Below are 56,295 nucleotides of genomic sequence, written 5' to 3' on the forward strand. Positions count from 1 at the left end.
AGGACCAGAAACACAAGGCCACCTCTCACCGATCGAATCGAGATTCCCGCGCTCGCAAAATACAGGATGGCCAGCCACAACGGGAACATCGGGCTGCGCGATAGACGAAAGCCGGTCTTCGGTTCGCCGCCGTCCATAGGTCTAGCGCCACACCGGATTGGCGGTGAGGTCCGCCGGATACATCGTCAGATATTGCGCCATGCGTGGCCGGTCGGTGCGGTTCGGGCTGGCGCCGTGCGGCAGGTCCTGGCGCCAGATGATCAGGTCGCCCGCGCTCGCGCCAATCGTCACCGCCCCGCTGCTCAGATCGACTTCGCGCGGATCGCTATCGCCCACATTCTCAAGCCAGCCCTCGATCCCCTTGTGGAAACCCGGCACGAGCTGAAGCGCGCCCTGATCGGCGGCCGTATCGGTGAGATACAGGATACCCTGAGTCGCGAACGGGATAGGCAGGGCCAGGCTCATGTCGAAATGCAGGCGCGGCCCTGGAAAGGCATAGCCCGGCCGCTCGGGCGGGTTGAAGCTCAGCCGGTCGGTGATCATCCAAAGATCGCTCGTGCCCCAGAGCTGGGCATGGGCCTTGTGCACCCGCAGCGATTGCCGCGCCGCCTCCATCGCCGGGTCCTGGAAATGCTGAACCATGATGCCGTTGGGGCGGCGCACGTACCAGCTGTCCGGATCCTCCGGCGTGGCGTTCACCTGGCGCCAGAGCAGGTCTTCGGCTGCCCTGGCCTGTTCCGCGGTGATCGCCTGGCGCAGGATGATGAAGCCATGCTCGTCCCAATGCGCCAGATCGGCCTTGTCGAGCACTGCCGGTGCCTCGTCGATCGCCCGTAGTTGTCGCGCGACGTCGCTCGGTGGCGGCGCATTGTCGAGCCACGCATGGAATCGCGCGACCTTCACTGGATCGGGCTCGCCGGCGGTATCGAGGATCCAGGCCTGGAACGCCGGGAAGTCGGGCAGGTCGTTGGCGAGATAGGTCAGCGTCTGCTCTAGCCCCAGGCCCAGCACGTCGAGCATCGGACGCAGCTCGGTCGCCCGCGTCGGTTGCGCGTTCGACCGGAAGCTGTGCCGCGCCCAGAAATCCTCGAGTCCTCGGACTTGTAGCAGATGATCCGAAGCAGGGGTGAAGGCAGCTAGGGAGGCGGTCATGTCGCCGACAGCATCGAACAGCGCCACCGCCCCGTCAATGACCTGCCGTGGCCGCTACTGGCAGGTCGATCCCGGTCCCGCATCGAGATCGAGGCAACGCCCGTCCGGCTTCGGTGCGGAGACCGGCAGGTCGATCAGCCCGGCGAGCGTCGGCATGATGTCGACCGTCTCGATCGACAACGGCTGTTCGAACCCGGTCATGCCCTTGCGCCAGAACAGGATCGGCACGCGCCGGTCATAGTCCCAGAAGCTGCCATGGGTCGCGACGCTGCTCTTGGTCGGGTCGACGATCGTGGTGATGCGCGGTTTCATCGCCACGACGATGTCGCCTGATCGCGGCGCATAATAGGAGGCACGGGCGCGCTGGAGCAGGGTCCAGGTCTCAGGCGGTCCGCTCGGGCTCGGGGTCGCGGCGATCTCGGCCCGTGTGAAGGCGATCTGGACCTGCGGATGTGCGCGGATGCGGGCAAGCGCTTCCCTCATCACCGCGGCACGCTGCGCTTTGGTCAGCTTGGGATCGATCCAGACATCGCCCGATCCGGGGTCGCCATAGAGTAGCGACCCTGCAACCTTGAGCTTCAACTTGGCGATGATCTCCTTGCCCATGTCGGACAGCGAATAGCTCTTGTCCATCCGGGCGGCTTCCGGGATGCCATGCTCGCGGTTGCGCTCGGGCAGGTCGTGGCCGCCATGATCGGCGGTCAGGACCACGGCATAGTCGACGCCGGTCTTGTCCAGCACGTCGAAGAAGGATCCGAGCGACCGGTCGAGATTGGCGAGCTGCAGGCACATCTCGTTGCCCTCGGTGCCATAGCCGTGCCCGACAAAGTCGGTGGCCGACGCGCCGACCGCGATCAGGTCGGTCGTGCTGCCCTGGCCAAGCTTCATGTCCTGCACCATCCCGGCAGCGAGCGCGAGAACCGCGGCGTCGAAGGCGGGCGAGGCGCGGAACCTCGCCGCATCACCGGCGGCGCGTTCGAAGCGACCGCTGCCAACGGTCTTGCCACCGCCGACCGGGATGGCGCGGTCGTGCGCTATGCAGAAATCGGGCTCGTCGAGCGGCCCCTGCGACTGCGCGATCAGCGCAGAGATGGTCGTATTGGTGCGATCCACCACCGCCGGCGTGGCGCGGCCGGCATAGGAGACGAACGCCTTACGGTCGCCGTCCCACCACCAGAGTTCGTCGACTTTATGGCCGCCCATCATCACCGCGGCGCGGTCCTTGCCGGCGATCGAGACGACACGCGTCGCCGGGTTCGCCGCCTTCATCCGCTCGCCGAGCGTGGGCACGAGCAGATGCTTGTCCGACACGGTATATTTGGACGAGGTGCTGCCGGGCACGCTCTCGTCCTCGGCGCAATAGATCTGCTTGTCGGCGCGGGGCGTCTTCAAATCGGCCCAGGCATTGGCGATGATGCCTGTATGCTCCGGGCGGAAGCCGGTGAGGATGGTCGAATGGCCCGGGCAGGTCTCGGTCGCGGCATGGCTCTGATAGCCCGACGGAAAGACCGCGCCGTCCAGCAGTCGCTTGAAGCCTCCGGTGAAGCGATTGCGATATTCGGCGAACAGGTCGGCGGAGAACTGATCGACCGAAATGGCGACGATCAGCTTTGGGGGCGTCCGGGCGGTGACGACAGGTGCGGGGGGCGGAGCTTCCTGGGCTGGGAGTGGGGCCGAGATCGCAATAGCGGCCAGGGTGGCGAACGATGCCAATCTTTTCACGTAATGATTCTCCGCGCTCAGGTGCAAAGCACCGCGCGCGCCGCTATGGGCGAGCGGGTGACTGCCGACAAGGATGGCCGATGCGCGCGTTGGGTTACCTGATTGTGACGTTTATGGCCGGGCTGGCCGCAATTGCGGGATTCCCGGCGACGGCGTCGGCGCAGGCGCCCTCCGCAATCGGCAAGGGGCCGCACCTTGCGATCCGGCTGGTCGCGGAAACCATGACGCCGGCCGCCGGGCAGGACGTGACCCTCGCCCTCGACTCGCGGCCCGAGCCGGGCTGGCACGGCTATTGGCAGAATCCGGGCGACGCCGGCTTCCCGGCGACGCTCAAATGGACTCTTCCCAGGGACGTCGCCGTCGGTGAGCCAGCTTATCCCGTGCCCGGTGTGCTGCTGATGGCAGGGCTGATGAACTATGTGTTCGAGGCGCCCTATGCACCGCTGGTGACGCTCAAGGTCCCGGCCGGGCTCGCGACGGGAACGAGTCTGCCGGTAAAGCTCCACGCGCAATATCTCGTCTGCACCAAGACGCTGTGCGTACCCGAAGAGGCCGATCTGTCGGTCGACCTGACCATTGGCGACGGCGCCGTCCCCGCCGAAAGCCGGACGCGTTTCGATGCCTGGCGTCGCGCCATCCCGAAGCCGCTCGACGCGACGGGCAGCTTCCAGAGGCAGGGCGAGCGGATCAGGATCGCCGTGCCCTATCCGGCAAGTGCGCCGCTGGCGGATGCCTATTTCTTCCCGATCACCACCGGCCTGGTCGATTACGCCGCCGAACAGGAGGTTTCGCGCGACGGCGATCGTGTCGTGGTCGAAACCAGGGCCGGAACCGGCGGCACCGGCCCGCTTGTCGGCGTGCTGCGGATTGCACCGGGCCAGGGCCTGATGGTGACGGCAGCCGCGGGCGCCGTGGCTGCATCATCGTCGCCGGCCGGCGCACCCGATGGCGTGTTGATGGCGACCTTGATCGCCTTTGCCGGCGCGATGCTCGGCGGGCTGATCCTCAACATCATGCCCTGCGTCTTTCCGATCCTGAGTCTCAAGGCGCTCAGCCTGGCGCGCGGCCATCTCGACGAGCGCTCGGCGCGGCATGAGGCACTGGCCTATACCGCGGGCGTCGTCGCGGTCTGCGTCGCACTGGGTGGCGCGATCCTCGCGCTGCGGGCGGGCGGCAGCGCGGTCGGCTGGGCGTTCCAGCTGCAGGACCCGCGCGCGATCATGGTGCTGTTGCTGCTCACCGTCGCGCTCGCGCTCAATCTGGGCGGCCTGTTCGAGATACCCACGCCGCGTTTCGTCAACCAGGCGGGTGGCGCGAGCGGCGCCTTCGCGACCGGCGCGCTGGCGGCCTTCATCGCCACGCCCTGCACCGGCCCGTTCATGGGCGCGGCGTTGGGTGCGGCCCTGGTGCTGCCATGGCCCGCCGCGCTCGCGGTGTTCGCCGGGCTAGGCCTTGGCCTTGCGTTGCCCTTCCTCGCGCTCGGCTTCGTGCCTGCGCTCCGCAAGCGCCTGCCCAAACCCGGCGCCTGGATGGAGACTTTCCGCCGCGTCCTTGCGATCCCGATGTGGCTGACCGCCATCGCGCTCGTCTGGGTGCTTGGCCGCCAGACCGGCGTCGACGGCATGACCCAGGGCCTGCTCGTCGCGCTCGGTGCCGCGATCATATTGTGGGCCGCCGGCCGGCGTCAGGCGCGCGGCCTCGGCTTCGGCATCCCCGCCATCGTGATGCTGCTCGCGATCGTTGCCGGCGGCATCTGGCTCGCCGCGACCTCGCACCGCCCCCAGGCCGCCCAGGCGCAAACCACAGGCTCGGCCGAACCCTTCAGCGAAGCACGGCTCGCGACACTCCGTGCCGAGGGCCGGCCGGTCTTCGCGTATTTCACCGCTGACTGGTGCCTGACCTGCAAGGTCAACGAAAAGGTCGCGATCGAGACCGACACGGCGCAGTCCGCCTTTGCCGCACACAAGGTCGCGGTGATGGTCGGCGACTGGACCGATGGCGATCCCGTGCTCGGCCGCTTCATCCAGGCGCATAATCGCGCCGGCGTGCCGCTCTATCTCTATTATGCGCCCGGCGCCGCAGAGCCCAAGGTGCTGCCGCAGGTCCTCACCCCGGCCATGCTCGCCGAATTGGGCAGCTGAAAACGCCCCTTGTGCGGCGCAGCAAAACGTCGCAGCATGGAACTTGGCGGTTACATGGGGGCTTTACCGTTCGATGGGGACACGACGCGCGTTTGACGAGATCATGGGGCAGAGCGGCTCGACCACGCCGCGACCGGAACTCGCCGCGCTCGGAACCTGGCTGGACGAGACGCCCGACGCCGAACTCCGCCGCCGCCAGCAATCGGCCGAACAGACCTTCCGCCAGCTCGGCATCACCTTCGCGGTCTATGGCGACAGCGACGCGTCGGAGCGCATCATCCCTTTCGACATCGTCCCGCGTATCTTCCTCGCCGACGAATGGTCGCGGCTGTCCGAAGGGCTGGTGCAACGCGTCGAGGCGATCAACGCCTTTCTCGACGACATCTATGGCGATCGGAAGATCCTCCAGGCGGGCGTCCTTCCCGAGGATTTGATCTTCGGCAATCCGCAGTTCCGGCCGGAGATCGCCGGCATGCGGCCGCCGCACGGCATCTGGGCGCATATCTGCGGCATCGACCTCGTCCGCACCGGCCCCGACGAATTCTTCGTGCTCGAGGACAATGCCCGCACTCCCTCGGGTGTCAGCTATATGCTGGAGAACCGGGAGGCGATGCTGCGCCTCTGCCCCGAATTGTTCCGCGAGTTCCGCGTGGCGGCGGTGGACTCCTATCCCGACCGTTTGCTCGAGACGATGAAGTCGGTCGCGCCGCACGGCTCGGGCCAGAGCCCGGTCTGTGTCGTGCTGACGCCGGGCCATTTCAATTCGGCCTATTACGAGCACAGCTTCCTCGCGGATTCGATGGGCATCGAGCTGGTCGAGGCAGCGGATCTCGTGGTCGATGACGACATCGTCTGGATGCGCACCATCGCCGGCAGGGTGAAGGTCGACGTGATCTATCGCCGCATCGACGACGATTATCTCGATCCCCTCGTGTTCCGCCCGGATTCGATGCTCGGCGTGCCCGGCCTGATCGCGGCATATGCTGCCGGCAATGTCGCCCTGCTCAACGCGCCGGGCAACGGTATCGCCGACGACAAGGCGATCTACAGCTATATGCCGGAGATCGTCCGCTTCTATTCCGGCGGCGAGCCCAAGCTGCCCAATGTCGAGACCTGGCGCTGCCGCGAGCCCCAGGCGCTGAAATACGTCCTCGACAACCTCAAGGACGTGGTGGTGAAGCTGGTCGACGGCTCGGGCGGCTATGGCATGCTGGTCGGGCCGACCGCGACCAAGGTCGAGATCGAAACCTTCCGCGCCGCGCTGATCGCCGAGCCGCATCGCTATATCGCACAGCCGACCCTGGCGCTGTCGACCGTGCCGACCTTGAGCGATAACGGTCTTGCGCCGCGCCATGTCGACTTCCGTCCGTTCGTGCTGACCGGGTCGAAGGGCATCCAGGTAGTGCCCGGCGGTCTGACCCGTGTGGCGCTCAAGGAAGGCTCGCTGGTGGTGAACTCGTCGCAGGGCGGCGGCACCAAGGACAGCTTCGTGCTGATGGACGGCGGGAATACGCAGGCCCAGACGCAAACCGGGGGCGGTATGAGCCAGGGACAGGGGAGCGCCTGATGCTCTCCCGCACCGCTTCATCGCTCTACTGGCTCGGCCGCTATATCGAGCGGGCCGACTTCATCGCCCGTCTGGTCGAGGCGACCGTCCGCCTCGACGTGCTCTCGCCGCGCCCGGCGGGAGAAGCTGCCTGGGCCAGCGCGCTCGCCGTGACCGAAACCGACACCGCCTTTGCCGCGACGGGCGAGACCATGACCCAGCAGCATGTCGCGCGCTTCCTCACGCTCGACGGCAGCCATCCCGGGTCGATCGTCCGCTGCCTTGACATGGCGCGCAACAACGCTCGCGCCGTCCGCACCGCGCTGACCCGCGAGGCATGGACCGCGATCAATCGTGCCTGGCTGATCTTCCACAGCCGCTCCAGCCCCGGCGGCGCCACTGCCACGCTCGGCCTGGTCGATGCGGTCAAGACCGAGGCGCGGGGCTTCGAAGGCGCGATCCACCGCATGCTGCGCAACCAGACCACCTGGTTTATCCGCCTCGGCCAGGCAGTCGAACGCGCCGACAACACCGCGCGCCTGCTCGACGTGAAATATCACTTGCTGCTGCCCGAGGGCGAGCAGGTCGGCGGCGTGGTCGATCGCGACCAATGGACCACGATCCTGCAGACCGTCTCCGCCGTGACCGCCTATCGCTGGCTCTATTCGGAAGGGTTGCGTCCGGCCAACGTGATCGACCTGCTCATCTCCCGCGCCGAACTGCCGCGCAGCCTCGCCGCGTCGGCCGAGGAGACGCTCGAGATTCTCAATCTGCTTGCCAAGCGTACCGGCCTGCACGGCGAGGCCGACCGCATGGCCCGCATGCGCCAGCAGCGCCTGGCCAAGACCCGTTCCGGTGAAGTCATCGCCAGCGGCTTGCACCAGTATCTCCAGGCCTTCAACGCTGAGAATGATCTCCTCCACGAGGCGATCGGCCGGCAGTTCAAGTTCGGCTGATGCGGCTGACCATCGATCACCGGACGACCTATCGCTTTTCGGTTCCCCAGGGCCGCGTCACCCAGCTCCTTCGCCTCACGCCGAGCGGCACCGACGGCCAGGCGGTCGCGAGCTGGGGCATCCATGTCGATTGCGACGCCCGGATGCGCCACGGCCGCGACGGTTTCGGCAACCGCACGACGATGCTCTATGTCGACGGGCCGATCCACGGTATCGAGATCGAGGTGTCGGGCGAGGTCCTGACCAACGGCAGCGACGGGGTGCTGCACGGATCGGTCGAGCCGCTGCCGCCGGCCGTCTTCCTGCGACCGACGCCGCTGACCGAAGCGAGCGGCACGCTCGCCGATTTCGCGGCCGATGCGGTCGCGTCGGTGACCGATGCGGTCGAGCGGATGCATGTGCTGAATGTCGCCTTCCACAAGCATTTCGCGCTCGATCGCGGCCGGCCGGTATCGGGGCGGAGCGCCGCCGAGGCTTTCGAGCTGAAGTCGGCGACACTTCGCGACTTCGCCCAGATGTTCACCGCAGGCGCACGTGGGCTGGGCGTTCCGGCGCGCTATGTCTCCGGCTACAGTTCGGCCTGCTTCATCGGCGATACGCCGCCCGCGCCGCATGGCTGGGCGGAGGTCTTTATCGAGGGGCTGGGTTGGGTCGCCTTCGATCCCTGCACCGGCCTTTCGGCTGACGATGCCTATGTGCGGGTCGCGGTGGCGCTGGATTCCGCTGGGGCAGCATCGGTCGCCGGGTCGCGGCTGGGCGAAGGGAATGAGGAATTGGACGTGGATCTCCACGTCGGACAGGATAGCGCGCAGGATTGATCTCAAATAACCCCCCTTCAGGGAGGGGCTAAATTTGGCCTATGCCAGCTCGTCCGCCATCAGCACATTCTTCTGCGCCGGGGGGGCATAGGTCGCGTCCTCGTCGGTCAGCAGGCTCCAGCCGGTCGGGCCGAGCACTTCGATCGGGCGATAGCGCGTCTTGTACGCCATCCGCTCCGATCCCTTCACCCAATAGCCGAGATAGACATAGGGCAGGCCGATGCTGCGCGCGCGCAGGATATGGTCCATGATGATCATGTTGCCGAGGCCCGCGCGCAGCGGATGGTCGGCGTCGAAGAAGCTGTAGATCATCGACAGTCCGTCGGCCTGCTGGTCGGTCAGGCACGCCCCGATCAGCCGCCCGCGCACGCCGTTCTGTGCCGGTTCGCGATATTCGATGATGTAGCTGTTGACCGGCGAATGCTCGACCATGTCGGCATAGTCGCCCTCGTCCATATCGGCCATGCCGCCGCCCGGATGGCGCGAGGAAAGATAGCGGCGCAGCAGCTGATATTGCTCGTCGGTCGCCCAGGCGCGGCAGGCGGTGACCTCCATGTCGCTGTTGCGGCGGATCTGCTTGCGCTGGGTGCCGTTGGGCACGAACTCCGACGCGACCACGCGGACCGAGACGCAGGCGGTGCAGCCGGCGCAGCTCGGCCGGTACGCGACCGACTGGCTGCGGCGGAAACCGATCCGGCCCAGGGCGTCGTTGAGATCGCCCGCATGCGGGCCGTTCAGTTCGGTGAAGACCTTCCGCTCCTGGCGTCCCGGAAGATAGGGGCAGGGCGACGGGCTCGTCACGAAGAAGCGCGGAAAACGAAATGGCGCGGTCACCGCCTACAACCCCTTTTTCCACCTTGGCCCGATGCCCGGTTCGACCCGTTATGAATCGGTTGAGTCGTGATGAAAAGCGGCTTTACCATGAAAGAGAGTTAACGCCGCGGTTGCTTCGAGTCTTGAAGATTCACGCCCCGGGCGGACTTGACGCGCACCATATCGCATCCCGCGACTCGCGAATAGAGTCGCCGGAATCGTTTCGTCGCAGTTCTGATTCAGTTCGTCAGGCGAGTTCGACCGGGCTGACCTCATACCCATCGTGACGCAGCGCCGCCATCAACCGGTCGAGATGCGCCTTGTCGCGGGTTTCGCATTCGATGTCGGTGATCAGGCCCTTGGCGGGCAGGGTCGTGAAGACGCGCTGGTGATAGATTTCGATGATGTTGACGCGCTCGGCATCGAAGATCCGCGCGACGTTGAACAGCGCGCCGGGCTGGTCCTGCAGCCGGATGCGCAGCCGGGCCAGCCGGCCCGACCGGGCGAGATCGCGCAGCAGCACATTGGCGAGCAGCCGTGTGTCGATATTGCCGCCGCACAGGATGACGCCGACGGTCTTGCCGCGGAAGCGCTCGGGATGCTGCAGCAAGGCAGCCAGGCCAGCGGCGCCGGCGCCCTCGACCACGGTCTTCTCGATCTGGAGGAGCAGGCTGACCGACTCCTCGAGGCTGCGCTCGCTCACCAGCACGATATCGTCGACCAGCGCCTGTACGATATGCGCGGTGATGCCGCCCGGCTCCTTCACCGCGATACCCTCGGCCAGCGTATCGCCGGCGCAGGGCAGGTCGGTGCCGTTGACCCGGTTGTACATCGACGGGAACAGCTCGGCCTGAACGCCGATCACCTCGATCGGGTGGTCGGCCGCGCGCGCGACCGTCGCCGTGCCGGAGATCAGCCCGCCGCCGCCGATCGGGACGATGAAGGTGTCGATCGCCGGCGCATCCTCCAGCATCTCGAGCGCGACCGTGCCCTGGCCCGCGATCACCCGCACATCGTCGAACGGGTGGACGAAAGTCAGGCCGCGCTGCGCTTCCAGCTCGCGCGCATGGGCATAGGCGGCGTCGAAGGTGGTGCCGAACAGCACGACGATCGCGCCATGCCCTTCGGTCTGGGTCACCTTCACCGTCGGCGTCGTCGTCGGCATCACGATCGTCGCGGGAATGCCGAGGCGGTTGGCGTGATAGGCGAGGCCCTGCGCATGGTTGCCGGCCGAGGCAGCAATCACGCCCTTCGTTTCTGCGGGAAGCTGGAGCAGCGTGTTGAGCGCGCCGCGCTCCTTGTACGCTGCGGTGAACTGGAGATTCTCGAACTTCAGATAGACCGTCGCGCCAGTCAGCTTCGACAAGGTCTGGCTGATGAAGGTCGGCGTGCGGACGATCGACGCGGCAATCCGCGCATGCGCCGCCTGGACATCGGCGAGGGTGACAGGGAGCGTTTCGGCGGCGGGCAGGGGATCGGTAGCCATAAGCGGGCGAGGTAGGCCCTGAAATCGTCAGCCGCAATGGTCGTTACGGCTCACGCGTGCGTACTCTCAACTAGCGTGACGCGAAAACACCGCTTATCGCGAACCTCCATGAGCAACATCGCATTCATCGGAACCGGAGTGATGGGCGCGCCGATGGCGGGGCATCTCGTCGCCGCCGGCCACACCGTCACCGTCTACAACCGCTCGCGCGCCAAGGCTGAGGCCTGGGCCGAGAAACATGGCGGCACGGTCGCCGCGACCCCGGCCGAGGCCGCGGCTGGCAAGGAGGCGGTGTTCAGCTGCGTCGGCAATGACGACGATCTGGCCGAGATCACCCTGGGCGCGGACGGCGTGTTCGGCACGATGGCGGCGGGCGCGTTGTTCGTCGATCACACCACCGTCTCGGCGAAGATCGCACGGCGGCTGGCGGAAGAGGGCGGGGCCAAGGGCTTGCTCGTCGTCGACGCCCCCGTCTCGGGCGGCCAGGCGGGTGCGGAGAACGGCAAGCTCTCGATCATGTGCGGCGGCACCGCCGAGGCGATGGCCGCGGCTGAGCCGCTGATGCAGGCCTATGCGCTGCGCATCGTCCATATCGGTGAAGCCGGTGCGGGCCAGACGACCAAGATGGTCAATCAGATCGCGATCGCCGGCGTCGTCCAGGGCGTCGCCGAGGCGCTGCGCTTCGCCCAGGTCAGCGGGCTCGACACCGACAAGGTTTTCGAGGCGGTGTCGGGCGGCGCGGCGTCGAGCTGGCAGATGGTCAATCGCTGGTCGACGATGAGCGAGGACAAGTTCGATTTCGGCTTCGCGGTTGACTGGATGCGCAAGGATCTGGGCCTCACGCTGGACGAGGCACGGCGCAATGGCGCAAGCCTGCCGCTCACCGCGCTGGTCGATCAATTTTATGCCGACGTCCAGAAAATGGGCGGCGGCCGCAACGACACGAGCTCGCTGGTGCGCAGGTTGGCGCGGTGATTTATTTCTTCCGTCATGCCGGACTTGTTCCGGCATCCACGGTTCCACAAAACAAACGGCCGCTGGTCGTGCGGACCAGTGGATCCCGGGACAAGTCCGGGATGACGACCTGGCTTTTGGCGAGCGTCGCCCTGTCCCTTACCACCCCGGCCTTCGCCGACTCGCTCGTCGATAACGTCAACGGCATGACGCTCGACAAGGATGGCAAGGTCATCCACTTCAACGGTGTGCTGATGACGCCCGACGGCAAGGTCATCCGGCTGATGCAGCCGAACGACAAGCGCCCGGAAAAGCTCGACTGGCGCGCCGACATGAAGGGGAAGGTGCTGCTCCCCGGCTTCATCGATGCGCACGGCCATGTGATGGATCTCGGTTTCCGCGACGTCGAACTCGACCTGTCCGGCACGACATCGCTCGACGAGGCCAAGGCGAAGATCGCTGCCTATGTCGCGGCCAATCCCGACAAGAAATGGGTGCTGGGCGGCGGCTGGAACCAGGAACTCTGGGCACTCGGCCGCTTCCCGACCGCGGCCGATCTCGATTCAGTGGTCAGCGACCGCCCTGTCTGGCTTTCCCGTGTCGACGGCCATGCGAGCTGGGCCAACACCGCCGCGATGAAGGCGGCCGGCGTGACTGCGAAGAGCGTCTCGCCCCCTGGCGGCCGGATCGAGAAGACCGGCATCGCCCCCAACGGTGTGTTCGTCGATGCGGCGCAGGATCTCGTCAACAAGGCCGTGCCGCAGCCCTTGCCCAAGGACCGCGATGCGGCCTTGCTCAAGGCGCAGGCGAAACTGCTCAGCCTCGGCGTCACCGCGACCGCCGACATGGGTAGCACGCTGGACGACTGGCTCAGCTATCGCCGCGCCGGCGATGCGGGCGCGTTGCGTATCCGCATCATGAGTTATGGCAGCGGCGTCGAGACGGCGATCCGGGTCGGCGGTGCCGGGCCCACGCCATGGCTCTATGCCGACCGGCTGCGCATGGGCGGGGTGAAGCTCTATGCCGACGGCGCGCTCGGCTCGCGCGGGGCGTGGCTCAAGGCGCCGTACAGCGATGCACCCAAGGAATCCGGCCTCGGCTTTCTCGCCGACGACGTCATCCGCAACCTGATGAGCCGCGCGGCGATGGACAATTACCAGGTCGCGGTCCACGCGATCGGCGACAAGGCCAACGCGCAGGTGCTCGACGCGATCGAGGAACTGTCCGAGACCTACAAGGGCGATCGCCGCTGGCGGATCGAGCATGCCCAGATCGTCGACCCGGCCGATCTGCCGCGCTTCGGCCAGCATGGCACGATCGCCTCGATGCAGCCGACGCACCAGACCTCCGACCGCGCGATGGCCGAGGCGCGGCTCGGGCCGGACCGGCTCGCGGGCGCCTATGCCTGGGCGTCGATGCTGAAGAACGGGTCGGTGCTCGCCTTCGGCTCCGACTATCCGATCGAAAGTCCCGATCCCTTTGCCGGCTGGGCCGCGGCGTTCACGCGCCAGGATGCCGAAGGCCAGCCCTATGGCGGCTGGCGCCCGGAAGAGAAGCTGACGCGCGAACAGGCCTGGTGGGCGTTCACGGGGGCCGCCGCCTATGCCGGTTTCGCCGAGGACAAATTCGGCCGCCTCGCCCCCGGCCAGCGCGCCGACTTCATCATCGTCGACCGCGACCCCCTGCTGGCCAGCCCAAGCGAGCTGCGCGCGACGAAGATCGAGGAGACCTGGGTGGGTGGCCACAAGGAGTATGTGCGGAAATAGGGGAGGGCGATGCCCTTTCCACCTCTTGCCGTCATCCTGAAACAAATTCAGCATGACGGAGTGGTTTGGGCTGAGGCCTCCCGCACAAAAAACGAAAGGCCGCGGCACCCCCCGATGCCGCGGCCTTTACTCCCGCAAATAAACTCGGGAGCGTGACGATTCAGGCGACCTCGGCCACCGGCGTGCCGACCTCGTCCGGCTCGCGCAGCACATAGCCGCGGCCCCAGACGGTCTCGATGTAATTCTCGCCTTCGCAGGCCAGGCTCAGCTTCTTGCGGAGCTTGCAGATGAAGACGTCGATGATCTTGAGTTCGGGCTCGTCCATGCCGCCATAAAGGTGGTTCAGGAACATTTCCTTGGTGAGCGTCGTGCCCTTGCGGAGCGAGAGCAGCTCGAGCATCGCATATTCCTTGCCGGTCAGGTGGACCCGGCTGCCATCGACTTCGACCGTCTTGGCGTCGAGGTTCACGGCGAGCTTGCCGGTGCGGATGACCGACTGGCTATGGCCCTTGGAACGGCGGACGACGGCGTGGATGCGCGCGGTCAGCTCTTCGCGGTGGAACGGCTTGGTGACGTAATCGTCGGCACCGAAGCCGAAGCTGCGCACCTTGGAATCCATCTCGTTGATGCCCGACAGGATCAGCACCGGGGTCTGCACCCGGGCGACCCGGAGCTTCTTCAGCACATCATAGCCGTGCATGTCGGGCAGGTTCAGGTCGAGCAGGATGATGTCGTAATCATACAGCTTGCCCAGATCGAGGCCTTCCTCGCCCAGATCGGTCGTATAGACATTGAAGCCTTCGGTCGTGAGCATGAGTTCGATCGCCTTGGCGGTCGTCGGCTCGTCCTCGATCAGCAGCACGCGCATCTGGCAGTTCCCCTGTCACTTCGCGGCGCTCGACGCCCCCTGCGGCTCGACGCACCCTGCACAAACTATTAACCTGATCAGGAATGAACGCAAAAGGTTAATTCTTCGCTAACCGGCCTGAATCCACGAGTCGTGGGGATTCCACGGATCAGGAATTACCCTTAGTGAAGCGGTTTCAGCTGCCCTCGGGACCCTGGTTCGCACAGATGCTGCGAAATCTCTCGGTAAGGAAGCTTATCAAGGCTTCGACCCGCGCCGGGCGCAGATTGCCCGGCGGGGTGAGCAGATGCAGCGCGATCGGCGGCATGTGCCAGTCGGTCAGGATCGCCTCCAGCGTCCCCGCGGCAAGGTCGTCGCCGACGATGAAGTCGGGCAGCACGCTGATACCCAGTCCGGCCCTGAGTGTCGGCAGCAGCGCGTCGCCGCTGTTCGAGCGGAGTGGCCCGGCCGGCCGGACCGCGACCTCGGCGCCGCCCGGCCCGACGAAGCGCCACGGTCCGGTGACATTGGTGTAACCGAGGCAGGCATGTTCCCCCAGTTGTGCGGCATGGGTCGGGCGCCCGTGCTTTTCGAGATAGGAGGGCGAGGCGACGATATGCGTCGCGATCGGGCCGAGCCGCCGGGCGCGCAGCGAACTGTCGGGCAGATCGGCGATACGCAGTGCGACATCGATCCCCTCCGCCACGATATCGACCTTCGCGTCGGACAGGTTGAGATCGATTTCGATCCCCGGATGATCAGTCAGGAATTCGGCAAGGGCGGGTGTCAGGCTGACCAGTCCCAGCGTCATCGGCGCCGTCACCCGGATCAGGCCGTGCGGCGCGGTCGCCGCATCGTGCGCCGCTTCCTCGGCCGCCACCGCTTCGGCCAGGATGCGCGCGGCATGTTCGGCCAACGCTCTGCCGCTCTCGGTCAGGGTCAGCCGCCGCGAGGTGCGGTGGAACAGCGACTGGCCGAGATGCACCTCGAGCCGGGTGACCGCCTTGGACACTGTCGCCTTCGACACCCCGATCGCATCAGCCGCGCCGCTGAACGAGCGATGTTCGACGACCGAAGCGAAAATTGCCCATGCTTCGAGATCCGGCAGACGCATTTCTTCGTTCCTCCCCGAGCTTGCTCGGGGAGGAGTTAGCACTGGAAACGATCAGTTTCCAGTGTTTCCATTTACGTCGTGATTCAAACCCTTATCTTGGCGGCAACAAGGAGACACCCAATGATCGAGAAAAGATCGTTCGAGAGCCTCGGCCATGCCGATCATGGCTGGCTCAACGCCCGCCACCATTTCAGCTTCGCCAATTATTATGACCCGTCCCGCATGGGCTGGGGCGCGATCCGCGTCTGGAACGATGACGAGATCGGGCCGAACTCAGGCTTCCCGGCGCATCCGCACCGCGACATGGAGATCATCACCTATGTCCGCAAGGGCGCCATCACCCACAAGGATTCGATGGGGAACGAAGGCCGCACCGAAGCGGGCGATGTTCAGGTGATGAGCGCCGGCACCGGCGTGCGCCATGCCGAATATAATCTCGAGCCCGAGACGACGACGCTCTTCCAGATCTGGATCGAGCCGAAGCGGACCGGCGGCTCGCCGAGCTGGGGCGCCAAGCCTTTCCCGAAGAGCGATCGCAGCGGCAAGTTCGCGGTGCTCGCCAGCGGCTTCGCCGAGGACAAGGACGCCCTGCCGATCCGTGCCGATGCGCGGGTGCTCGGCGCGACGATCAAGGCCGGCGAGACGATCACCCACAGCGTGGGCGAGGGGCGTCATGCCTATCTCGTCCCCGCCACCGGCGCGATCGAGATCGACGGCCAGCCCTTCAAGGCGCGTGACGGCGCTGCGATCGGCGGCGGCCAGACGGTCGAGATCAAGGCGATCGAGGATGCCGAGCTGGTGCTCGTCGACTCAGAATGATCGAGTTTCCGTTTCGCTCCATCCCCCCGGGGCGGAACGGACGGGGGTGGGCCTTCGTCCTCCCCGAAAGCCCCGGCCTCAGCAACCGGGCGCTCACCCCCAGTCCCTCCCGCCCAAATTTCCCTTGGTGCGGGAGGGACATTTTCTCAATTCTCAGGAGATTTTCATGACCAAGGTTCTGGTGCTCTATTATTCGTCCTACGGCCATATCGAGCAGATGGCCGATGCCGTTGCCGAGGGTGCCCGCTCCGCTGGTGCCGAGGTCGATATCCGCCGCGTGCCCGAAACCGCGCCGGCCGAGGTCATCGCGGCGGCCGGTTTCAAGGCCGACACCGCGCATCCGGTGATCGAAAGCGTCGAGGCGCTTGCAAACTATGACGCGATCATCATCGGCGCGCCGACCCGCTTCGGCCGTTTGCCGAGCCAGATGGCGTCCTTCCTCGACCAGGCCGGCGGCCTGTGGTTCCGCGGCGCGCTGAACGGCAAGATCGGCGGCGCGTTCAGCTCGACCGCCACCCAGCATGGCGGGCAGGAGACGACGCTCTTCTCGATCATCACCAATTTGCTGCATTTCGGCCTGACCATCGTCGGTCTGGATTACGGCTTTGCCGGCCAGATGGGCGTCAAGGAAGTCCACGGCAATTCGCCTTATGGCGCGACGACGATCGCCGATGGCGACGGCAGCCGCCAGCCAAGCAGCGTCGAACTCGATGGCGCGCGCTATCAGGGTCGCCGTATCGCGGAAGTCGCGGGCAAGGTCTTCGGCTGATCCAGCACTGCCGAGCTATGAAGGAGGGGCGTTCGCGGCTTGCCGCGGGCGCCCCTTTTCGCGTGAGCCCCTAGAAATAGACACCCGGCCAGACGATCGGGATCGGCAGCACCAGGGGTGCCGGTTTCGCATGGATCGCCTGGATCACCGGTCCGGCAATCCCCGGCCGGGCGGGATATTGCGCGCGGGCGCGGGCGAATATCGAACGTGCCCGTGCCGCGCCGGGCGACTGCGCGGTCCGGCCGACCCAGCGCCAGTGCCACGGTTCCCATCCGACATCCTGCTTGTTGCTCGCGGGGAAGGACAGCTCGAAGCCGAAGTCCCGCGCATGGGCGATCAGCCACAAGCCCGCTAGGGTGCTCGCCATGCACCATTGCAGATCCGGGCAGCCGGGCGAGGGATGAACCCCGAAGTCGATCGCATAGCCGGTGGAATGCTCGCTATAGCCCGGCGGCCCGACGTCGCGCGACCGAGCTGCGACGTCCCCGCAGCTATCGCGCGCCCGGCAGAAGACCGATCGCTGATAGGCGATGGTGCGATAGCAGGAGACGCCCCTGAGCTTATGCGCGACGCCCGGCGTCGCGTTCGCGGCGTCGATCAGGGCGGTGAGGTCCGCTGCCGCATATCGCTGCAGGCGACATGCCCCGCCCAGTGCGAAGCCGGGGGAGGTGACGGGCACCATGTCGCTCGCCGGGGCCTCGGCATAAGGCAGATGGCCGAACATCCGCCCGTCGGACCCTGTGACGCCGATGCCGGGCACCATGATCGGGGCCGCGCCGGCGGGCTGGACCTGCGCATGAACCGGCACCGTGCCGAGGAACGCGGCCGACAACAGGGCCCGGATCGCGTGCTTGATACTCGGCTTCACCGGGGTTCCTCTGGCATGTGGCTGCGCGGAGTGGCAAGGGCATCAAATGCTCCTCGATAAAGTCCTGTTCCTCGATGGTGAGGCAATCGTGATCGACAAGCCCGCCGGCCTGCCGGTCGACCGGCCCCGCGACGGCTCGCTCAGCCTTGAAAACCATCTCGAGGCGCTGGCCTTTGGTTTCCGGCGCTGGCCGCAGGCGGTGCACCGGCTCGATCGCGATACCTCGGGCTGCCTGCTGCTCTCGCGCAATCCCAAGGCACATGCGCGGCTTCACCATGCGTTCGAGGCAGGCATCGTCGAGAAGCGCTATCTCGCGGTGCTGGAGGGCGTCGTCGAGGGAGAGAGCGGCCTGATCGACCTTGCCTTGTCCAAGGTGAGCACCGCCGAAACCGGCTGGCGGATGCGGGGCGATCCGAAGGGCAAGCCCTCACGCACTGCCTGGCGCGTGCTGGAAGTGAAGGACGGACGCAGCTTCGTCGAGTTTCGCCCCGAAACCGGCCGCACTCACCAGATCCGCGTCCACGCCGCCGAGGCGCTGGGTGCGGCGGTGGTCGGCGATCCGGTCTATGGCGACGGCAAGGGCGAGAGCTTGCTCCACGCCGCGTCGCTGGTGGTGCCGCGTGTCGGCAAGGATCCGATCAAGGCCGAGGCGCCGCTGCCCGAACGCTTCCTGAAGGCCGGCTTCAGCGTCTGAGTTCCACATAACCCCGTTCGCCCTGAGCTTGTCGAAGGGCTGTTCTTCTTTTCGACAGGAAGAAGGAAGAACAGTGCTTCGACAAGCTCAGCACGAACGGGAGTGGGTATTCGGTCCTAATCGATCGGTTTGCCCCGCAACGATTTGACCGTCGACCTCTTGGCCTTGCCCTCCATGCGGCGGGCCTTTGCTGCCTTGGACGGCTTGGTCGGGCGCCGCTTCTTCGGGACGATCGTCGCCTCGCGGATCATCTCGATCAGCCGCTCGCGCACTTCCTGCCGGTTGAGGAGCTGGGACCGCGCGCCCTCACTCCGCAGCACAAGCACGCCCTCGCGCGTCATCCGCGACCCGGCCAGCATCGCCAGCCGGTTCTTCACCGCCTCGGGCAGATTGAGCGAGGCGCCGACATCGAAGCGCAGCAGCACGGCCGAGTCCGTCGTGTTGACATGCTGCCCGCCCGGTCCGCCCGCACGCGTGAAGGATTCTTCCAGCTCATCGCTGTCGATCGAGATCGATCGGGTGACGGGAATGGCAACCATAGCTCCCGGTTAAGCGATTCGACGGTTCGGGCCAATCCGATGCTTGCATGCGGCATCAACCGGCCTCATCTCGCGCGCACAGACGAAGGAAGACGCGTGTACCAGTTCGACATCTCCGCCGGCTCCAAGGCCGATCTCTATCATGATCTCGAAGCGGCCCTCGGCGCGCTCACCGCCGACGAGCCGGATGCGATCGCCAATATGGCAAACGCCGCGGCGCTGATCTGGCAATATCTGCCTGGCCTCAACTGGGCCGGCTTCTACCGGCTGGTCGGGGGTGAGCTGGTGCTCGGGCCGTTTCAGGGCAAGGCCGCTTGCATCCGCATCGCGATCGGCGCGGGCGTGTGCGGTGCCGCCGCCGCCAGCCTCGAAACCCAGCTGGTCGAGGACGTCCACGCCTTTCCCGGCCATATCGCCTGCGACGCGGCGAGCCGGTCCGAGCTGGTCGTGCCGATCGTCAATGACGGGAAACTGATCGGCGTGCTCGATCTCGACAGCCCGGAAGCAGCGCGGTTCGATGCCGAGGACGCGGCCGGTTGCGAGGCGCTGGTACGGCTGCTGGCGCCCCGCATCGCGCAATGATCCGTTTCGGGACAGGAGTCTGACTCGTCGAAAACGCCGCAATTTGGTAAGCAATCTCTTAATCATCGGGCGATGTCCTGCCCAAAAAAGAGGTGTTTACCATGCGGACCCTAGTGATCGCCGGCCTTGCAATGGTTACCGCGATCTCCGCGACTCCGGCCGCAGCGCAGCGCACCCTGTCCAACGGTCAGGTCTGGCAGAACGGCCGCATCGTGCCGCCCGCGACGGTTTCACCCAATCCGCCGAGCATCAATCGCGGCCCCGGCGTCACCTGGGGCCCGGGCCCGGTGTCGAATAACCAGCCGCCGAGGGTCTCGCCCAACCCGCCACAGATGCCCAACCCGCCTCGCAACGGGCAATGGTCCGGGAACGGCCAGTGGTCTGGCAATGGTCAATGGCGCGGCGGCAATGCCGTACGGCCCGGCTCCTATCCTCGCGGTGTCGAAACCCGGCAACAGCGCACGGGCGGCGGCTATAATTCAGGGCTGATGCCTGGTCACGACCAGGTTCAATCCGGCCAGCGCCAGCATCGTTGGGGCAATTCGGTCGGCGGCCGCTGGTATGGCGGCAGCAACGCGCCCGGCGGCTGGAAGGCCTATCGTCGCCCGAATCGCGGCTGGACCCTCCCGCGCTACTGGATCGCGCCAAGCTTCTTCATCGGCAACTATGGGATGTATGGCCTGTCGACCCCGCCCTATGGCTATAACTGGACGCGCTATTACGACGACGCCGTGCTGACGGACTCGCGCGGCCGCGTGTATGATTCAGTCAACGGGATCGACTGGGATTCCTATGACGACGACTACGGCTATGGCGAAGACTATGCCTATGGCGGCGGTGGCGGTGAGGCCGAAGCCGGCTATGGCTATGCCGCGGCAGCAGGTGGCGGTGGTGGCGGTTACGGTGCCGGCTACGCACCGCCGCCGGTCCAGTACACCCAGGGCCCGTCGCCCCAGATGGTGCAGAACGGCTATACCCAGACCTATTCGAGCGGCGGCGCGGGCGGCTATGTGAGCGGCGGCTATTGGTATCCGCCGGTGACCACCACGACCGTCACCGTTCAGTCGGCCCCGGTCGTCACCACCACGACCACCGAATATGTCGAAACCAGCTACCAGTCGGCCCGGCGCGCCTACAAGGCGCCGAAGCGGACCTGGCGGCCCAAGTCGAAGGTGCGCTGCCTCTGCAATTGAGGCCGATCCGATCACCCCTCCCCGAAACGGGAGGATGGGGCCCGCGCCGCGCGCGGGGAGTGAGGGCGAGCCGGGGGGACTCGCCCTCCTCTGATTCCGGAGCATCGAGTTCATGCGCGAGGCCTTTGCGTAGCCCTTCGCAATTCTGTTCCGACAACAAGAAAGAGCGAGCCGGTAACCTCCGGCGATGGATGACATGCCAGATCCTGTGACATGGTTGAATCGCCGCCAGCGACAGCGCTGTGGGGACGAGCGGTTGCAGTGTGGGGACGAGCGGCGGGAGATATGGGACACCACCTTGTCCCATATCTTCCGCCGCAGCCTCGGCGAAGGATTCATTTAATATTATTATATATCAGATACTTAATTTGAAACAGACGATACCGAGTAAGGATGGGCGGGACACGCGGGGTTTAGGGCCCAGCGAAGGTGACCAGACTCTCCGCGCCATCCGGCGCCAGAGCTGAGACACCAACGAAATTGTCATCGACCGGCACGCCCTTCAGCACGTCCGTCACCGCCGTCGCCGGAAGATCGACCGCCTTTTGCCAGTCCTGCGCGTCGCTGCGGCGCCAGTGAATGCGATAGCCCGCTGCGCCCTCGACCGGCTGCCATTTGACCGTCGTGTCATAGCCCAGCGCACCCGATATCGTCACATCCGTCGGCGCGGCCGGCGCCGCGGCAAGCCGGCGGATCGTCGCCACGTTGATCGCCGTCACCTTGGCCAGATAGGCGAAGTCCATCTTGTCGGCCGTATCGCCATAGGCGATTCCATTCTCCACCCGGACGTCCTGATGCTGCCCCTTCCAGTTCTCCGCCGCAACGGTGAAGCGGATCGCCGGATAGCCTAGCGCCAGGAACGGGCTATGGTCGCCGCCGCGCCCGAAGCGATCGGGCCGCCGGTCGACGAACACGTCGATTCCACCCTTGATCCTGCCGGCAATCCCATCGACTGCCTTGGCCAGCGCGCGCGAGGGGCCGTCATCCTCGCCGCCATTCTGCCGGCGCTTCTGCAAGGTCGGCAGGTCCTCCGCCGCGCCGATCCCTTCGGAAAACACGCGGACCCGGTCGGCCACCCGCACGCCGCCTTCGCCAATCGTATTGCCGACGATGTCGTTGTTGAGCATCGCGGAGACGACCCAGTTCTTCTGCTTGGCCGTCTCGGCCAGCAGGGTGCCGCCCCACAGCCCCTGCTCCTCGCCCGAGAAGAGCACATAGACGATCGTGGCACGGAATTTCTGCTTCGACAGGATGCGCGCGGCCTCAAGTACCAGCGCGACGCCGGAGCCATTGTCGTTCGCGCCCGGCGCATCGGCGGTCGCGTTCATCGGGTCGGTCACGCGGCTGTCGATATGCGCGCCGATGATGATCACCCGGCGCGGCTCGGTCCCCTCCTGGAAGCCGAGCACATCGACGATCTCCACCCCGTTCGGCGCGCGGGGGCCGGTAAAGGTCCGCGCGATGTTGGCGCTGGTGATGCATCCGCCGCACGCATCCGAGATTCGTGTCAGTTCACCCGCCGCCCAGCGCCGCGCCGCACCGATGCCGCGGGCAGGATCGTCGGTGGAGGAGAGGCTGTGGCGGGTGCCGAAGCTGACGAGCTTCTCGACCGTTGCCTTGAGGCGGGCGGGGTCGGGCACGTCCTGCGCGGCGGCGGGGGTAGCGAGGACCAGGGTGGCGAGGGGGATGAGGCAGTGCATAACGCGATGGTGGCGGGGAGGGCGCTTCGCTTCAACCTCATTCGTCATGCCGGACTTGTTCCGGCATCCATGGTTCCGCGAGCGCCACCGTCGCTGCGAATGCGGAACGATGGACCCCGGAACAAGTCCGGGGTGACGAATGGGGGTTAACTCAACCGATCGATCGCCTCGCGACTCAGCGACCCCGGAATGATCATCAACGGAATCGGCAATGCCCCCGCATCGGCGCCAGCGAAATGCGCCACCATCGGCCCCGGCGGACCGCTCGCGGCAGCGCCAAGCACCAGGGCCGCGATGTCGGCATTCTCGGCGATCATCTCGCGGATGATCTTCGGCCCGTCGCCCTGCCGCACGGTGATCGATGGCCGCAGCCCCGATTCCTCCAGCAGAGTCCCCGCCGCGCCGGCGACCAACGCCTCGGCATGGATTCGCGCCTCGTCCTCGATCGTCGCCTGCACGCCGCCGAACGCGACGAACTCCGCCGGCGCGATCAAGGTGAGGATCTCGACACCGCCGCCGGTCTTCACCGCGCGCCGGGCCGCGAAGCGCAGCGCGATCTCGCTTTCCGGATTCTCGTCGATCACGACCAGATAGATGCGCATGGCTTCCCCTCTGCCGCTAGTTGGCCCGGACCCTGGTTTTGCGCAAGAGCGGCCTGGTTCGGCGCGGCCGGTCTTGACCCCGCCCGCATCGGGCGCGAAGGGAACGGGCCGCTACGGATTCGGTTAGAGGAAAGCCTCCCCATGTCGATCGAGATCAAAATGCCTGCATTGTCGCCCACCATGGAAGAGGGCACGCTGGCGAAGTGGCTCGTGAAGGAAGGCGATATCGTCAAGTCCGGCGACCTGATGGCCGAGATCGAGACCGACAAGGCGACGATGGAATTCGAAGCCGTCGACGAAGGCACGATCGGGAAGATCCTGGTCGCCGAGGGCACCGATAACGTGAAGGTCGGCACCGTGATCGCGACCCTGCTCGCGGAGGGCGAGAGCGCCGACTCGGCGCCCGCCCCCAAGGCAGCCGCGCTGAAGGAAGAGCCCAAGGCGGAAGCCCCGAAGCAGGAAGCTGCGCCCGCTCCAGCCGCGGAGGCGCCCAAGCCCGCCGCGACTCCCGCGCCCGCATCGGACGACCGCGTCAAGGCAAGCCCGCTCGCGCGCCGCATCGCCGCCGAGAAGGGCCTCGAGCTATCGGCGCTCGCCGGCTCCGGCCCGAACGGCCGCATCGTCAAAGCGGATGTCGAGGGCGCCAAGCCCGGCGCCGCGCCCGCCGCTGCCGCGCCCGCGGCTGAAGCCTCCGCTCCGGCCGCCGCTGCTGCACCTGCCAAACCCGCCGCCGTGCCCGACATTCCGCACACCGCGGAAAAGCTGTCGAACATCCGCAAGACGATCGCGCGCCGCCTCACCGAATCCAAGCAGACGGTGCCGCACATCTACCTCACCGTCGATATCCGCCTCGACAAGCTGCTGAAGCTGCGCAGCGAGTTCAACGCGGCACTCGAAGCGCGCGGCGTGAAGCTCTCGGTCAACGACCTGCTGATCAAGGCCCTGGGCGTCAGCCTGATGCAGGTGCCCAAGTGCAACGTCATGTTCACGCCGGATCAGCTCATCACCTTCCAGCGCGCCGACATCTCGGTCGCGGTCTCGACGCCGTCGGGCCTGATCACTCCGATCATCGTCGAGGCCGACACCAAGGGCCTCGCCGCGATCTCCGAGCAGATGAAGGACCTCGCCACCCGCGCCCGCGACAACAAGCTGAAGCCCGAGGAATATCAGGGCGGCACGGCCAGCCTCTCCAACATGGGCATGTTCGGCATCAAGCAGTTCGAGGCGGTGATCAATCCGCCCCAGGGCATGATCATGGCGATCGGCGCGGGTGAGAAGCGCCCCTGGGTCATCGACGACGCGCTTGGCGTCGCGACGATCATGTCGGCGACCGGCAGCTTCGATCACCGCGCGATCGATGGCGCCGACGGCGCGCAGCTGATGCAGGCCTTCAAGGCGCTCGTGGAGAACCCGCTGGGCATGGTGGCGTGAGGGCGGCGTGAAGCGGACTCTCTACGAACTGCTGCACATCGCCGCCGGCGTGGTCGGCACGGCATTGCTTGCCTCGCTCGCGGCCTGGGGTGTGCCCCGCTCGGCGGGCGCGATCTGGGATGTCGCCTATGTCGCGATGGCGGTGGTGGCGTTCATGGGCATCCGGCCGCTCAGGCTCGCCTGGCGCGCCGATCAGGAGGCGAAACACGGCCAGCCCCGCGCCAATGGCTGACGGCCGCCCCGCGACCGAGCCGGTCATCCGCGCGACCGCGATGGCGGCCGATGCGAATCCCTATGGTTTCATCTTCGTCGGCTGGCTGATGGGCCAGATGGCGCTCGCCGCCGGCTCGGTCGCCTCGCGCCGTTGCGGCGGGCACGCGCCGGTCGTCGCGGCGAACGATTTCAGCTTCACCGCACCGGTCATGATCGGCGACGAAGTGTCCTTCCATGCCGAGATCGTGTCGACCGGCACCACGTCGATGACGGTCGCGGTCGATGTCTGGCGGCGCGACCGCCACGGTGAGGGCACTGCGCGCGCGGCACGGGGCACCTATATTCTGGTATCGATGGGCAAGGACGGCAGACCGAGCCCGCTTCTCGCAGGGGAAATTACACGTGGCTGACAGTTTCGACCTCATCATCCTCGGTTCGGGCCCCGGCGGCTATGTCGCCGCGATCCGTGCGGCGCAGCTCGGCCTCAAGACCGCGATCGTCGAGCGCGAACGACTTGGCGGCATCTGCCTCAACTGGGGCTGCATTCCGACCAAAGCACTGCTGCGCACGTCGGAAATCTATCATTATATCAGCCACGCGGCCGATTACGGCCTCAAGGTCGAGAACCCCGGCTACGATCTCACGAAGATCGTCGAGCGCTCGCGCAAGGTCGCGGGCCAGCTCAATGCCGGCGTGAAGGGCCTGATGAAGAAGAACAAGGTGACCGTCTATGAGGGCACCGGCGCCATCACCGCGAAGGGCAAGCTCAGCGTCAAGCAGGGCGACAAGACGAGCGAGCTCGAAGCCAAGCACATCATCATCGCAACCGGCGCCCGCGCCCGCGACCTGCCCTTCGCCAAGGCCGACGGCAAGCGCGTCTGGACCTATCGCCACGCCATGGTGCCGGAAGAGATGCCGACCAAGCTGCTGGTCATCGGCTCGGGCGCGATCGGCGTCGAGTTCGCTAGCTTCTACAACGACATGGGCGCCGAGGTGACCATCGTCGAAATGCTCCCGCGCATCCTCCCGGTCGAGGACGAGGAAGTCTCCGCCTTCATGGAAAAGGCGCTGACCAAGCAGAAGATCAAGATCGTCACCGGCGCCGGCATCGAGGGCCTGACCGCGGGCGCGAACGGGGTGACCGCGAAGATCAAGGGCAAGGACGGCACCGTCACCACCGAGGAATTCAGCCACGCCATCGTCGCGATCGGCATCGTGCCTAACACCGAGGATATCGGGCTCGAGAAGCTCGGCGTGAAGACCGATCGCGGGCATATCGTCACGGACGGCTATGCCCGCACCAATGTCGAGGGCATCTACGCGATCGGCGACGTCACCGGTCCGCCCTGGCTGGCGCACAAGGCGAGCCATGAAGGCGTGGTCTGCGTCGAGGCGATCGCCGGCGAGAAGCCGCATCCGTTCGAGACCTGGAACATCCCGGGCTGCACCTATTCGCGGCCCCAGGTCGCCTCGGTCGGCTTCACCGAGGCCAAGGCGAAGGAAGCCGGGCATGAGGTGAAGGTCGGCAAATTCCCCTTCATCGGCAACGGCAAGGCGATCGCGCTGGGCGAGGCCGAGGGCTTCGTGAAGACGGTGTTCGACGCGAAGACCGGGGAGCTGCTCGGCGCACACATGGTCGGCGCGGAAGTGACCGAGCTGATCCAGGGCTATGTCGTCGCCCGCCAGCTCGAGACGACCGAGGCCGAGTTGATGGAGACGGTGTTCGCCCACCCGACGCTCAGCGAGATGATGCACGAGAGCGTGCTCGGCGCTTATGGGAAGGCGATCCACATCTAGTGAAGACCAGGCCCGCCCGCGCCGCGACGATCGTTGGGGCGGGGGCGGCCCTTCTCTGCCTCGCAGCGCTTGTCCTGTGGTGGCCGGGCGTGGTCGAATATGATTCGGTCGAGCAATACAAGCAGGTCCTGAGCGGGACCTATCTCGACTGGCATCCGCCGGTGATGGCCCGACTCTGGGCGTTGCTGCATTTGCTCGGGCCGGGCGCCGCGCCGATGTTCGTGGTCCAGTTCGCGCTCTACTGGCTCGGTCTCGGCCTGCTCGCGACGGCACTCGCGCGGTCGGGCAGGACGCGGGCGGGTGTGGTGGTGCTTGCCATTGGCGCGCTGCCGCTGTTCGCCGGGTGGCAGGCGGCGGTGCTGAAGGACACCCAGATGCTCGGCGCTATCCTTGCCGCTATGGGGCTGGTCGGGTGGTGGCGCCTGGCGGAGAAGCGCATGCCGATTCCGGCCATCGCAGCGGCCGTCCTGTTGTTGGTTTATGCCGCGCTGGTCCGCGCCAACGCCGTCTTCGCGGTCGTGCCACTGGCGGTGATGCTCGCGCCCTGGCCGGTGCGCCCGTGGCAACGCGGCCTCGCTGTCATCGCCGGCATCCTCACGGTGCTGGTGGTGATGCCGCCGATCAACCATGGCCTGTTGGGCGCTGGCGAGACCAAGGTCACCCGCACCCTCCCGATCTTCGATCTGGCCGGCATCGCGCATTTCTCCGGGACCGCCAATGGCCTTTCGCCCCCGGAACGCGCCTTGATAGCACGCCGCCATTGCTACCAGCCCTATTTCTGGGACCCGCTCGGTGACGACAGTCGCTGCGGCAGCATCGCCGAGCGGCTCGATCTGATCCCCGCCCGGACTCTCGTCACCCTATGGCTTGGGGCGGCCATCCACCACCCCATCGCCTATCTCGAACACCGCCTTGTGCATTTGAACTCGACCGTTCGCCTGCTCGTGCCCCTTGGCAGGCCGGATGCCGAGCCACCCCGAAGATCCGAACCGAACGATCTCGGCCTCGTGTCTCCGGGCCTCGCCGCCTCGGCCGTCGCGCGGGCAGGGGGCTGGCTGGTCGAGACGCCGCTCGGCTGGCCGATCGCCTGGATCGTCGTCGCCGCGACCGGCCTGCTGGTCGCGCTCGGCCGGCCGAAGAGTCCGCCCCGCGATCTCGCGCTGGCGCTCGCCGTCTCGGCGCTGACGCTCGAGGCGAGCTTCGCGGCGGTCAGCATCGCTTCCGATCTGCGCTATCATCTGTGGCCGATGATGGCGACGGCCTTGATGACGGTGCTGCTGGTCGGAGAACGGCCCCTACCGCGCCGGGCGATGATCCTGAGTGGGGCGATCATGGTCGCGGTCGTCGGTGCGGGCACCGCCGCAAGGCTGTCGCTCCCGCGCAGCCCTGGCACCTATCAGGGCATGCTGGGCTGAAAGCGCGACTCCAATAAAAGCCGCTTCCCCGGCGAAGGCCGGGTCCAGTCGGTGGGAAAAGCGGCCGGGCCGATGACAGTCAGCCTGGTGTCCGCGCCAACAACCCCAGCGCCAGCCTTCGATACGCGGCCCTGACCGCGGCACTCGTCACCGCGGGATCGTCGGACGCCGCGATCTGCAGCACGCCCTGCCGGAACGCACCCGACAAAAGGTGCGCGAGCGCCGGCACCATCTCGCGTTCGATCAGCCCGGCATCGGCTACATGATGCAGCGCATGCTCGCCGAGTTCGATCCGCAGCCGGCTCTGCATTGCGATCCAGGCGCTCATCCCAAGTACCGCCGGCCCGTCGATCAGCAGCAATTGCCGCGCCTCGCGACCTTCATAGGCGTCGAACAGGATGCCGCTGCCCGTCACGATCTCGTCGACGCTGTGGTCGACATGGTCCATCGTGCCCCTGGTCACATGGCCGACGATCTCGTCGATCACCGCCTGGCAGGCGGCGCGGAACAGGTCGCGTTTGTCCTTGAACTGATAATAGACCGCGCCCTTGGTCAGCCCGGCGCGCGCGGCGATTTCGTCCACCGACACTGCCGCATAGCCGCGCTCGGCAAACAAGGCGCGCGCCGCGCCCACCAGTTTCTCACGATTGGCCGTTGACTCCATACTCCCGGTATGTTGTCATACTGTCGGTATGACAAGACCCGCATTCTCTCCGCCGATCGCCATCGGCTTCGCCGCGTTGCTGGCGCTCGCCATCGTGGCGGGCGCCTTTCTGGCGCATGGCGGGTGGACCTACGAGGGTGCGGCCGCCGCGGCCCGGCTGACGGCGCGCGCGTCCTTCCTGTGGTTCGTCGCCGCCTGGTCGGCCTCGGCGCTGGCGCGGCTATGGCCGGGCGGCTGGCGGACGGCGCTGCTTCGGCGCCGGCGCTCGGTGGGGCTTGGCTTCGCGGCGACTCACACGGTGCATCTCGCCGCCCTGCTCACCGCGATCTTCGTCTTCGGCCATGGTACGAAGATGGTGACCGTCATCGGCGGCGGGATCGGCTATCTGTTCGTCTTCGCCATGGCGATCACCTCGAACGACGCCTCGGTCCGCCGGCTCGGCCCGCGCCGCTGGTACCTGCTCCACGCGACCGGCGGCTATGTCATTGCCGGGATCTTCGCCTTTTCCTATCTCGGTCGCGTTCCGACCAATCCGGTGCTGGGCGTGCCGCCGCTGTCGCTGCTCGGCCTTGCCGCGCTGCTCCGCATTCTTGCCTGGGCGCGTCGAAGCCGACCGCGCAACGCCGTTCGGGCCTAGAGGCCGCCAAGGCGTTACGATATCAGGCAAAGGCGGAGCCGATGCGATCTCCGCACGTTGACGATGTTTCCGAAAAGAAGGGACGCGATGCCCCATCCCAGCTCGATCGTTACCTGCGCGGGGCCGGACAGCCCCCACGCGTTCGACATCGTCCCGCTTCAGCCCCGCAACGGCACGCTCGATGCGTTGTGTCCGGTCTGCAAGGGCCATGGACAATGGAACGTCGAGATCGATCTTGTGAGCTTCCGCTGCAAGCGCGCGATCTGCGATCATTGCCATGGCGCCGGCTGGGTGGAGACGGGGGAGGACCCAGTCGCCCTTCCCGATATCGAGATGACGCCGGAAGGCTATCCGAAATGGACCACCCGTTTCGCCCCGGGAGAAGATGTCACTGTGCAGGATTCCGGGGAAGCCCGCCTGATCGGGCCCTGACCGGCTATCCGGCGCGCGCGAATTCGGCGAGCAGAGTCGGATAGTCCGCCATTTCCGGGAACGCCTCATAGCTGTGCTTTGCCGACGTGGCCGCCCAGGGGAAGGCCTCGCTGCGATAGGTCTCGACGAACGGCGCGAACCAGCTTGCATCGTCGAGCATCGTGGCCCGCACATTGACCAAACCCAGTTCGGGAAGGCGGGTGAACACCCAGCTCTTGCACCAGTCGCAATGGTGGTGGCGGGCCTGGTCGCCGTGCAGCCCGCCGATCACCGGTTCGCCCTGGATCACCTCGAACCCGTCGCCCGGCACCGCGACGCTCAGCGAATAGGCGCTGGCGCTCATCTTCTGGCAGCCGGTGCAGTGGCACGCCATGGTCAGCATCGGCGGCGCGTTGATGCGGAAGCGCAGCTTCCCGCAGCGGCATCCGCCTTCCATCGGCAGGGTCATCTCGGCCATCATCGCTCTCCCGTTCATGCTCGACTCCGCCGTCCTGCCACGAGCACAATCGCTAAAACAGGGGGAGAAAGTGATGCCGTTTGCAATTCTCTGGCCGACCTTCGCGCTGGTCGCGCTGATCGTCATCGTGTGGTTCTGGCTGTTCCTGGAGCGGATGCGCCATATCAGGAGCAAGCCGCCGACCGCGGAGGACTTCGCCAGCGGCGAAGCGGCGCTCCGCTATTTTCAGCCGGTCGAGATGCCCGCGAACAATTTCCGTAACCTGTTCGAGATGCCGGTGCTCTATTTCGCCATCGTGCCGCTGCTGCTGATCACGCACCAGGCGAATCAGGTGCAGGTGGCGCTGGCCTGGGCGTTCGTGCTGCTGCGGGTTCTCCACAGCTTTATCCACATCGTGGTGCGCAAGGTTCAGCTACGCGCGCCGGTCTATTGGCTGGGCAGTGCGGCACTGATGGCGATGTGGATCGGCTTCGCGGTCGACATCGCGGGCGCGTCGGTCCGTTACCAGGACGCGATGGGCAATATCGGCATGTGAGCGAGGGCGGCCCGTGAGCCGCCCCCGAAAGAATCAGGCGGCTTCGCCGTTCGAGCTGACCAGGCTGATGTCCGGTGCCGAGGCCGGTGCGCTGCGTTCGAAATTGCGGGCGCCGGCGTCGGCGGCGATATGCTTCAGGCGGCCGTCGATCGACGCGCCATTCTCGATCGCGATCGTCTCATATTCGACGTCGCCGGTGATCCGCGCTGCGCGCTCGATGGTGAGCTGACGCACCGAGACCGATCCTTCGATCGATCCGGCGAGGCGGGCGACATCGGCCTTGACCGACCCGTTGATGCGGCTTTCCGTACCCTGCACGATGCTGCCGCAATTCACGTCGCCATCGACACGGCCGTCGATATGCAGGTCGGCCGTCGCGGTGACGTTGCCGGTGATGGTCACGTCGGGGCCGAGCACCGAGAACATGCCACGCTTCCCCGCGGCGGTAGGCTGGGGTGCGGGTGCCGGCGGCAGCGAGATACCCAGATCGCGGCTACCCTTGTTGCTGTTGTTGAACATCGACATTGAATCCCCGGTTACGGTCTGCGAATCGGTTAGATAACTACCATAAGTTACGGTTTCGCCGCAGCTTCGATCGTTAAATCGCCCGTGCCATAAGGGGATTGTCGTTAACGGCCGGTTTGAGCAGTGGAATGGCCAGCTTGACGGTCGCGACGATCATCGCGACCGCACCCAAAGTGACGAAGCCGGTGAGGCCGGTGAGATAACCGAGCAATGCCAGGGTCGACCCAGCCTGCACCAGGATCGCGATGGTCTGGCTCGGCCTGTCGCGGCACACCAGCGCCAGGCACAGCGCCAGCACATCGGCCAGGAAGAAATAGCGTTCGTGCATCCGCGGCAGCAACCCGGCGGTGACGAGCGTTGCCAGCAGCGCGGCCGACAGCAGCGCCCGGTTGTCGAGCGTCTGGGCCGAGAAGCGCGCGATATAGGCGGCGGTGCCGCCGATCGCGGCGGCGGTGGCGAGGCCGATCAGCGGCAATCCCAGCGGCAGTGCCTGCAGGATCGCCCAGATGTTCGGCGCGTTGAATGACAGCAGCTGGAACGTGTCCGCCTGGCGGAGATAGATGGTGGCGAGATCGGCGGCCGGCCAGCCCGCCGCCCAGGCCGGCACCATTGTCGCGACGGTGACCGCGGGCGCGATCGGCCAGAGCCACAACGGCACCCGGCGCTTGATGAGCAGCGCGAGGAAGAAGGGAGCGATCAGCACGGCCTGTGCCTTGAACGCCACCGCCAGACCGAACCAGGCGAGCATCGGTGCGTGCCGTCGATCGAGCGCGGCGGCGACGCCCATGACGCACGGCGCCGCCCACATCGCGTCGCACTGGCCGAGCAGGGTCGCGTTGAGCAGGAGGCTGGGCATCACGAAGACCAGCGCGGTGGCGTGGATTGGCTGCGGCGCGTCGAACCGGGTCAGCAGATGGCGGACGGCAAAAGCAAGAACCAGGGTTCCCGCGACCGAGAGCAATTTGATCAGCGTGATCGCCGGCAACACGCCCGAAAACAGGCTGAGCGTCGCCAGCAGATAGAGATAGGCGGGGGCATAATTGGAAAAAGGCTGCTCGAACGACGCGACCGGACCGGTGGCGACGATATGGTCGAACCACGGAAGCAGATAGGCCGGCATGTCAGTGGTGACGAGCGGCATCGTCACCCACGCCATCACCAGCGCGACGCCGAGCGTCACGGGGATCGACGGCAGGGGCGAGACAGGCTTGCGAACCATCATCATGCCGCCGCCTTGCCCCAGCGGGTGTTGAGACCGCGTTAAGGACGACTGGATCGGCTGCTTCCCCGGTTGCGCCCGGGCGCCGCCTGTGTTCCACTGCGATCAACGACAAGCCCCGGCACATGGGGGAAAGGTGGGAGGATGGCGACAGCTGCGGTCGAGCGGCCGGTGATTCCGTCGCCACCGGGCTTGCCCGTCGTCGGGCACCTCCACCAGATTGCGCGCGCCGGGCTGATCGGCCATCTCCTCGCCGTCAGCCGCGATTTCCCCGAGGGCATCTTCAAGCTGAAATTCGGCAGCCGGATCGGGTTGTTCGTCACCGCGCCCGATCTCGTCGCCGAGCTGTGCGACGAGACCCGGTTCCGCAAGATGCCCGGGCCGGGCCTGCGCGTGGTGCGCAAATTCGCCGGCGACGGCCTGTTCACCGCGTTCAGCGAGGAGCCGAACTGGGGCAAGGCGCACCGCATCCTGCTCCCCGCCTTCAGCCAGCGCGCCATGCGCGGCTATTTCGACATGATGCTCGAGGTGGCGGACCAGCTCGTCGGCAAATGGTCGCGGCTCTCGGGTACCGACGTGCTCGTCGCCGACGACATGACGCGCTTCACGCTCGATTCGATCGCGGTCGCGGGCTTCGGCCACCGGTTCAACAGCTTCGAGAAGGAGGAGCTGGACAGTTTTCTCGAAGCGCTCGGCCGCGCGCTGGGCGAATCGCTCAACATGATCACCCGGCTGCCGATCCAGCAGCGCTTCGCGAAGAAGGCGATGCGCCAATATGAGGCCGACATCGCCGAGATGAACGCCCTGGTCGACGGCATTATCGCCGAACGGCGCCTCCATCCGAACGACGGGAAGGATCTGCTCAACCTGATGCTGAGCGCGGTCGACCCGGAGACGGGGGAGGGCCTGGACGACATCAATATCCGCTATCAGGTGCTGACCTTCCTGATCGCCGGGCACGAGACGACTTCGGGCCTGCTCACCTTCTCGCAGCATCTGCTGCTCCGTCACCCGCATGTGCTGGCCCAGGCTTATGCCGAGGTCGACCGCGTCCTGCCCGGCGATAAGCGCCCCGATTACACCGATGTGGTGAAGCTGGAGGTGGTCGAGCGCATCCTGAAGGAAGCGATGCGTCTCTGGCCGACAGCGCCTGCCTTCAGTGTCGCACCGTTCGAGGACACGGTGATCGGCGGCAAATGGTCGATGCGGAAGGACCGGCCGATCAACGTCTTCTCGCCCGGCCTGCACCGTGATCCCGGCGTGTGGGCCGATCCGGAAGAGTTCGACATCGACCGCTGGCTGCCCGAGGCCGAAGCCGCGCGGCATCCGCATGCCTATAAGCCCTTCGGCAATGGCGAGCGGGCCTGTATCGGCCGTCAGTTCGCCATGGTCGAGGCGAAGCTGGCGCTGGCGATGCTGCTCCAGAAGTTCGCGATCAGCGATCCGCATTCCTACAAGCTGCGGATCAAGGAGACGCTCTCGATCAAGCCGGACGAATTCTACATGCGCGTCCGGCTCCGCGCACCGCACGAACGGCTGAGCGTCGCGCCCGTCGAGGAGCGGGTGGAGGAGACGCCCGTGGCGTCGGTGTCGGGTACCGGCCAGCGCTTCGCCGTGCTCTACGGCTCAAGCCTCGGCACCGCGCGCGACATCGCCGAGGAGATCGCCGAACGCGCCAATCTCGATGGGTTCGAGACGATCGTTCGCTCGATGGACGAGAGCTTCAAGGGCGGCGCGGCGCCCGAGGACAAGGTGATCGTCATCGTCACCGCGACCTATAACGGCCGCGCGCCCGATACCGCGCTGGCGGTGGAGAAGGCGCTCGATACCGGCGCGTTCGAAGGCGCCGACTGGACGGGCGCGCGCTTCGCGGTGCTCGGCATCGGCAACAGCCAATGGCCCAATTACCAGATCTTCCCCAAGCGCATCGACGCCGCGATCGAGGCGACCGGCGCGACCCGCTTGCTGCCCCGCGCCGAGGCGGACGGGCAGGGTGATTTCGACGGCGCCGTTGCCGGTTTCGTGCGCGATCTGTGGAAGGCGCTGGGCAGCGACGCGGCGCCCAGCGAATCCGTCTCGACTCTGTCGCTCCAGCCGATCGACACGTCGGCCGCCCGCGCCGCCGCGCTGCCCGAGCATGCCCAGCAACTCGAGATCTTCGGCAATGACGAGATGATCCGGCCGGCCGACGGGCTATGGGATTTTGCGAAGGAGCCGCCGCGCCCCTCGACCCGCTTCATCCGTATCCGCCTGCCGCAAGGCCAGCACTATCACACCGGCGATCACATCGCGGTCTATGCCCACAACCGCCCCGATCTGGTCGCGCGTGCCATCGACCGGCTCGGCCTGAAGGGTTCGACCCAACTGCGCGTGGATGGGCAGGGCGGCCGTTTTCGCCACTTGCCGCTCGGCCAGACGGTGACGGTGCGGCAGCTTCTGACCGATTTCGTCGAGCTGTCCGACCCGCTGCCGAAGCGCGCGTTGGCGGTGATCGCCGCCCAGACCCGTTGTCCGAACACGAAGCGCGAACTGGCCCGGCTGGAAGAGGTGTTCGATGCCGAGGTCGGCAGCAAACGCCTCAGCTTGCTCGACCTGCTCGACCAGCACCCCGCCGCCGAATTGTCGCTCGATTCCATGGTCGAGCTGTCGGCGGCAATCTCCCCGCGTTTCTATTCGATCGCGTCGAGCCCATTGGTCTCGCCCGATGTCGCGGAGCTGATCGTCGGCACCATGGCGGCGCCCGCCTGGTCGGGCCTTGGCGAGCATCGCGGTTTCGCCTCGGGCTATATGCAGGGCGTCGCGCCGGGCGATCAGGTGTTCGGCTATGTCCGCCGCCCGAATCCACCCTTTGCGCCGACCGCCGATCCCAGCGTGCCGATGATCCTGATCGGCCCCGGCACTGGCTTCGCCCCCTTGCGCGGTTTCATCCAGGAGCGCGCCGCGCAGAAGGCGGCGGGCGAGGATGTCGCGACCAGCCTGCTCTTCTTCGGTTGCCGCCATCCCGACCATGACTGGTTCTGCCGCGACGAGATCGAGGGCTGGGCAAGGAATGGGGTGATCGATCCGTATCTCGCCTTCTCCGCCGTCGAGAGCCACCCATGGAAATTCGTGCAGGACGCGCTCTGGGCCGAGCAGGACCGCGTCTGGGCAGCGCTTAGCGCCGGCGCCCAGATCTTCCTGTGCGGCGACGGCCGTTTCATGGCGCCGGCGGTGCGTGACACGCTGATCCGCATCCAGATGCAGCAGGCCGGCGACGAGCATGCGCAGGGGTCGGAATGGCTCGAGGAACTGATCGAGGACGGACGCTTCCATCAGGACGTGTTCGGCTTCGGCAAATAGAATTCCTCCCCGGCACGGGGAGGGGGACCATTCGCTTCTTCAGCGAATGGTGGAGGGGCTTGGAGCGCGGAATGTCTGCCCCGCGCGCCAGCCCCTCCATCGCGCAAGCGCGGTCCCCCTCCCCGTTCCGGGGAGGAGCAGGGGAATAGGGAGTAGGGCATGCTTCAACTGTCAGGCCAGGATGCGTCGTTCGTTTATCTGGAGACGCCGCACACGCCGATGCATATCGGCTCGGTCGCAATCTACGATCCTTCCACCGCGCCGGGCGGGTTCGTCCGCTTCAAGGACGTGCTGAACTTCATCGGCTCGCGCCTCTCCGGCGCGCGCAGCTTCCGCCAGCGGCTCGTGCGCGTGCCGTTCGATCTCGATCATCCCTATTGGATCGAGGACCCGGAATTCGACCTTGAATTCCATGTCCGCCACATCGCGCTGCCCAAGCCCGGCGACTGGCGCCAGCTCTGCATCCAGGTCGCGCGCCTCCATTCGCGCCCGATGGACCTCAACAAGCCACTCTGGGAATTCACCGTGATCGAGGGGCTCGACAATGTCGAAGGCCTGCCCCCCGGCTGCTTCGCCCTTGTGTCGAAGGTCCATCACGCCGCGGTCGACGGCATGTCGGGGGTCGAGATGTCGACCGCCGTTCACGATCTCGACGCGAGCATGGCGCCGCCCAAGGAAAAGGACGAGTGGAAACCCGAGCATATGCCCAATGTGGCGGACCTGCTCACCCGCAGCTATTTCAACTCGCTGCGCCAGCCGATGCGCGTGGTCGAAACAATCGGCCGCTCGCTGCCCGGCATGGCCAAGCTCGCGGCGACCGTCGGCAAGGGCGAGGTCAGCCTGTCGAACACGAAGATGGCGCCCAAGACGCGCTTCAACGGCAAGGTCTCGCCGCACCGGGTGTTCGACGCGGTACCGTTCAAGCTCGCCGATATCCGCGCGATGAAGAACGCGGTGCCCGATGCGACGGTCAACGACGTGATCCTCGCCATCGTCGGCGGCGGCCTGCGCACCTATCTCGAGGACAAGAACGAGCTGCCGAAGGACTCGCTCACCGCGATGGCGCCGATCTCGGTGCGCGGGGAGGGCGAGAAGGCGGCGCTCGGCAATCTCGTCTCGGCGATGGTCATCCCGCTCGGCACGCACATCGCCGATCCGCTCGAACGGCTGAAATATGTCCATGACGAAGCGGTCAATTCCAAGGCGATGACCAACGCGGTCGGCGCGCGCAGCCTCGCCGATTACAGCCAGCTCATCCCCTCGGGCCTCGCCGGCCTGGCGGCGCGGCTCTATACGAGGGTGGGGGCCGCCAACACCCACGCACCCGTGTTCAACACCGTCGTCACCAACGTACCCGGCCCGCGCGTCCCGCTCTATTTCTGCGGCGCGAAGATGTTGGCGAGCTATGGGACGGCACCCGTGTTCGATTCCATGGGGCTGATCAACCCGGTCTATTCCTATGGCGAGACCATCGCGATCTCGTTCACCGCCGACCGCGACATGATGCCCGACCCGGAAAAATACGCGGCTGCGCTCAAATCCTCCTTTGACGCGTTGAAGGCAGCGACGCTCGGCGGAACGGCGCCGGCAAAACCCAAAGCCCCGCCCAGGCCAAGGGCCGCGGCGAAACCCAAACCGGCGACGAAGCCGGCCGCAGCCGGGCGCAAACCGGCACCCCGCAAAGGAGCGAAGTGATGGCGGACAAGAAGAGCACGACGGACAAGGTCAAGGACACGATCAACGAGAAGATCGTCGATCCGGCAAAAAAGGCCGGCGAGGCGATGCGCGCCTCGGGCGCCAAGGTCGCGGAGGGCGGATCGACCGTCAGCATGAAGCTGATCGACCAAGCCGAGAACAACGCACGCCAGGCCTTCGCGGCCATGCGCGCCGCGGCGGCGGCCAAGGACCTGTCCGAAGTGATGAAGGTCCAGGGCGACTATCTGCGCGACCAGGGCAGCCGCAGCATGAGCCAGGCCCGCGAGATCGGCGAACTGATCATGCAGATCGGCCGGGATGCGGTGCAGCCGCTGAAGGGCAAGGATTCTTAATTCCTCCCCCGAGCTTGCTCGGGGAGGGGGACCATTCGCTTCTTCAGCGAATGGTGGAGGGGCTTGGAGCGCGGGACAGGTGTTCCGACTCCCAAACCCCTCTACCACCCGCCTGAAGAAGGCGGGCGGTCCCCTTCCCCGTTCCGGGGAGGAACTGGAGGCTACGCATGCCCCGCGAACGGGTAGACCAGCGCCTTCAGCCCGGACCGCTCGAACGGCCGCCATTCGCCCTCGGCCTGTGCCAGCCGGTCGGCGATCGCATAGAGTACCGCCGGGTTCACCCCGAGCCCGCAATGGCTGCCATGCACTTCGATATTGTCGGTTTCCGGCCCGCGCGGCTCGATGCAGTTCTGCCAGGCGACCACGCCGTCCTCGCGCGAATAGATCGCGGTCGAGGGCACCGGCGGCACCTCGGCGCTTTCGCGCATCTGGCTGCGCACGGAAGGATCGTCGATCTTCTGCCCCGTCAGCACCTCATAAGCGCGCCACACATTGGTCGCGCGCGGCGTGCCGGTGAAGGGCGATCCAAGCGAGATCACCTGCCGCACCGCTTCAGGCGCACGCCGCGAGAGCTGGCGCGCCATCACGCCGCCCAGGCTCCAGCCGACCAGGCTGACCTTCTGCCCCGTCGCCTCATGGATTTGGCGCAGCCGCTCGACCAGCTTCTCGCCCTCATAGCCGATCGCCCTGGGCCCGAGATTGCGGCCGAGACCCCATTCATGCGCGTCATAGCCGAGCCCGGAGAGGAAGCGCCGCAGCACCGTGGTCGACCGGTCGCTGGTGACGAAGCCGGGCAGCACCATCACCGGATGCCCGTCGCCGCGCGGCGCGGTGGCGAGGATCGGCGCGGCCAGTCCCAACGAACTGAACTCGGCGAGTGCGCGGGGCAGCTCGGTAAAGGCCAGAAGCGCTGACGGCGGCCGTATCTCGTCGGCCTGGGGTGCGGTCATTCGGTCATCCTTCCATCTGCGTGCAGTCTGAACCCGCTGCATTTCGATATGGTTCATTCGTCCAACCCGAACGCCCGGTGCTGCGCGGTCACCCGCGCGACATCATGGGCCAGGATGGCAAGGTCGTGCGGCTTGCCGTCGCGATCGCGGACATGGTCCTTCAGCAAGGCCTCGGCGCGGAAGCCCAGGCTCTCGAACAGCATCACCGATCCGATCTGGTCGGGGGTCATCTGAGCGATCAGCTTCTCCAGGCCGCGCTCCATCGCCACGGCATAGATCGCCTCGAGCAGGTCGCGCCCGATCCCCGATCCGCGCTTGCCCGGCGCGACGAGCAGCCGGATCTCGCCGACATGAGCGCTCCAGCCCAGCGGATCGCGTACCAGCGCGGCGGTGCCGACGAACTGCCCGCCGTCCTCGGCGATCAGGCTGTCGATCCAGCCCTCCTCGATCGCCGACTGCCAGGCATCGACCACGCGCGGATGCTTCAGGTCGCGGCCCAGGAACAGCAGGTCGTGCTCGGGCAAATTGTTGGCGAAGGCGAGCATCGCGTCGCGGTCGGCGGCTGCGAAACGCCTGATGTGATGGCTCAAACGGACCGCTCCCCCAACCAGTCGACCAGTTTCGGCCATAGCCGCTTGATCGCGTTGCCTCCGGCGACGAGGCTGACATGGCCGCCCTTCATTGTCACCTGTTCCTTGTCGGCCGATCCGATCTTCTCGATCAGCGGCGCCGAGGCTTCGGACGGCACGATATGGTCGTGCTCGGCGGTGACGTGCAGGAAAGGTGCTGTGATCCTGCCCAGATCGACCGGCCGCCCGCCGACCTCCATCGTGCCATGGTTGAGTGCATTGCCCCACATCAGCTTCTTGGTCGTCTCGCGGAAATATTCGCCCGCGAGCGGCAGCGTATCGCTCGCCCAGCGGTCGAACATGCGGAAGGATTTGACGTATTCGTCGTTCCACAGATTGTCGAGCAGCCGGATATTCCCCGCGATCCGCGCGCCCGGCCGCAACATGTCGAACGCGGTGTAGAGATAGTCGGCCGGGCAATTGCCGAAGGTATCGACCAGCCGGTCGACATCGAAGAAGCGCTTGTCCGCCCAGGCCTGGAACATCTCCATCTTGGAAAAATCCACCGGTGTGGTGAAGGTGACGAGGTTCTTCATCGGCGCGTCCGGGTGCAGCGCCGCCCAGAGCAGGGAGAGCACACCGCCGAAACAATAGCCGACAACGGTGAACTCGTCCTCGCCGGTCTCCTGCTGCACTCGCGCGATCGCGCTGGGAATGAAATCGAGCACATAATCGTCGAGCGTCAGGCCCTTCTCGTCGGCGCGCGGGGGGCTCCAGTCGAGCATGAACACGTCGAACCCCGCCTTGAGCAGATATTCGACCAGGCTCTGCCCGGGCACCATGTCGAAGATGTACCCGCGATTGGTCGTCGCCATCACCAGCAGCAACGGCACCCGGTACACCTCGTCGGTCATCGGGCGATAATGATAGAGGTTCATCGTGCCGCGCTGGATCAGCAGGTCCTTGGGGCTGGCCCCCAGCACCGGCGCGGGCGAGGCGAAATAATCGAGCCCCTTGAAGTTGCGCTGCAAGGCGCGGTCAAACGCCGTGCTGGCCTGGGTGAACAGGTCGGGGGCGCTCTGCTCGGCCATGGTCAGCGCTGCGACACGCTCAAGCTGGTTTGCCCGGCGGCTTGCGGGTGCGCTTCGGTTTCGGCCGCTCCGGCGGCGCGATGCCCGCCTGGGCCATCAACAGCGCCTCGATCCGCCCGACCGATTCCTCGATCCGCCTGACGCGCGCCGACAGATCCTCCACCTCGCTGCGGCTCGGCATGTTCGCGGCGGCCAGCGCCTTGTCCATCATCTGGTGCGCGGCGGCCTGGGCAGTCATCGTCGCGCTGTTGGCGCCCTGCATCACCCGGGAGAATTCGCCCGACTTCATCACCTGGCCGCCGAACTGGTTGGCCATCTGCTCCCACTGGCCGAGCATCTCGCGGAAGAACGCAGCCGGATCTGGTGTGGTCGTCATGCCGGCAGCATCCTTTACCCGCTTTGAGCATCCGTCAAGCGAGCGGCTGCAGCATGAGCCGCAGCAATCAGGGCGTCGTTGCACCACCCATCGGCTTCGGCCCGGCAGCCGTAGCGTCCAAGGTCGAATCCCCGCCCAGCACGCGGTAGAGCGTGACCAGGTTGGTCGCCGCGATCAGCTGGGTCGAGATCAGCTGCCGCCGAGCGGAATAGAGCGTTCGTTGCGCGTCGAGACTGTTCAGGAAGGTATCGATGCCCCCGCGATAGCGCGCGTCGGACAGGCGGTAATTGTCGGCCGATGCGGTCGTCAGCACTTCGTTCGCGCGGACCTGTTCGGTGATCGTGCCGCGCCGCGCCAGCGCATCCGATACCTCGCGGAACGCCGTCTGGATCGACTTCTCATATCCGGCCAGCGCCGCGTCGCGCTGCGCCTCGGACAGGCGGACATTCGCCCGGCCCCCGCCCGCGTTGAAGATGGTGTAGCTGGCATTGGCGCCGGTCGAATAGTTGAACGCCCCGCCCTTGAAGAGATCGCCCAGCGCCCCGCTCGCCAGGCCCAGCACCGCGGTCAGCGAGATGCGCGGGAACAAAGCCGCGCGCGCCGCGCCGATCTCGGCATTGGCGCTGCGCAGCTGATATTCCGCCTGCACCACATCGGGGCGGCGCAGCAGGATGCCGGAATCGACCCCGGCGGGCAGCTCGGCGACGGTCTTGCCCGTCTCCTCGATCGATCCGGGCAAGAGGCTCGGGTCGATCGGTGCGCCGACCAGCAATTGCAGTGCATTGATGTCCTGCGCGACATCGGTGGTCTGCTGGGCAAGGTCGGATTGCGCGGTCGCCAGCACCGTCTCGGCCTGGCGCAGATCGGTGCGCGGCGCGATGCCGCCCTCCAGCCGCGCCCGGGTCAGCTTGACGCTCTGCTCGGCGCTCTTCGCCGTGTCCTCGGAGATCGCCTGGAGGCTCTTGTCCGCGCCATAAGTCAGCCAGGCGCTGGCGATGTCGCCGACCAGGGTCAGGCGGGTAGCCCGCGCCGCCGCCTCGGTCGCGAAATAGCTGTTCTGCGCGGCATTGCTCAGCGACCGGATCCGGCCGAACAGGTCGAGCTCGAACGCGGTGATGCCGCCATCGACCGAAAAATTGGTCTGGCCCCCCGCACCGTTGCCGTTATCGGACCGGGTGACGCCCGCCGATGCACCGACCTCGGGGAACAGCTCGGACCGCTGGATGCGATATTGCGCCCGCGCCGCCGCGATATTGGCCGCCGCGACGCGCAGGTCGCGATTGTTGGTCAGCGCCTGTTCGATCAGCGCCTGCAGCCGCTGGTCGCGGAAGATGTCGCGATAGGTGACCGCCGGCAGCGCGGCCTCGCTCTGCTTCAGATAGGAATCGCCGGCCGGCCAGGATGCGGGCACCGGCAATTCGGGCCGCACATATTTGGGTGCCATCGAACAGGCGCCGAGCGAGGTTGCCGCGAGAAGCAGGACAAACCGGCGCATCAGGCCTTCTCCCCTTCGGGTTCTGCGGGGGGCGCCGGATGCTCATGGTGCAGCCGCTTCATCACGTCCCGCGTGCCGCGCCGGACCAGCACGAAGAACAAGGGAATGTAGAAGATCGCGAGAATCGTCGCGGTCAGCATGCCGCCGATCACCGCCGTGCCGATCGCGACGCGGCTGTTCGCGCCCGCGCCGGTCGAGATGGCGAGCGGCAGTACGCCGAAGATGAAGGCGAGGCTCGTCATCAGGATCGGGCGGAGACGGATACGAGCCGCCTCCAGCGCCGCCTCGATCACGCGCTTGCCCTGCTTCTCGGCCTGCTCGGCGAACTCGATCATCAGGATGGCGTTCTTCGCCGCCAGGCCCATCGTCGTCAGGAGGCCGATCTGCAGGAACACGTCGTTCTCCAGGCCCCGCAGGGTCACCGCGAACACCGCGCCGACCAGCCCGAGCGGAATGATCAGCAGCACCGCGATCGGGATCGTCCAGCTTTCGTACAGCGCAGCCAGGCACAGGAAGACGACCAGCAGCGACAGCGCATAGAGATAGGGCGCCTGACCCGAGGACAGCCGTTCCTGGAAGGACAGGCCGGCCCATGCCACGCTGGTGCCCGGCAGTTGAGCGGCAAGCTCTTCCATTCGCGCCATCGCTTCGCCCGAGCTGACGCCCGGCGCCGCCTGGCCCTGCAGCTCATAAGAGGAGAAACCGCCGAACCGGCTGAGCGACGACGGCGCCGTGCCCCAGGTGACATTGGCGAAGGATGAGAAGGGCGCCATGTCGCCGGTCGATCCGCGGACGAACCAGGAAGCGATATCATCCGGCGCGGCGCGGTATGGCGCATCGCCCTGGACATAGACGCGCTTCACGCGGCCGCGGTCGTTGAAGTCGTTGACGTAGCGCCCGCCCCAGGCGGTCGACAGCGTGGCGTTGACGTCGGCCTGGCTGAGCCCGAGCGTACTCAGCTTTTGCGGGTCGACATCGACCTTGAGCGTCGGCTGATCCTGCAGGTCGGTCGGGCGGACCGCCTGGAGCGTCGGGTCGGCGCGCGCCGCCGCCAGCAGCTTGTCGCGCGCCGCCTTGAACTCCTGGCGGCTCAGGCCGCCGGTATTCTGCAGCTCCATCTGGAAGCCGGCGGACTGGCCCAGGCCGCGCACCGCCGACGGCACCGTCGCGTAGAATTCGACATCGCGCAGGCCGCCCAGCGCCTGGGTCGCGCGCCGCGCAATCGCATCCGCGCCATTATATTCGCCCTTGCGCTCGGCCCAGTCCTTCAAGGCGACGAAGCCGCGGCCTGTATTCTGGCCGCCGCCGCCGCCGCCCGCGACGGTCATGATCGCGTCGGTATTCTTGGCTTCGGTCTGGAGGAAATATTTCTCGATCTCGCGCTGCGCCAGCTGGGTCTTGCCGATCGTCGCGCCGGGGGCGAGGTTGAACTGGATGCTGGTCGTGCCCTGGTCCTCGGTCGGCAGGAAGCCGGTCGGCAGTTTCACGAACATGATGGCCAGGATCACCACGGTGACGCCATAGATCGCCAGGAACAGGATCTTGCGGTCGACCACCTTGGCGACCGCCTTCTGATAGCGGTTCTGGTTGCGCTCGAAATGGGTGTTGAACCAGGTCTTGGCCGCTTCCATCCGATGCTGGATCCACCGGATCCATTCATGGTTGCTCTCGCGTTCCTCTTCCTTGCGCTTCAGCAAGCTCGCGGTGAGCGCCGGCGTGAGGACGAGCGCCACCACGACCGACAGCACCATCGCCGACACGATCGTGACGGAGAATTGCCGATAGATCACGCCGGTCGATCCGCCGAAGAACGCCATCGGCAGGAACACCGCCGACAGCACCAGCGCGATGGCGATCAGCGCGACGGTAATCTCGTTCATCGATTCGATCGTCGCGTCACGCGGGCTCATGCCCGGATTCTCTTCCATCAGGCGTTCGACATTCTCCACGACGACGATCGCGTCGTCGACGAGCAGGCCGATCGCCAGCACCAGGCCGAACATGGTGAGCGTGTTGATGGTGAAGCCGGCAATCGCGAAGATGGCGAAGGTGCCGAGCAGCACGACCGGGACCGCGATGGTCGGGATCAGGGTCGCGCGCCAGCTCTGCAGGAAAATGAACATGACGATGACGACCAGGATGATCGCCTCGATCAGGGTCCAGACCACTTCCTCGACCGACAGCTTGATGAACTCGGTCACGTCCTGCGGGAAATCATAGGCGAAACCGGCCGGGAATTTCTTCGCCTGGGCGGCGATCTCGGCCTTGACCAGCTCGGCTGTCTTCAGCGCGTCCGCGCCGGGCGCCAGGCTGACCGCGATGCCCGCGCCGGGATGCCCGTTGACCCGGCTGACGATGCCGTAATTCTCGGCACCCAGCTCGACCCTGGCGACATCCTTCAAATGGAGAGTCGATCCGTCGGGCTGGGTCTTCACGACGATGTTGGCGAACTGGGCCGGCGTCGACAGGCGGCTCTGCGCCGTCACCGTGGCGTTGAGCGCCTGATCGGGGCTGTTGGGCACGCCGCCCACCTCGCCCGCCGCGACTTCGGCATTCTGCGCCGTGATGGCGGCGACGATGTCGCTCGGCATGAGCGAATAGCTCGCGAGCCGGTCCGGGTTGAGCCAGACGCGCATCGCATATTGCGATCCGAACACATTGATGTCGCCCACGCCCTCCAGGCGGCCGATCGGTTCCTGCAGGGTGGACACCAGATAGTCCGACACGTCCTGGTTGGTGCGCGTGTCGGTCGTGTCGAAGATCGCGGCGACCATCAGGAAGTCGGGGTTGGATTTGGTGACGGTCAGGCCCTGTTGCTGCACCTGGGTGGGCAGGCGGGACAGCGCCTGCTGCACCTTGTTCTGCACCTGCACCTGCGCGATGTCCGGGTCGGTCCCCTTCTCGAAGGTCGCGCTGATGGTCACGCCGCCGCGCGAGTTCGAGTTGGAGCTGAAATAGAGCAGCCCGTCGATGCCGGTCAGCTGCTGCTCGATCACCTGCGTGACGCTGTTCTCCAGCGTTTCGGACGAGGCGCCGGGGTAATTGGCGCGGACATTGACGTTGGGCGGCGCCACGTCGGGGAACTGCTCGATCGGCAGGGTGAAGATCGCCCCGACGCCCGCCAGCATGATGATGATCGCGACGACCCAGGCGAAGATCGGCCGGTCGATGAAGATGCGTGAAATCACTGGCCGGTCAACCGCGCTTCTGGCCGGCCTGGTTGCCCTGGCCCCCGTTTCTGGCGCCGCCCTGGGGCGGCCCGATGCGTTCCGGCTGGCTCATCGGCACGGGCCGCACGACCTGGTTGGGCAGGGTCTTGCCGACGCCCTGGACGATCACCTTGTCGCCCGTGTTCAGGCCTGAGGTGACGACCCAGTTGCTGCCGATCGCGCGGGTCGCGGTGACCTGGCGCTGGATCGCCTTGTTGCCGGGGCCGACGATGAACACCGTCGCGATGCCCTTGGGGTCGCGCGACACCGCCGGCTGCGGAATCAGGAAGGCGTTGTTGTCGATCGACTGGGCGAAACTCGCCCGCACGAACATGCCGGGCAGCAATTCGCCCTGCGGATTGGGGAATCGCGCGCGCAAGGTGATGGTGCCGGTGGTCGGGCTGACCACCACTTCGGAGAATTCGACTGAGCCGGCATAGCCGTAGTCGCTGCCGTCCTCGAGCTTCAGGCGGACCTCGGCATTGGCCGGGGTGTGCCCGCCGGTGGCCAGCTCGCGCCGCAGCCTGAGCAGGTCGGCGCTCGATTGCTGGATGTCGACGTACATCGGATCGAGCCGCTGGATCGTCGCGAGCGGATCGGCCTGGTTGGTCGTGACCAGCGCACCCACGGTGAACAGCGACCGCCCGATCCGCCCGGTGATCGGCGCGGGAACGGTGGTGAAGCGCAGGTTCACCCGCGCCGTGTCGAGCGCGGCGCGGTTCTGCGCGACGGCGGCCTGGGCCTGGCGCGATTGAGCGAGGGCGTCGGTATAATCCTGCTTCGCCACGGCTTCGATCTCGGCGAGCGGCTTGTAACGCTCGGCCCGGATGCGCGCTGCCTCGGCGCTGGCGGTGGCGCTGGCGAGATTGGCCTGGGCCTGGTTGGCGGCGGCGCGGTAGAGGCTCGGGTCGATCTGATAGAGCGGCTGGCCCTGCCGGACGAGCGCGCCTTCGGTGAAGAAGCGGCGATAGACGACTCCCGATACCTGCGGACGAACCTCGGAACTTTCATAGGCGGTGGTGCGCCCCGCCAGCTCGGTCGGGATCGGTACGCTGGTCGGCTGGATGACGACGAAACCGACCTGGGGCGGCCCCTGCGGTCCGCGACGCCGGCCGCCGCCCTGTTCCTGCGACGCGCCCTTGCCGCAGCCGGACAGCAGCAACACCGCGGCGAGCGCGGCGAGCGAGGACATACGCACTGGGTCAGGCGATCGCACGGTCATTCTTTCTCCATCGCTTCAGACCGTATCCGCACAGTGCGATGGGAAAATCCCTCGCAGGAATGTGCCGAACAACACGCCTCAGCTCTTGGTTCCTCTCCTGCACGCGGCGGTACAGGCAAATGCTTTGTTTATCCTATATCCTATATCTTACCTGAGTTTCGCGATAGACAGGCCGTCGGCCTTGGCGCGATCCTTGGTAGATTCCTCGCTTCGCTTCAGCGCCTTGGCTATCGCCTTGAGCGCCATGCCTTTTTTGGCGAGGACATGGAGTTTCTGGATTTCGTCGCTCGTCCAGGGCTGACGATGACGCTCGAACTTGTCCTGGCTCATGACGGGCGCCCCTTGCGCCCGAGCGATACCAGCGCCTGGTCGAGCGCCGAGAGGAAACGCGACCGGTCGGTCTTCGAAAAGGGTGCCGGGCCGCCGATCGCGTCACCGCCGGCGCGCAGATCGGCCATGATCGCGCGGGTCGCGATCGCCGCCCCGATCGAGCTGGTGGTGAAGGGCTTGCCGGTCGGCGCGATCACTGTGGCACCTGCCTTAAGGCACCGGTCGGCAAGGAGAATATCACTAGTAACGACGACCGCTTCAGGGGTCGCGCGATCGGCGATCCAGTCGTCGGCGGCATCGAACGCGTCGCTCACCACCACCCGCTCGACCAGCGGATGAACCGGAATGCGCATGATGCTGTTACTCACGATGGCCACGGGCACCTCATGGCGAAAGGCCACTTTATAGACCTCATCCTTTACGGGGCATGCGTCTGCATCCACAAGGATTCGGATTGTCGCAAATTGTGTCAGGCCTGTTACTCCCGTTCAGATACTTGCGTTTGAGTCTGGGCTGGCGATCCGGCCGACCTCGACGATCTCGATCGCGTCGTCGACGCCGCCAAAGTCGATCAGGTCGCCGGGCCCGGCGCCCATCATCGCCTTCACCAGCGGGCCGGTGAAGGCGATGCGCCCCGCCGCCGGATCGGCCTCGTCGCTGCCGACGATGTGGATCGTGCGCAGCGCACCGTTGAGGCGAAAGGTGACGCTGGTGCCGAACGCGACCTCCTCGCCGCCGGGCTCGGGCGCCACGATCGCGGTCGTCTGGCGCGTGTTCCAGTAACGCAGCTCGCGCTTCAGCGCCTCGCGCGCGTCATGATCGGCTTCGGCCTCGATCGCCGCCTCCAGCGCCGCCACCCGCGCATCCATCAGCGCGAGGCCGCGCGCCGTCACCAGGTTGGGCCCGGGCGGCAGCGGCAGCTCGAATTTCGGTTCCTTGTGCTCCTCGTCGCTCTCGCGGCGGAATGCGACGCTCATCTTGTCCTCCCTGGGGCAAATATCGACGGTCGCAACTCGCCCGTCGCCGATTCCTTCAACCATTCCAGCACCGCATCGATCCGCGCGAGCCGCCGCATGTCGCTATGAGTCACCAGCCAGAAGCTGCGCACGATATCGACCTGGTCGGGAAACAACATGGTAAGCCCCGGATCCTGGTCGGCGATGAAGCTTGGCAGCACGCCGATACCGGTGCCGTTGGCGATGGCGCTATACTGCACGTTGATGCTGGTCGAGCGGAGATTGGCGTCGAACCCCGGCGCGACCTCGCCGAGATAATCGAGCTCGGGGGAATAGAGGAATTCCGGAACATAGCCGATCAGCGTATGCCCGCTCAGCTCCTCGATCGACCCGATCGGGCCATGCGTGTCGAGATAGCGCGTCGCGGCATAGAGCCGCAGCCGGTAATCGGCGAGCTTCGCCGCGATCAGCCGGCCATGGCGGGGCCGGGCCATCATCACCGCGATATCGGCCTCGCGCTTCGACGGATTGAGGAAGCCGGAAGCGGTGACCAGGTCGAGCCGGATATCGGGATGGCGCTTGCGGAAGTCGGGCAGGCGCGGCGCCAGCACCCAGGTCGCGACGCCCTCGGCGACGCTCAGCCTGACATGCCCGGTCGCCTGGGTCGATCCGCCGGCCACTTCGCCCAGCGCGTGGAGCGCCGTGCTCTCGATCGTCTCGGCATGCGCGAGCAGCGCCTGGCCCTGCTCGGTCAGCCGCCGCTCGCCCGCCTCGACCTCGAACAATTCGGATTGAAGCGCCGCCCCGAGCCGCCGCAAGCGCCGGCCCACCGTGGTTGCATCCATCCCCAGCGACCGCGCCGCCGACGCCAGATGCCGCGAGCGCGCCACCGCGAGGAATATCCGCAGGTCGTCCCAATCGAACATAGCGCCGTGCCCGCTCCCTTATGTCGCCCGCTCACCCATCCCCACCGTCACCCCGGACTTGTTCCGGGGTCCACCGGGCCGCACATCAAAACGGCCCGAGGCACTGGCGGAACGCTGGATGCCGGAACAAGCCCGATGACGGAAGTTGATCGCGAACGACACGCGCCCTGCATAATTGCAGCTCACCCATGCACCGCCGGCGCTCCGCCTGCAAATTCCCAAGCGCCAGGGAGGATTACAAAAGGTCGGAAGCCGCCCGAGGCGTCGCCGTGATTCTGTTGAACACGAGTTTGGATCGTAGTGCGCTAAATCGGAGCCATCAGCCGCGCTGAACAATTTCGGTGACAGTTTACTAATTAGTCAAACCTCCCTATCGTTAGCATATGGCGCGTTTGGCAAGAGTCGTGATCCCCGGTGTCCCGCACCACGTCACGCAACGTGGCAATCGTCGCAGCCAGACCTTCTTCGAGGATGCGGACTACGCGCTGTATCGCGACCTGCTCGGCCGGGCTGCCGGCAAGGCCGGGGCAGAGATATGGGCCTATTGCCTGATGCCGAACCACGTTCATGTCATCCTGACGCCGTCGGACCCGGATGGCTTGCGCGGGACCTTTGCCGAGCTGCACCGCCGCTACACTGGCGTCATCAACACGCGGCACGGCTGGACCGGACATCTGTGGCAGGGCCGGTTCGGGTCGGTCGCGATGGATGACGCCTATCTCGCGAGCGCGGCCCGTTATGTCGCGATGAACCCGGTCCGGGCGCGCCTGGTCGAAAGGCCGGAGGACTGGCGCTGGTCGAGTACCGCAGCGCATCTGGCGGGCAAGGATGATGGCGTGGTCACGGTGCGCCCGGTGCTCGAGCGCACGGGAGATTTTCGCGCCTTTCTAGGGGATGAAGAGGATGCTGCAGCCTATGCTGCGCTACGCCAATCCGAGACGACCGGGAGGCCGGTGGGCGGTTCGGTCTGGATCGAGGCGATCGAGCGGCAAGCCGGACGAACGCTTGCGCCGCAACGGCGAGGGCCGAAGCCGAGAACTGCTAATTAGTAAACTGTCACCGTAATGCCACCGTAATGCTGTCACCGCAATGCGTAATGCACCGTAATGGGGCTGCCCAAAATGACCATGCTCGTGCAACTCGCTGCGATTGCAGCATTGGTTTGGTTGATGAAAATATACCACGAGAGATCTATCGGATTCAAACCGCCATCAAAGGAAGAAATAAGGGCTCTTGATAAGAAAATAAGTCTCCGAAATGTGTCAATACGATACAATATACATTTGGGAATTTTAAGCTATTTGTTGTTTGTGCTAGCGATATACATTTCGATGCGGGGGGAATACAATTGGATATGGCCAATCTCGATTATAATAATCGCTGCCGTCTTATTCGGGCTGAGGGTAGCGTGGAGGGCGCCAATGAATTAGAAGGCGGTGTCGAGTTACGGTGGAGTTACGGTGCCAGTTTACTAATTAGCCCCGCCCGGCGGCCATAGATCCGTGGAATGAGCCGCGGATCACGCTGCCGCTTCACCCAAGCCATCCCAAACCCCGCCCACCCTGCAAAATCGCAGCCCCAACCTGCACCCCCAGCACCTTGCCTGCAAATTTCCCGAGCGTAAGGAAGAACCACAAAAGTTTTGGGAAGGTTGGATATGCGCCTCATCGATCATCACGTCGCAGGCCTTACGGGCGGCGGTTCGGGCCGTACGGCTGATGTGTTCAACCCCAATACCGGCCAGGTTCAAGCGACGGTCCAGCTCGGCGATCAGGCCGTGCTCGATGCCGCTATCGCCGCCGCGCAAAAGGCGCAGCCGGCCTGGGCCGCGACCAACCCGCAGCGCCGCGCCCGCGTGATGTTCAACTTCAAGGCCCTGGTCGAGAAGAACATGGACGCGCTGGCCGAGCTGCTCTCGTCCGAACATGGCAAGGTCGTCGCGGATTCGAAGGGCGACATCCAGCGCGGGCTCGAAGTGATCGAATTCTGCTGCGGCATCCCGCACGTGCTGAAGGGCGAATACACCCAGGGCGCCGGCCCCGGCATCGACGTCTATTCGATGCGCCAGCCGCTCGGCATCGGCGCCGGCATTACCCCGTTCAACTTCCCCGCGATGATCCCCTTGTGGATGTCGGGCGTCGCCATCGCGACTGGCAATGCCTTCATCCTCAAGCCCAGCGAGCGCGATCCCTCGGTTCCGGTGCGCCTCGGCGAGCTGTTCCGTGAAGCCGGCCTGCCCGAGGGCATCTTCCAGGTCGTGCACGGCGACAAGGAAATGGTCGATGCGATCCTCGATCATCCCGCCATCGCCGCGGTCAGCTTCGTCGGCTCGTCCGACATCGCGCATTATGTCTATAGCCGCGGTGTCGCCGCCGGTAAGCGCGTCCAGGCGATGGGCGGCGCCAAGAACCACGGCATCGTCATGCCCGATGCCGATCTCGACCAGGTCGTTGCCGATCTGTCGGGCGCTGCCTTCGGGTCGGCGGGCGAGCGTTGCATGGCGCTGCCGGTCGTGGTGCCGGTCGGCGAGAAGACCGCCATTGCGCTCCGCGAAAAGCTCATCCCGGCGATCGCGGCGCTGCGTGTCGGCGTCTCGACCGACAAGGACGCGCATTACGGCCCGGTCGTGAACGCCGCGCACAAGCAGCGCATCGAGAACTGGATCCAGACCGGCGTCGACGAAGGCGCCGAGCTGGTCGTCGACGGCCGCGGCTTCGCGCTTCAGGGCCATGAAAAGGGCTTCTTCATCGGCCCGTCGCTGTTCGACCATGTTACGCCCGACATGCAGGCCTACAAGGAAGAGATTTTCGGCCCCGTGCTGCAGATCGTCCGCGCCGACGATTTCGAACATGCCCTGCGCCTGCCGAGCGAGCATCAATACGGCAACGGCGTCGCCATCTTCACCCGCAACGGCCACGCCGCCCGCGAGTTCGCGGCGCGCGTCAATGTCGGCATGGTCGGCATCAACGTGCCGATCCCGGTGCCGGTCGCCTATCACACCTTTGGCGGCTGGAAGCGCTCGGCGTTCGGCGACACCAACCAGCACGGCATGGAAGGCGTGAAGTTCTGGACCAAGGTCAAGACGGTCACGCAGCGCTGGCCCGATGGTGGCGTGGGCGATGCCGCCAACGCCTTCGTCATTCCGACCATGGGGTGAGGGGCGGCGGCTCCTCGCTCGATTCACATGATGGTCGGGCCGTGCTGAACTCGCCGGGTTTCATCCGCTGCGAAAGGGTTCGCTTTCTGTCGATAGTATTTCTAAGATTTACTTAAGGGTGTCTCACATTGCGTAAGTAATACTCAAGAAGTTATCGGCAGATCTTTTCAAAAACGCCTAATAACTACTAAGAAATATTTCAATACAGATTCTCGCCATATTTCACGTGTTCTGACAACGGAATGTCGGATTGCCCGAGAAAAACCCGTAAACCGACTCTCACATTCCAATCTGTTCGTCTGGAAAAAACGATAAGCGATAGCGGCCTTCTTGCGATTACTATGGGTGGCGATGGCTTAGGCCGTGGCCACATCGCCGGTGCTCGCCTGCCGGCCTGCTACCGCCTCAAACCGCGCATGGTATTTCGGATGCTCGGTGCCCATCCACCGGTCCCACCAGGTGAAGTAGAGCCCGAAATTATACCGGCCCTCGCTATGGTGCAGATCGTGGTGCGTGGTCGTGGTCAGCCAGCCGGTCCAGGGCGAGCGGGTGAAGCCCGACCAGGCCAGCTCGTGCCCCGAATGGCCGATCGCGTTGCGGGCGATCTGGTGGCCGAGGAAGATGAAGATCGCGAGCGGATAGATCGGCCCGAACAGGGACAGGAGCAGCAGGGCGATCGGGACATAGAGCGCCTCGAACACGGATTCGATCGGCGCAAAGGCATAGGCCGCCCAGGGCGTCGGCGTGCGCGACTGGTGATGCGCGGCATGCGCCCGGCGGAACATCGCGCGCAGGTGCAGCCCGCGGTGCATCCAGTAGAAATAGGCGTCATGCGCGATCGCCAGCGCGACCACCTGCACCGCGATCAGCCACGGATTGAAATCATGCGCGATGGCGATCACGCCGCCGGCGATCAGCGCGAAGGCGATCAGGTCGACCACGCCGAAGACCGCCACCGTCTGCACCGACAGCATCACCTCGCGCCGGCGATCCGCCATCGTGGCCGCGCGCTGCTGGATGCGGCGCGGCGCGGTCCAGCGACGCAGCAACCAATAAAGGATCGCGATGCCCGCGGCCCCGATCAGGTAGCGCGTCATCTCGACTTCGAAGCTGTGCAGCCAATGCGCGCCGAGGGTTTGCAGGATTCCGATCACATGAATGCTCCGTTCGATTGCGGTCGACGGCCTGCCTATCCCGCCCCGTTTTCGGATGCTGCGCCGGCCCGAAAAATGCCGATCGATTCCGGAATCGATCGCGTTTTTTCAGTTCCGCACGATGTTGACCCGGCGATATTCGCTCGGCGACTGGCCGACGGTTTCGCGAAACGCCCGGTTGAACGGCGCGAGCGAGCCATATCCCAGGTCCATCGCGATCGTCAGGATCGGCAGGTCGACATGTGTGGGGTCGACCAGCAATGCCTTGGCCTCGCCGATGCGGTGATGGTTGAGGAACGCCGAGAAGTTGCGATAGCCCAGCCGCTGGTTGATCAGGCTGCGCAGCCGGTGCTCGGGCGTCTCCAGCAGCTCGGCCAGGGCGCCGATGCTGAGGCCGGGCTCGCGATAGACCGCCTCGGCGATCGCGACCTCGAGCTTGCGGTTGAGCACATGTTCGGACGGGCTGAAGCTCGGGGCGGGTGCCGCTTCGGGCTGGGCGGGGTCGAACAGCAGGTCGGGGTCGCTCTGCAGCAGCGCGACGCCCATCGCCGTGGTCGCGATCAGGATCGCGGCGGCCTGCGGGATCGCGATGTCGAGGCCCGTTGTACGAAAGCCGAACAGCATCTCCAGCGCGACCACGACAAACGCGAGCGTCCCCACCACGATCACGAATCCGACCCGCAAGCGCCGGCGCTTCTCGATCAGGTCGTCGCCCCGCTCGCGAATCGCGATCAGGATCGCATGGCCTGCCAGAATGAGCGAAACGCCCCGTTGAATCGAGGCGATCGCGATGCCCAGGTCCAGCCCGGCATAGCGGGTGAAGAAGAAGCACGCCCAGCATCCGACGGTGACCACGATACCGGCGATCAGGGCGCGCCGGTCGATCGCCCGTTCGAACAGCAGATGCGCGAAGATCCACAGCAGCAGCGGCACCGACTGGGCGGCAAGCTGGACCAGCGCCCAGAACGGCCCCTCGGCCGGCCGGAAAAGTCGCGTCGCCAGCATCTGATAGCAGCACACGCCAAGCAGCAGCATCGCCGTCGCAAGGCGGATCGGCCGCGGCGCGCGACCGCGGCCGATCACCGCCGCGATCAGCACCAACTGGCCGATCGCCAGCATCCGCATCACCGTGTCCAGAAGCATCAACCGCGTCATATCGGGACCGTTATGGCTTGGCCGCGAAACCCCGTCCATCGCGCCTGTGGGAATTCTCCAGCAAGCGCGATAGACCCGGATCCGTGTCCGGACATGACGGAGGGGGACGCTGAGATGATCGCGCGGCGGGCGCTCCTGGCGGTTGCGATGCTGGTCGGCGTGATTCTGCCGATCGGCGGTGCCGTCGACGCGCCCCAACCAGCGCTGAAGGCCCTGGAGTCGCAAAAGACCATCGCGCTCAGCTTCGACGACATCCCCCGCGCGCCCGGCGCCTTCTACACGAAGGAGGAGCGGACCGAACGCCTGATCGCCGCGCTCCGGGCTTCGGGGGTCGAGCAGGCCGCCTTCTTCGTCAATCCAGGACGCATCGGTACGAAGGACGGGTCGCTCGAGCTGATCGAGGCCTATGTCGCGGCCGGGCATGTGCTCGCCGATCACAGCTTCTCGCACCGCAGCCTCGGGGCTATGCCGGCGTCGGACTTCCTCGCCGATATCGACAAGGCCGAGGCGTGGCTGAAACCACAGCGCGGCTACCGCCCCTGGTTCCGCTTTCCCGGGTTGAACCAGGGCGGCCTCGATCAGGTCAAGCGCCGGACCGTGCTCGACGGCCTCAAGGCGCGGGGCCTGTTGGTCGGCGCGGTGACGGTCGACGGGTCGGACTGGTATCTCGAACGCCTGACGCTCGACGCGGTGCGGGAGGGTAAGCCGATCGATGAGGACGCGCTGCACGATCTCTATATCGAGACGATGGTCGAGTCGGCTGAATTCTCCGACAGGCTGATGCGCAAGACCATCGGCCGTTCGCCGGCGCAGATGATGCTGCTCCACGAGACCGATCTCGCCGCGCGCTATATCGGCGATCTGGTCGAGGCGCTGCGCAACAGGGGGTGGCGGATCGTGACTGCCGACACCGCTTATCGCGACCCGATCTACCAGGTCGAGCCCAATGTCCCGACCTCGAACGGCACCCTGTCCGAGGCGATGGCATGGGAAAAGGGCATCACCGGCCCGCGCTGGTACGACCGCAACGATGCCCGTATCGCCGGTGCCTTGTTCAACGAACGCGTGATGCACCAGCCGCCCGCCGCGGTGGCGCTCGCCGATCGGCATCGACAATGCCGCGTCCGGCACAGGGGGCCGCATCGCACCTGTCCCGATTTCGTCGCCAAGGCGGCCTAGATTTTCTCTCAGGAATTTCCTTCATGACCCAGCAATTCGACATCACTGACGATCAGCGCGAGATCCAGGATCTGGCGCGCAAGTTCACCGCCGATCGCATCACCCCCTTTGCGGCGGAGTGGGACGAGAAGCACATCTTCCCGCGCGAGACGATCAAGGCGGCGGCCGAACTCGGCTTCGCCTCGATCTATGTCTCGGAGGAGAGCGGCGGCATCAATCTCGGCCGGCTGGAATCGGCGCTGATCATGGAGGCGATGGCCTATGGCTGTGCGTCCACCTCGGCCTTCATCTCGATCCACAACATGGCGTCGTGGATGATCGACCGCTTCGGCAGCCAGGCGGTGAAGGACAAATATCTCCCGCGCCTCGTCGTGATGGACGAGATCGCCAGCTACTGCCTGACCGAGCCCGGCTCGGGTTCAGACGCGGCGGCGCTGAAGACGAAAGCGGTCAAGGACGGCGACGACTATATCGTCACCGGCTCGAAGCAGTTCATCTCGGGCGGCGGCGAAAACGAAATCTATGTCACCATGGTCCGCACCGGCGAGGATGGGCCCAAGGGCATTTCCTGCCTGGTGATCGAAAAGGGCATGCCCGGCGTTAGCTTCGGCGCGAATGAGCGCAAACTCGGCTGGCATTCCCAGCCCACTGCCCAGGTGATGTTCGACGGCGCGCGCGTACCGAAGGAGAACCTCGTCGGTGCCGAAGGCGAGGGCTTCCGCATCGCGATGAT

54 protein-coding genes (2 of these 54 running past the window's edge) are annotated in these 56,295 nt (G+C 66.0%); 26 read left to right on the top strand and 28 right to left on the bottom strand.

The genetic code is table 11. From position 1 onward, the window contains the following. The 3 genes in view from AC1RT8_RS09750 to AC1RT8_RS09760 are tightly spaced (at most 27 nt apart) and all read right to left on the bottom strand, a layout consistent with a single transcriptional unit that may run on beyond the window. Positions 1-137, bottom strand: partial view of a hypothetical protein gene (locus AC1RT8_RS09750; RefSeq protein WP_493075411.1) — the start only. The gene continues 220 nt to the left of window position 1, outside the view; the window shows 137 of its 357 coding nt (coding positions 1-137); it begins with the start codon at positions 135-137; its stop codon lies beyond the left edge, outside the window. A gap of 4 nt (positions 138-141) precedes the next feature. Beyond that, positions 142-1,179: a phytanoyl-CoA dioxygenase family protein gene (locus tag AC1RT8_RS09755; RefSeq protein ID WP_493075412.1), complete on the bottom strand. Its 1,038-nt coding sequence runs from the start codon at positions 1,177-1,179 to the stop codon at positions 142-144. 27 nt (positions 1,180-1,206) lie between these two features. Next, positions 1,207-2,865 (bottom strand): alkaline phosphatase family protein, encoded by a 1,659-nt coding sequence (locus AC1RT8_RS09760; protein WP_493075585.1) that lies wholly within the window; start codon positions 2,863-2,865, stop codon positions 1,207-1,209. An 89-nt stretch (positions 2,866-2,954) separates the two neighbouring features. Between AC1RT8_RS09760 and AC1RT8_RS09765 the strand changes: the two genes are divergently transcribed. From AC1RT8_RS09765 to AC1RT8_RS09780, 4 genes are all read left to right on the top strand, one after another. Further along, positions 2,955-5,015 (top strand): protein-disulfide reductase DsbD family protein, encoded by a 2,061-nt coding sequence (locus AC1RT8_RS09765; RefSeq protein ID WP_493075413.1) that lies wholly within the window; start codon positions 2,955-2,957, stop codon positions 5,013-5,015. A gap of 73 nt (positions 5,016-5,088) precedes the next feature. Further along, positions 5,089-6,582, top strand: a complete 1,494-nt coding sequence (locus tag AC1RT8_RS09770; RefSeq protein ID WP_493075414.1) for a circularly permuted type 2 ATP-grasp protein — start codon at positions 5,089-5,091, stop codon at positions 6,580-6,582. Then, on the top strand, positions 6,582-7,517 hold the full coding sequence (locus tag AC1RT8_RS09775; protein WP_372849076.1) for an alpha-E domain-containing protein: 936 nt from the start codon (positions 6,582-6,584) through the stop codon (positions 7,515-7,517). Before AC1RT8_RS09770 ends, AC1RT8_RS09775 begins: the two co-directional genes overlap by 1 nt. Beyond that, a complete protein-coding gene (locus AC1RT8_RS09780; RefSeq protein WP_493075415.1) occupies positions 7,517-8,335 on the top strand; it encodes a transglutaminase family protein in 819 nt (272 codons plus the stop codon). Before AC1RT8_RS09775 ends, AC1RT8_RS09780 begins: the two co-directional genes overlap by 1 nt. A 39-nt stretch (positions 8,336-8,374) precedes the next feature. Here AC1RT8_RS09780 and AC1RT8_RS09785 read toward each other — a convergent pair whose 3' ends face one another. Together AC1RT8_RS09785 and AC1RT8_RS09790 are read right to left on the bottom strand one after the other, a co-directional pair. Continuing rightward, positions 8,375-9,169 carry an arginyltransferase gene (locus AC1RT8_RS09785; protein WP_493075416.1) on the bottom strand — a complete coding sequence of 265 codons (795 nt, stop codon included), beginning with the start codon at positions 9,167-9,169 and terminating at the stop codon, positions 8,375-8,377. A 226-nt stretch (positions 9,170-9,395) separates the two neighbouring features. Next, a complete protein-coding gene (locus tag AC1RT8_RS09790) occupies positions 9,396-10,634 on the bottom strand; it encodes a threonine ammonia-lyase (protein ID WP_493075417.1) in 1,239 nt (412 codons plus the stop codon). A 36-nt stretch (positions 10,635-10,670) separates the two neighbouring features. Here AC1RT8_RS09790 and AC1RT8_RS09795 point away from each other — a divergent pair, with 36 nt between their 5' ends. Both AC1RT8_RS09795 and AC1RT8_RS09800 read left to right on the top strand, forming a co-directional pair. Further along, the gene (locus AC1RT8_RS09795) at positions 10,671-11,609 is read left to right on the top strand and encodes an NAD(P)-dependent oxidoreductase (protein ID WP_493075418.1); all 939 of its coding nucleotides are present in this window, start codon (positions 10,671-10,673) and stop codon (positions 11,607-11,609) included. 101 nt (positions 11,610-11,710) lie between these two features. Then, on the top strand, positions 11,711-13,354 hold the full coding sequence (locus AC1RT8_RS09800; RefSeq protein ID WP_493075419.1) for an amidohydrolase: 1,644 nt from the start codon (positions 11,711-11,713) through the stop codon (positions 13,352-13,354). 160 nt (positions 13,355-13,514) lie between these two features. Here AC1RT8_RS09800 and ctrA read toward each other — a convergent pair whose 3' ends face one another. Both ctrA and AC1RT8_RS09810 read right to left on the bottom strand, forming a co-directional pair. Continuing rightward, complete coding sequence (ctrA, locus tag AC1RT8_RS09805; protein ID WP_372849064.1) at positions 13,515-14,222, bottom strand: response regulator transcription factor CtrA; 708 nt, start codon at positions 14,220-14,222, stop codon at positions 13,515-13,517. 175 nt (positions 14,223-14,397) lie between these two features. Further along, positions 14,398-15,315 (bottom strand): LysR family transcriptional regulator, encoded by a 918-nt coding sequence (locus AC1RT8_RS09810; protein ID WP_493075420.1) that lies wholly within the window; start codon positions 15,313-15,315, stop codon positions 14,398-14,400. Positions 15,316-15,435: 120 nt separating this feature from the next. Between AC1RT8_RS09810 and AC1RT8_RS09815 the strand changes: the two genes are divergently transcribed. Both AC1RT8_RS09815 and wrbA read left to right on the top strand, forming a co-directional pair. Continuing rightward, complete coding sequence (locus AC1RT8_RS09815) at positions 15,436-16,134, top strand: pirin family protein (RefSeq protein WP_493075421.1); 699 nt, start codon at positions 15,436-15,438, stop codon at positions 16,132-16,134. Between the two features lie 166 nt (positions 16,135-16,300). Then, on the top strand, positions 16,301-16,903 hold the full coding sequence (gene wrbA / locus AC1RT8_RS09820; protein ID WP_493075422.1) for an NAD(P)H:quinone oxidoreductase: 603 nt from the start codon (positions 16,301-16,303) through the stop codon (positions 16,901-16,903). Positions 16,904-16,973: 70 nt separating this feature from the next. Here wrbA and AC1RT8_RS09825 read toward each other — a convergent pair whose 3' ends face one another. Then, entirely contained in the window at positions 16,974-17,771 is a 798-nt protein-coding gene (locus tag AC1RT8_RS09825; RefSeq protein WP_493075423.1) for a M15 family metallopeptidase, read from the bottom strand. A gap of 46 nt (positions 17,772-17,817) precedes the next feature. Here AC1RT8_RS09825 and AC1RT8_RS09830 point away from each other — a divergent pair, with 46 nt between their 5' ends. Continuing rightward, complete coding sequence (locus tag AC1RT8_RS09830; RefSeq protein WP_493075424.1) at positions 17,818-18,465, top strand: RluA family pseudouridine synthase; 648 nt, start codon at positions 17,818-17,820, stop codon at positions 18,463-18,465. Between the two features lie 116 nt (positions 18,466-18,581). On the opposite strand, the gene arfB is transcribed toward AC1RT8_RS09830, so the two are convergent. Then, a complete protein-coding gene (arfB, locus tag AC1RT8_RS09835; RefSeq protein WP_493075425.1) occupies positions 18,582-19,004 on the bottom strand; it encodes an alternative ribosome rescue aminoacyl-tRNA hydrolase ArfB in 423 nt (140 codons plus the stop codon). A gap of 96 nt (positions 19,005-19,100) precedes the next feature. On the opposite strand from arfB, the gene AC1RT8_RS09840 reads away from it, so the two are divergent. After that, a complete protein-coding gene (locus AC1RT8_RS09840) occupies positions 19,101-19,586 on the top strand; it encodes a GAF domain-containing protein (RefSeq protein ID WP_493075426.1) in 486 nt (161 codons plus the stop codon). 101 nt (positions 19,587-19,687) lie between these two features. Further along, on the top strand, positions 19,688-20,779 hold the full coding sequence (locus tag AC1RT8_RS09845) for an RcnB family protein (protein ID WP_493075427.1): 1,092 nt from the start codon (positions 19,688-19,690) through the stop codon (positions 20,777-20,779). 413 nt (positions 20,780-21,192) lie between these two features. Here AC1RT8_RS09845 and AC1RT8_RS09850 read toward each other — a convergent pair whose 3' ends face one another. Together AC1RT8_RS09850 and AC1RT8_RS09855 are read right to left on the bottom strand one after the other, a co-directional pair. After that, on the bottom strand, positions 21,193-22,479 hold the full coding sequence (locus AC1RT8_RS09850) for a M20/M25/M40 family metallo-hydrolase (RefSeq protein ID WP_493075428.1): 1,287 nt from the start codon (positions 22,477-22,479) through the stop codon (positions 21,193-21,195). A 146-nt stretch (positions 22,480-22,625) separates the two neighbouring features. Continuing rightward, complete coding sequence (locus AC1RT8_RS09855) at positions 22,626-23,081, bottom strand: universal stress protein (protein ID WP_372849044.1); 456 nt, start codon at positions 23,079-23,081, stop codon at positions 22,626-22,628. Positions 23,082-23,222: 141 nt separating this feature from the next. Between AC1RT8_RS09855 and AC1RT8_RS09860 the strand changes: the two genes are divergently transcribed. Genes AC1RT8_RS09860 through AC1RT8_RS09880 form a run of 5 tightly spaced genes read left to right on the top strand, consistent with a single transcriptional unit; the run spans position 23,223 to position 27,937 of the window. Next, positions 23,223-24,512, top strand: coding sequence for a pyruvate dehydrogenase complex dihydrolipoamide acetyltransferase (locus AC1RT8_RS09860; protein ID WP_493075429.1), 1,290 nt, complete (start codon positions 23,223-23,225; stop codon positions 24,510-24,512). A gap of 7 nt (positions 24,513-24,519) precedes the next feature. Then, positions 24,520-24,744, top strand: coding sequence for a hypothetical protein (locus AC1RT8_RS09865; protein WP_493075430.1), 225 nt, complete (start codon positions 24,520-24,522; stop codon positions 24,742-24,744). Further along, a complete protein-coding gene (locus tag AC1RT8_RS09870; RefSeq protein WP_493075431.1) occupies positions 24,737-25,135 on the top strand; it encodes an acyl-CoA thioesterase in 399 nt (132 codons plus the stop codon). The genes AC1RT8_RS09865 and AC1RT8_RS09870 overlap by 8 nt, the downstream gene beginning before the upstream one ends. Continuing rightward, positions 25,128-26,522 (top strand): dihydrolipoyl dehydrogenase, encoded by a 1,395-nt coding sequence (lpdA, locus tag AC1RT8_RS09875; protein ID WP_493075432.1) that lies wholly within the window; start codon positions 25,128-25,130, stop codon positions 26,520-26,522. The genes AC1RT8_RS09870 and lpdA overlap by 8 nt, the downstream gene beginning before the upstream one ends. Further along, positions 26,522-27,937, top strand: a complete 1,416-nt coding sequence (locus AC1RT8_RS09880) for a hypothetical protein (protein ID WP_493075433.1) — start codon at positions 26,522-26,524, stop codon at positions 27,935-27,937. The genes lpdA and AC1RT8_RS09880 overlap by 1 nt, the downstream gene beginning before the upstream one ends. A gap of 79 nt (positions 27,938-28,016) precedes the next feature. Here the strand turns inward: AC1RT8_RS09880 and AC1RT8_RS09885 are convergent, their stop codons facing one another. After that, positions 28,017-28,601 (bottom strand): TetR/AcrR family transcriptional regulator, encoded by a 585-nt coding sequence (locus tag AC1RT8_RS09885; protein WP_493075434.1) that lies wholly within the window; start codon positions 28,599-28,601, stop codon positions 28,017-28,019. A 28-nt stretch (positions 28,602-28,629) separates the two neighbouring features. On the opposite strand from AC1RT8_RS09885, the gene AC1RT8_RS09890 reads away from it, so the two are divergent. Both AC1RT8_RS09890 and AC1RT8_RS09895 read left to right on the top strand, forming a co-directional pair. After that, on the top strand, positions 28,630-29,238 hold the full coding sequence (locus AC1RT8_RS09890) for a hypothetical protein (protein WP_493075435.1): 609 nt from the start codon (positions 28,630-28,632) through the stop codon (positions 29,236-29,238). 87 nt (positions 29,239-29,325) lie between these two features. After that, on the top strand, positions 29,326-29,670 hold the full coding sequence (locus tag AC1RT8_RS09895; protein ID WP_493075436.1) for a hypothetical protein: 345 nt from the start codon (positions 29,326-29,328) through the stop codon (positions 29,668-29,670). A 4-nt stretch (positions 29,671-29,674) separates the two neighbouring features. Here the strand turns inward: AC1RT8_RS09895 and AC1RT8_RS09900 are convergent, their stop codons facing one another. Beyond that, positions 29,675-30,127 (bottom strand): GFA family protein, encoded by a 453-nt coding sequence (locus AC1RT8_RS09900; protein ID WP_493075437.1) that lies wholly within the window; start codon positions 30,125-30,127, stop codon positions 29,675-29,677. Between the two features lie 73 nt (positions 30,128-30,200). On the opposite strand from AC1RT8_RS09900, the gene AC1RT8_RS09905 reads away from it, so the two are divergent. Then, positions 30,201-30,662, top strand: coding sequence for an MAPEG family protein (locus AC1RT8_RS09905; RefSeq protein WP_493075438.1), 462 nt, complete (start codon positions 30,201-30,203; stop codon positions 30,660-30,662). A gap of 33 nt (positions 30,663-30,695) precedes the next feature. Here the strand turns inward: AC1RT8_RS09905 and AC1RT8_RS09910 are convergent, their stop codons facing one another. After that, positions 30,696-31,187 (bottom strand): bactofilin family protein, encoded by a 492-nt coding sequence (locus AC1RT8_RS09910; protein ID WP_493075439.1) that lies wholly within the window; start codon positions 31,185-31,187, stop codon positions 30,696-30,698. 73 nt (positions 31,188-31,260) lie between these two features. Then, on the bottom strand, positions 31,261-32,412 hold the full coding sequence (locus AC1RT8_RS09915) for an MptA/MptB family glycosyltransferase (protein ID WP_493075440.1): 1,152 nt from the start codon (positions 32,410-32,412) through the stop codon (positions 31,261-31,263). Positions 32,413-32,550: 138 nt separating this feature from the next. On the opposite strand from AC1RT8_RS09915, the gene AC1RT8_RS09920 reads away from it, so the two are divergent. The 3 genes from AC1RT8_RS09920 to AC1RT8_RS09930 all read left to right on the top strand — a co-directional run bounded on the left by AC1RT8_RS09920 (position 32,551) and on the right by AC1RT8_RS09930 (position 37,793). After that, positions 32,551-35,745 carry a bifunctional cytochrome P450/NADPH--P450 reductase gene (locus AC1RT8_RS09920; protein ID WP_493075441.1) on the top strand — a complete coding sequence of 1,065 codons (3,195 nt, stop codon included), beginning with the start codon at positions 32,551-32,553 and terminating at the stop codon, positions 35,743-35,745. Between the two features lie 159 nt (positions 35,746-35,904). Continuing rightward, complete coding sequence (locus tag AC1RT8_RS09925; RefSeq protein ID WP_493075442.1) at positions 35,905-37,440, top strand: WS/DGAT/MGAT family O-acyltransferase; 1,536 nt, start codon at positions 35,905-35,907, stop codon at positions 37,438-37,440. Next, on the top strand, positions 37,440-37,793 hold the full coding sequence (locus tag AC1RT8_RS09930; protein ID WP_493075443.1) for a phasin family protein: 354 nt from the start codon (positions 37,440-37,442) through the stop codon (positions 37,791-37,793). The genes AC1RT8_RS09925 and AC1RT8_RS09930 overlap by 1 nt, the downstream gene beginning before the upstream one ends. Positions 37,794-37,954: 161 nt before the next feature. Here AC1RT8_RS09930 and AC1RT8_RS09935 read toward each other — a convergent pair whose 3' ends face one another. The 11 genes from AC1RT8_RS09935 to AC1RT8_RS09985 form a co-directional block, all read right to left on the bottom strand. Continuing rightward, entirely contained in the window at positions 37,955-38,743 is a 789-nt protein-coding gene (locus tag AC1RT8_RS09935) for an esterase/lipase family protein (protein WP_493075444.1), read from the bottom strand. A 53-nt stretch (positions 38,744-38,796) separates the two neighbouring features. Then, the gene (locus AC1RT8_RS09940; RefSeq protein WP_493075445.1) at positions 38,797-39,333 is read right to left on the bottom strand and encodes a GNAT family N-acetyltransferase; all 537 of its coding nucleotides are present in this window, start codon (positions 39,331-39,333) and stop codon (positions 38,797-38,799) included. Continuing rightward, on the bottom strand, positions 39,330-40,403 hold the full coding sequence (locus tag AC1RT8_RS09945; RefSeq protein ID WP_493075446.1) for an alpha/beta fold hydrolase: 1,074 nt from the start codon (positions 40,401-40,403) through the stop codon (positions 39,330-39,332). The genes AC1RT8_RS09940 and AC1RT8_RS09945 overlap by 4 nt, the downstream gene beginning before the upstream one ends. 19 nt (positions 40,404-40,422) lie before the next feature. Next, positions 40,423-40,779, bottom strand: a complete 357-nt coding sequence (locus tag AC1RT8_RS09950; protein ID WP_493075447.1) for a poly(R)-hydroxyalkanoic acid synthase subunit PhaE — start codon at positions 40,777-40,779, stop codon at positions 40,423-40,425. 67 nt (positions 40,780-40,846) lie between these two features. Continuing rightward, positions 40,847-42,274 carry an efflux transporter outer membrane subunit gene (locus AC1RT8_RS09955; RefSeq protein WP_493075448.1) on the bottom strand — a complete coding sequence of 476 codons (1,428 nt, stop codon included), beginning with the start codon at positions 42,272-42,274 and terminating at the stop codon, positions 40,847-40,849. Further along, entirely contained in the window at positions 42,274-45,462 is a 3,189-nt protein-coding gene (locus tag AC1RT8_RS09960; RefSeq protein ID WP_493075449.1) for an efflux RND transporter permease subunit, read from the bottom strand. The genes AC1RT8_RS09955 and AC1RT8_RS09960 overlap by 1 nt, the downstream gene beginning before the upstream one ends. 7 nt (positions 45,463-45,469) lie before the next feature. Further along, the gene (locus AC1RT8_RS09965) at positions 45,470-46,675 is read right to left on the bottom strand and encodes an efflux RND transporter periplasmic adaptor subunit (RefSeq protein ID WP_493075586.1); all 1,206 of its coding nucleotides are present in this window, start codon (positions 46,673-46,675) and stop codon (positions 45,470-45,472) included. Between the two features lie 177 nt (positions 46,676-46,852). Then, complete coding sequence (locus AC1RT8_RS09970; protein WP_465169875.1) at positions 46,853-47,035, bottom strand: hypothetical protein; 183 nt, start codon at positions 47,033-47,035, stop codon at positions 46,853-46,855. After that, positions 47,032-47,490 carry a YaiI/YqxD family protein gene (locus AC1RT8_RS09975; RefSeq protein ID WP_493075587.1) on the bottom strand — a complete coding sequence of 153 codons (459 nt, stop codon included), beginning with the start codon at positions 47,488-47,490 and terminating at the stop codon, positions 47,032-47,034. The genes AC1RT8_RS09970 and AC1RT8_RS09975 overlap by 4 nt, the downstream gene beginning before the upstream one ends. A gap of 33 nt (positions 47,491-47,523) precedes the next feature. Continuing rightward, positions 47,524-48,012, bottom strand: a complete 489-nt coding sequence (locus tag AC1RT8_RS09980; protein WP_493075450.1) for a GreA/GreB family elongation factor — start codon at positions 48,010-48,012, stop codon at positions 47,524-47,526. Next, positions 48,009-48,917, bottom strand: coding sequence for a LysR family transcriptional regulator (locus tag AC1RT8_RS09985; RefSeq protein ID WP_493075451.1), 909 nt, complete (start codon positions 48,915-48,917; stop codon positions 48,009-48,011). Before AC1RT8_RS09985 ends, AC1RT8_RS09980 begins: the two co-directional genes overlap by 4 nt. A gap of 404 nt (positions 48,918-49,321) precedes the next feature. On the opposite strand from AC1RT8_RS09985, the gene AC1RT8_RS09990 reads away from it, so the two are divergent. Together AC1RT8_RS09990 and AC1RT8_RS09995 are read left to right on the top strand one after the other, a co-directional pair. Continuing rightward, positions 49,322-49,966, top strand: a complete 645-nt coding sequence (locus AC1RT8_RS09990; RefSeq protein ID WP_493075452.1) for a transposase — start codon at positions 49,322-49,324, stop codon at positions 49,964-49,966. A 608-nt stretch (positions 49,967-50,574) separates the two neighbouring features. Next, positions 50,575-52,074, top strand: a complete 1,500-nt coding sequence (locus AC1RT8_RS09995) for a CoA-acylating methylmalonate-semialdehyde dehydrogenase (RefSeq protein WP_493075453.1) — start codon at positions 50,575-50,577, stop codon at positions 52,072-52,074. A gap of 356 nt (positions 52,075-52,430) precedes the next feature. Here AC1RT8_RS09995 and AC1RT8_RS10000 read toward each other — a convergent pair whose 3' ends face one another. Together AC1RT8_RS10000 and AC1RT8_RS10005 are read right to left on the bottom strand one after the other, a co-directional pair. Continuing rightward, the gene (locus AC1RT8_RS10000; RefSeq protein ID WP_493075454.1) at positions 52,431-53,228 is read right to left on the bottom strand and encodes a sterol desaturase family protein; all 798 of its coding nucleotides are present in this window, start codon (positions 53,226-53,228) and stop codon (positions 52,431-52,433) included. Between the two features lie 108 nt (positions 53,229-53,336). After that, entirely contained in the window at positions 53,337-54,371 is a 1,035-nt protein-coding gene (locus AC1RT8_RS10005; RefSeq protein ID WP_493075455.1) for an AraC family transcriptional regulator, read from the bottom strand. Between the two features lie 105 nt (positions 54,372-54,476). Between AC1RT8_RS10005 and AC1RT8_RS10010 the strand changes: the two genes are divergently transcribed. Together AC1RT8_RS10010 and AC1RT8_RS10015 are read left to right on the top strand one after the other, a co-directional pair. Next, on the top strand, positions 54,477-55,562 hold the full coding sequence (locus AC1RT8_RS10010) for a polysaccharide deacetylase family protein (protein WP_493075456.1): 1,086 nt from the start codon (positions 54,477-54,479) through the stop codon (positions 55,560-55,562). 23 nt (positions 55,563-55,585) lie between these two features. Beyond that, on the top strand, positions 55,586-56,295 hold the 5' portion of the coding sequence (locus tag AC1RT8_RS10015; protein ID WP_493075457.1) for an acyl-CoA dehydrogenase family protein. It continues 436 nt past the right edge of the window; 710 of the gene's 1,146 nt are visible here — the first part of the coding sequence; it begins with the start codon at positions 55,586-55,588; its stop codon lies off the right edge, out of view.

Source organism: Sphingomonas sp. GW821-FHT10F11 (assembly GCF_058809095.1).

Coding starts and splice junctions, on each gene's coding strand:
- AC1RT8_RS09765 (WP_493075413.1), top strand. CDS start 2,955: ATGCGCGCGTTGGGTTACCTGATTGTGACGTTTATGGCCGGGCTGGCC.
- AC1RT8_RS09770 (WP_493075414.1), top strand. CDS start 5,089: ATGGGGACACGACGCGCGTTTGACGAGATCATGGGGCAGAGCGGCTCG.
- AC1RT8_RS09775 (WP_372849076.1), top strand. CDS start 6,582: ATGCTCTCCCGCACCGCTTCATCGCTCTACTGGCTCGGCCGCTATATC.
- AC1RT8_RS09780 (WP_493075415.1), top strand. CDS start 7,517: ATGCGGCTGACCATCGATCACCGGACGACCTATCGCTTTTCGGTTCCC.
- AC1RT8_RS09790 (WP_493075417.1), bottom strand. CDS start 10,634: ATGGCTACCGATCCCCTGCCCGCCGCCGAAACGCTCCCTGTCACCCTC.
- AC1RT8_RS09795 (WP_493075418.1), top strand. CDS start 10,671: ATGGTCGTTACGGCTCACGCGTGCGTACTCTCAACTAGCGTGACGCGA.
- AC1RT8_RS09800 (WP_493075419.1), top strand. CDS start 11,711: ATGACGACCTGGCTTTTGGCGAGCGTCGCCCTGTCCCTTACCACCCCG.
- ctrA (WP_372849064.1), bottom strand. CDS start 14,222: ATGCGCGTGCTGCTGATCGAGGACGAGCCGACGACCGCCAAGGCGATC.
- AC1RT8_RS09810 (WP_493075420.1), bottom strand. CDS start 15,315: ATGCGTCTGCCGGATCTCGAAGCATGGGCAATTTTCGCTTCGGTCGTC.
- AC1RT8_RS09815 (WP_493075421.1), top strand. CDS start 15,436: ATGATCGAGAAAAGATCGTTCGAGAGCCTCGGCCATGCCGATCATGGC.
- wrbA (WP_493075422.1), top strand. CDS start 16,301: ATGACCAAGGTTCTGGTGCTCTATTATTCGTCCTACGGCCATATCGAG.
- AC1RT8_RS09830 (WP_493075424.1), top strand. CDS start 17,818: ATGCTCCTCGATAAAGTCCTGTTCCTCGATGGTGAGGCAATCGTGATC.
- arfB (WP_493075425.1), bottom strand. CDS start 19,004: ATGGTTGCCATTCCCGTCACCCGATCGATCTCGATCGACAGCGATGAG.
- AC1RT8_RS09845 (WP_493075427.1), top strand. CDS start 19,688: ATGCGGACCCTAGTGATCGCCGGCCTTGCAATGGTTACCGCGATCTCC.
- AC1RT8_RS09850 (WP_493075428.1), bottom strand. CDS start 22,479: ATGCACTGCCTCATCCCCCTCGCCACCCTGGTCCTCGCTACCCCCGCC.
- AC1RT8_RS09855 (WP_372849044.1), bottom strand. CDS start 23,081: ATGCGCATCTATCTGGTCGTGATCGACGAGAATCCGGAAAGCGAGATC.
- AC1RT8_RS09860 (WP_493075429.1), top strand. CDS start 23,223: ATGTCGATCGAGATCAAAATGCCTGCATTGTCGCCCACCATGGAAGAG.
- AC1RT8_RS09870 (WP_493075431.1), top strand. CDS start 24,737: ATGGCTGACGGCCGCCCCGCGACCGAGCCGGTCATCCGCGCGACCGCG.
- AC1RT8_RS09885 (WP_493075434.1), bottom strand. CDS start 28,601: ATGGAGTCAACGGCCAATCGTGAGAAACTGGTGGGCGCGGCGCGCGCC.
- AC1RT8_RS09890 (WP_493075435.1), top strand. CDS start 28,630: ATGACAAGACCCGCATTCTCTCCGCCGATCGCCATCGGCTTCGCCGCG.
- AC1RT8_RS09895 (WP_493075436.1), top strand. CDS start 29,326: ATGCCCCATCCCAGCTCGATCGTTACCTGCGCGGGGCCGGACAGCCCC.
- AC1RT8_RS09900 (WP_493075437.1), bottom strand. CDS start 30,127: ATGGCCGAGATGACCCTGCCGATGGAAGGCGGATGCCGCTGCGGGAAG.
- AC1RT8_RS09905 (WP_493075438.1), top strand. CDS start 30,201: ATGCCGTTTGCAATTCTCTGGCCGACCTTCGCGCTGGTCGCGCTGATC.
- AC1RT8_RS09910 (WP_493075439.1), bottom strand. CDS start 31,187: ATGTCGATGTTCAACAACAGCAACAAGGGTAGCCGCGATCTGGGTATC.
- AC1RT8_RS09915 (WP_493075440.1), bottom strand. CDS start 32,412: ATGATGATGGTTCGCAAGCCTGTCTCGCCCCTGCCGTCGATCCCCGTG.
- AC1RT8_RS09920 (WP_493075441.1), top strand. CDS start 32,551: ATGGCGACAGCTGCGGTCGAGCGGCCGGTGATTCCGTCGCCACCGGGC.
- AC1RT8_RS09925 (WP_493075442.1), top strand. CDS start 35,905: ATGCTTCAACTGTCAGGCCAGGATGCGTCGTTCGTTTATCTGGAGACG.
- AC1RT8_RS09930 (WP_493075443.1), top strand. CDS start 37,440: ATGGCGGACAAGAAGAGCACGACGGACAAGGTCAAGGACACGATCAAC.
- AC1RT8_RS09935 (WP_493075444.1), bottom strand. CDS start 38,743: ATGACCGCACCCCAGGCCGACGAGATACGGCCGCCGTCAGCGCTTCTG.
- AC1RT8_RS09945 (WP_493075446.1), bottom strand. CDS start 40,403: ATGGCCGAGCAGAGCGCCCCCGACCTGTTCACCCAGGCCAGCACGGCG.
- AC1RT8_RS09950 (WP_493075447.1), bottom strand. CDS start 40,779: ATGACGACCACACCAGATCCGGCTGCGTTCTTCCGCGAGATGCTCGGC.
- AC1RT8_RS09955 (WP_493075448.1), bottom strand. CDS start 42,274: ATGCGCCGGTTTGTCCTGCTTCTCGCGGCAACCTCGCTCGGCGCCTGT.
- AC1RT8_RS09965 (WP_493075586.1), bottom strand. CDS start 46,675: ATGTCCTCGCTCGCCGCGCTCGCCGCGGTGTTGCTGCTGTCCGGCTGC.
- AC1RT8_RS09970 (WP_465169875.1), bottom strand. CDS start 47,035: ATGAGCCAGGACAAGTTCGAGCGTCATCGTCAGCCCTGGACGAGCGAC.
- AC1RT8_RS09980 (WP_493075450.1), bottom strand. CDS start 48,012: ATGAGCGTCGCATTCCGCCGCGAGAGCGACGAGGAGCACAAGGAACCG.
- AC1RT8_RS09985 (WP_493075451.1), bottom strand. CDS start 48,917: ATGTTCGATTGGGACGACCTGCGGATATTCCTCGCGGTGGCGCGCTCG.
- AC1RT8_RS09995 (WP_493075453.1), top strand. CDS start 50,575: ATGCGCCTCATCGATCATCACGTCGCAGGCCTTACGGGCGGCGGTTCG.
- AC1RT8_RS10005 (WP_493075455.1), bottom strand. CDS start 54,371: ATGCTTCTGGACACGGTGATGCGGATGCTGGCGATCGGCCAGTTGGTG.
- AC1RT8_RS10010 (WP_493075456.1), top strand. CDS start 54,477: ATGACGGAGGGGGACGCTGAGATGATCGCGCGGCGGGCGCTCCTGGCG.